A 47,248-nucleotide genomic window follows, 5' to 3' on the forward strand; every position below is an offset into this window, starting at 1 on the left:
AGACAAGCAATGGCTGTCGCCATCACTCTACGCTTATAATCTGAGCTCAAAATCAGTTTTCAGTAGATCGGGTACACCCCCTCACCGATAAGCACAGATTTTTTAGTTTACACCTGTACTATAAGAGCTTGGATAAGTGAAAAAATGTTCACATGTTTATGGTGGTGCGGATACGGGCTTTTGGATTGCAGGCGGTGCTTCGGTTGGAGGCCGGTGAGGGAGGGGCGGCGTGCCTGGTGGAGGAGGGCGCTGGGCAGCGGCAGATGTCGGTGGTGACGGCCTTGAATACTGGCGCAGAGCGGTCGGGGGTACGTTTGGGGATGGTCGCGACACAGGCGGTCGCCCGTTGTCCGGAGATACGGATACGGGCGCGTTCGGTAGAGGCAGAGGCCACCGCTCAGCGGGCACTGATGTGTGTGATGCAGGGCGTGAGTCCGCTGTGCGAGGCGACGGCTCCCGGTGTGTGGACATTGGACGTGTCGGGTGTGATGGATTTAGATGCTGAAGCCTTAGGTCGGGATGTTGCGGAGGCAGTGCGTGAGGTCGGTTTGGTGGCTCGGGTGGGTTTAGCGGAGGATGTAGCTTTGGCGGATCTTGCTGCGCGTTGCGCTGACGCAAGTCAGCCGGTGTATGTTGTGGATGAGCGGGATCGGTTCTTAGCGAAGGTGCCGCTAGCGCTGGCGGTTGATGATGAGGTGTTGCTGAGTGCGCTGCAGCGGTGGGGGTTGCGGTCCTTGGGTCAGTTTGCCGCTTTGCCAGTGGAGGCGGTAACGGATCGCCTGGGAGATGCGGGGCGGAAACTCTGGGAGCGTGTGCAAGGGCGGCAGAGCCGTTTGCTCCAGGTCCTCAAGGCTGCGCCAGTGTACGCAGAGCGGATCGAGTTGGAGTATGGGGTAGATACGGTGGAACCCTTGTTATTTATCCTGAAACGATTCTTGGACACACTGTGTGCTCAGCTGGCTTTAGCGCACCAGGTAGCAGCATCGATGCATGTCGTGCTGGAAACCGAAGGGGACACGGTATGGGAGCGCAGTTTTCGTCTTCCGGAGCCGAGTTGCCGTGCCGACTTGTTGCTCGGTGTCTTGGAGACTGGGCTGGAGGCCGCTGAAACGAAGTATGCCGTCAATCGGGTGGCGCTCCATTTGGAGCCGATTGATCCGCAGGCGCGCCAGCGCGCTTTGTTTGAAGCGACGGTGCAGAACCCCTGGCGTTTTGCCGAGACGGTGGACCGTCTGTCTGGACTCCTTGGAACTGATCGTGTGGGGAGTCCGCGTCTGATCGATTCGCATCAACCCGATGCTTGGTCGTTGGTGCCCCTGGCTGTGCAAGTACCGGCGTTGGAGCCAGACGCGTTTACTGATGTCGAACAGCGCCGTATGGGTCTGCCACTTCAGCGAATGCGGCCGGGAGTCGTCGCACAGGTGCGGACGCGTGGGGGCTATCCTGTAGCCGTGCGTTCAGGATGGGTGAGTGGCACGGTCATTGAATCACGCGGACCATGGCGTTTGTCTAGCGCCTGGTGGGAGCGACGCCTACAATGGGAGCATGAAGAGTGGGATGTGCACATTCAAGGCGCAGGGCTGTATCGTCTGGCGCGTCGCGTCGCGGGCTGGTCATTGGAGGGAGTATATGGGTAGGACTCCCGACTTTGGGCGCATCATTTGGACATTTGTAGAAAAATCTCTGTAAAGCCCTGATTCCCGGTTGTCTGTGAAGTCCTGATCTCCGGTTGTCAGTTTAATCGTTGTCGATCTGTGGTTCGGTCTAATCTGAGGGGTTCGTTTTGATCCGCGAATAAACGCGAATAGACGCTAATTTCTGGAACTGGGAAGCCGGGGGTTCTATCGGGAAGGCTGCACTGTTTCTCATACTTGTATTTGAGGGTAACTGAGGGAAATCCAGAATCGGATTGTTTGGGGCGATCGATGCCGAGCTGGAGCTCGGCGTTCCCAGGAGCTGGTTTTGGTGTGAAGTCCTGATCTGTGATCGCGATCGTTGTCGTTGTCGAAAATGTCCCCCCTCGATTACAGCAACGGCTGTCGCTATCACTCTACTTTCTGATAAGAGCGTCGATACTGAAGCGGCCGCTGCCGACGCAGGTATACATAAGGTTGGCCATGAAGAACAGGAGGGCCTTTTCGCCGCCTTTGAAGTTGCCGCCGAAGATGTCGTCTCCGTGTGCGATGAAAGCGGCGACACCGAGGGTGATGGTAAGGAAAAATGCTGAGGGGCGGCTGAGGAGCCCGATAGCGAGGAGGGCGCCACCCACGAGTTCTGACAGGCTAGCGCTCCATGCGAATAAGGTCGGAAAGGGGAAGCCCATTTCCCCAGTGCGGTTGATGAAGCCTTCACTGGGCGGGGTTTTTCCCCATCCATGTGCTAAAGCCATAGTAAGTCCAACGAAGACTCTGAATACGGTGAGTGAGAGGTCTGTGAGGAGAGGGAGGCCGGTTTGACCGCCGAAGAGAATAGATTTTACACGACTCATAGCCCGCCGAATCAGCCAAGGATGGTGCGGGAGTCAATCCATGGTCTTTAAAAAATGCGGAGAAGGGTGCCGCTGCCGGTGTCTCAGGGCAGTTCAGCCGGGGAGCAGCTTGTGCTTGGCAGGGGCTAGATTGTATGGATGCTCTTCGGCTTTTCACATGCCTTGGTTTCTCTACATCGCGCTCAAGCAGCTGTTTCCGACTGGGAAATGGGTGTCGTTTTTTGCGCTGATGTCGATCTTGGGGATCGCGCTCGGAGTTGGGGTCTTGATGGTGGTGCAGACGGTAATGAATGGTTTCGGCGAGGAGATCCGCAAGGGTATCCGTGAGTCTGGAGGAGACTTGCGGATCGAGGGTGCGCGCATTTTGTATGATTACTATGACTTGATGGATGCCGCGCGGGAGGTCGAAGGCGTCGCTGGTGTCGCCCCATATGCTCAGGGCATGGTGATGGTACAATATCGCAATCGCCCACTGTTTCCGACGATCCGCGGGTTTGATACATGGGAGGATCCCCATGTGGTGCCGATCGACGAATTTTTACTTTCGGGTGAGAAAGATGCTCTGACGGATGATACGATTTTCCTAAGCACAGGCGCTGCGGTTTCTTTGGGAGTCGTTGTGGGTGATACGGTGTCGGTGTATACGCCGTTGATGCTGGAGCGGATGCGTAATAATGAGATCCTCCTGCCCCGTGATCTAGAGGTAGCCGGTGTGTTTCAGACGGGTTGGAACCAGATCGATTCGAGCACAGTTGTAGTCTCATTGCGTTTAATGCAAGAGCTCTATGGCCTGGAAGAGGGGGTGCACGGTTTGGCGGTTAAAATCAATGAGGGGGCTTCCTTGAGCGGCGTTCAAGATGCGCTCAATGCGCTCACATCTAATGGTTTTCGTGCTTATACTTGGCTAGAGTCTAATCGGGATTTTCTCTTTATCCTGAGCTTAGAGAAGGGCGTGATGTTTTTCGTTATGCTCTTCATTTTGCTGGTGGCTTGTTTTTCTATCGTGGTGACTCTGATGATGTCCGTGATGCGCAAGACGCGTGAGATCGGTCTGATGGTAGCCATGGGGGCTCGGCCTCGTGATGTGGCCCTAGGATACATTTTTCAGAGTATGTTGATGGGTGTCGTGGGGACAGTAGTGGGTTTTCTGGGGGGCTGGTTTTTTCTGATTTATCGCAATGAAATCAAGAATTTCCTGGTCTTCGTTACCCAATCGGAAGCGGCTTTTGTAAACGCATATCAATTCGCTGACCTTCCGGCGCATTATGATACGGGCAGCTTGCTAGCGATTGCGGTATTTGCCCTATTCATGTCGACGTGCGCCGGGTTATTTCCGGCCCTGCGGGCGGCTCGGCTGAAACCTGCGGAGGCCTTGCGCTATGAGTAAGCAGGGGGAGCACGTGTTGTCGGCTGAGGGCGTGCAGAAGAGCTTTGTGAGCGGTGATGATCGCCTCGAAGTCTTGCGCGGGGTGGAGCTCTCTGTGTCAGCAGGGGAGCTGGTGAGTATTTGCGGGGAGTCTGGATCGGGAAAGACGACGCTTTTGAATATTTTGGCTGGGCTCGAAACGGTAGATGCGGGCGAGGTCTTTTGGCGGGGTCGAGCTATCGGTGCACGTCGGCTCGATGCCCGGACCTTGGCGCCTCTGCGCGCGACTGATCTGGGTTTTGTCTTCCAAGCCTATTATTTAGTGCCCGAGCTCAATGCGGTGGAGAATGTCCTGTTAGCTGGCCGGTTACTGGGGAAACGCGGAGAAGAGACTCAGGATCGCGCGCATGCACTGCTCGAGCGTCTGGGTGTAGGTCACCGTGCGCGGGGCCTTGCGCATCAGCTTTCTGGAGGAGAGCGGCAGCGGGTGGCAATCGCACGGGCACTTTTGAACCGGCCTGGCTTGGTTATCGCTGACGAACCGACGGGCAATCTCGATGAGAAAACCGGACGCGAGGTGATCCATCTGCTTCTTGAGGTCTGCCAGCAAGAAAACACTGCCTGCTTGCTCGTTACCCACAATCCCGTTTACGCAGATTTGACGGATAGGCAGCTCACTTTGAAGGAGGGCGCAATCCTCTAAAATGCGTCGTCATCTAGCGAAGCCCTTTCTAATACTTTGACTCATGGCCAAACGCGCAATCGCACTTCCCGCTCCTGAACGCCCCGTAGATCTTTTGATCGTAGCTGGGGAACACTCTGGAGATGAGCATGCTGCACGGATGGTGGAATCGATCTTGGCCGTGCGTCCTGAGCTACACGTTGCAGCGATTGGGGGACGTCACCTGAAGGCAGCGGGAGCAACAGAGCTGTTTGATCTGACCCTACATTCTGTCATCGGGATCGTCGAGGTGCTCAGAAATTATCCTTTTTTTAAGAGTCTCTTTAATGGGCTGTTGGACTGGATTGGGCAGCATCGGCCTAAGCACATTTTGTTTGTCGATTACCCAGGTTTTAATCTGCGTATCGCGCAGCAGCTTTATGCACGTGGGCTGAGTAGAAAGGGTGGAGGTAGCATCGGGGTCTTTTATTACATCAGCCCTCAGATTTGGGCCTGGAAGGCGAAACGCCGCTTCAAAATTGCTCGTTGGGTGGACGCTTTGGGCACCCTGTTTCCCTTTGAGGTCGATTGCTATAAAGACACGGCGTTGGACGTGTCTTTTGTGGGTCACCCCTTTGTGGATCCGCAGTTTAAGTCTCCGGTATGTTTCGATGCGAAGGGACCGATCCTGCTATTGCCTGGCAGCCGTTTGGGTCCGGTTCTCCGGATTTTTCCGGTTTTGCTCCGGGTTTTTCGCCTGTATGCCGAACGGGACACGGAGATTCGGGCAGCGGTGGTCTATCCGAGCAATGAGGTAAAAGACTTATTGGAAGCGATCTTGGCGGACTTCACTGAAATCCGTGGCCGCGTCGATCTCATCTCGAACGAGGATCAGGCGACAGGTCGAGCGGTCCTAACGAGTTCTGGGACCATATCGCTTATCTGCGCTTTGGCGGGTCTGCCAGGAGCGATTGTTTATAGGCTGAATCGCATTAGTTATTGGTTTGGCAAAACCGTGCTTAAAGTGCCTTACATCGGTATAGAAAACCTTTTGCTCGAACGGGCTTTTCATCCGGAGTTCATTCAGGATATCGACGAGGCTGCTTTGCTTGAGGAGCTCGTTGATGCGGTAGAGAATCCAGCGCGACGCAAAGATGCTGAACATGCTGTAGAGGCATTGAATCAGATTTTGAGCCCAGAAGTGGATCACACGGTGGATCGCTGGTTGTTGGAAAAAATGGATTCGCAGGGCTGACATACGGCCCGAATGTTTCAAGCCGGATTACGCAAAAGGTCGCGAACCCTTTAAGTGGTATAGATTGAGTGCTGTTGCCTAAAAATAAGTCGCCGCATGATAGTCGACCCGAGCTACCAGGTCGCCTTGTTTTTTAAAATATGCTAGGGCCACAGGGATTGCCATGGGAGAGCGGTCCTCTAGGTGTACGACGTGGGCATTTTCGCCTGCATAGAATTTTCCTACCATGTAGCCGCGCTGCTGTGCGAGTTCGGTCAATTGTTCCCGATTGGATCCTTCGGTGAGTTCCACGAGAATGCGATCCGCTGCGGAGACGAGCGTGTCACCGATGCTGGTGCCGGGGGCGGCATCGGGTGGTGAAAGCGCTTCGACGCGCACCCAAGGCCAGGGCCCATCGAGCATTTCTAGCATCCAGATCTTTCGGATCTCTTCGCGGCGCGGCGACGCGAGGCGATCAAAACTATAGAGGCGACTGTTTCTCAGGGCAACATGAGTATCCGCGGGTAGGGGTTCAATGCCCGTGGAGGTGATGGTGTCACGGAAGACTTTTTTCATCATGCTATCACCGCTGGGATCTGCTTCAACTCTACGTTTTTGGATAAAGCCGATGAGGATAATCCCCAACAACACGCCGACGCCAAAAACAATGAAACGCTCTTTTCCTTGAATCACCATACGTTTAACCTCCTAAGGGCCAGAAGAGGGCCTGCGTTATCGTCTTTCCGTCTTTCCGCAAGCGATGGGCTTTGACAAAACACCACACAATCGCGCCGCCAGGTCCCCAGACTTTACCAAGATATTGGAATCCAAAATATGCGCCGCGACCTAAGTGATGTAGCCAGGTGTCGGGCTCACCTAGGTGCATCAAAATGCGGAGCCCTCCAATGATTGTGGTCCCAGCAATCGTGCCGATGGTCGCTAGAATCAGCCAGGCGTAGATGAGGAACACAAACCACGCTACAATACGCAGTGATAACGAAGGCGTTGATCCTGGGTGAGTCGCGGCTGGCTCAGTACTATCTTGAAAGGGGTCACTCATTTTTCGGAATGCGAAACGGTAGAACTTGGCTCGGAGTCGAACTTTCTGCAACTATCCAAATGGAACTATGCTCGAGACACAGATTGAAGTACGCGTGCGTTACGCCGAGACCGACCAAATGCGGGTCGTATATCATGCTAATTACCTTCCTTGGTTTGAACAGGCACGCGTACATATGCTCGACGAACTGGGCTTTCCCTATGCACGGATGGAAGCTGAGGGGAGCATGCTTCCTGTTATTCATTGTGAGCTAGATTACCACCGGCCTGCCATGTTTGATGATCGTCTCACGGTGACAGCAACTGTGGAGAAGATACCGAAGCTGAAGCTTGAGATCTGTTATCGAGTGGAGCGTGATGACGTCCTGCTGACGACGGGAAGTACAACCCATGTTTTTATGAGTCCTGATGGAAAAATGATGCGGCCTCCCAAGCATATTTTAGAGATTTTTAAACAGGCCTTGGGACAAGAATGACAGTTTCTGACGCTTTGCGTGAAAAATGGGAACAAATTCGCTTCTCATGCGTTCTTACGAAAAACCAAAAACTTATGTCTTCGAAATCAACCCAAGCTGCAGCAGACGAGCTTTTGATAACCCGCTTTAAAGGTGGGGACGAGGCCGCCTTCGAGGAGATTGTTCTCCGCTACCGCGAGCGTATTTTTGCTCGTGTTTTTGGACTCTTGAAAAACCGCGAAGATGCGGAAGAGGTCACTCAAGATGCCTTCATGCGCGCGCACCGCGGTCTCGAAAAATTTCGTGGTGAGGCCTCGTTTTCGACTTGGCTCTTTCAAATCGCAACGAACCTGGCCCATAACCGCTATTGGTATTGGTGGCGTCGCAAACGTGACAAGTCGATCTATCTGGGTCAGCCACTCGCTGAAGACTCAACTGCTACAGTAGAAGATATTTTACCGAGCGAGCAGGAAAGCCCTGAAGACGAGGCTTCGCGCAATGAGTTGGTTGCGCAGATCTCTTTGCGCATGGATGATCTTAGTCCGAAGCACCGCGAGATTCTAACTTTGCGCAATGTGAAGGGTATGGCCTACGAAGAGATCGCCCAACACCTCAATCTCAGTGTGGGTACGGTGAAGAGCCGCATCGCTCGTGCTCGCGAAAGCTTGAAGCAGCTGCTCGGAGCTGAATTCGAAAAAACTGCTTAATCTGTCCATGCCGAGTGATCGAGATCGTATCCATCTTTTCCTAGATGATGAGTGCAGTGCAGAAGAAGCAAAGCGGCTGAGGATACGTATAGCTCGGGACTCTAATTTTCAGAAGGAGTTTGGATCAGCCTGTCGTCTCCATTTTGCGGCGCTTCAGGCGGACAATCCGAGTGCGGCTGATGCATTTCGGCGCCGTTTAAGTGCCTTTCTGGAAATTGGGGCGTCTACCCAGTCTGTGGGTGTAAGTTTGGGTATCCCGGGTTTGGCGGCCTTGGCGGCCAGCATGGTAATGGTCCTCAGCTTGGCCTTTTGGCAATTCGGCGTAGATCGCTCTATCCCTGAGACCGTTTTTGAACCCGCGCCACTCACTTCAATTCATGAAGTGAAGCAGGAAAATCCTTCGATCCCCTTGTCGGTCGCTCTACAGGTGACAAACCTTTCGGCGAGTGATGTGCGCTTTTCTGATCCAGCCGTCCTGCTTTCCCCTACGGCTGAAGCCGCTACCGCGCGTTTGATCGTCCAGGAGCAGACGGCATCGTTCTTTCAAGAAATTCAATTTTTGTCAGGGAGCCTTGGGGAAGTGCCGGAAATCGTCTCATGGGAAGCGCCGCTACGAGAGCTCCCGACGGGTGTCGCAGCAGGTGCTGCCTTCGCGCCCACACCAGTCAGCCTGACGGAGTAGTTTTTGTGGCCCCCCGGGCATGTCCTGTGCTTGGATTTGGAATGCTCAAAAAGACTACACTATTCCTGTCTATCGCTATTGCATCGGCTACCTTTTTACATGCCGATGCACCCATTCCGCCGATCATCAGCTCTGCCGATCGCTTTCACCCTGAAATCGGCGCATCAGGCATGGTGGTCTCGCGGGAAACGGTTGCAACTGAGGAGGGCTTGAAGGTGTTGCAAGCGGGTGGCAATGCGATTGATGCCGCAGTGGTGACCCATTTCGTCTTGGCTGTGACCACGCCTCAAGCTGGCAATATTGGAGGTGGGGGCTTCATGATCATCCATCATGATGAGGAGGATGAGACGGTGGCGCTTGATTACCGAGAGAAGGCGCCTCAAGCGGCACACCGAGATTTGTTTTTAGACGAGGAAGGCAACGCTGACTCTGAGAAATCACGTTACAGCCATGTTGCAGCAGGGATCCCTGGTAGCGTCGCGGGGATGGCCAAAGCTCTGGAAACCTATGGCACCCTGTCGTGGGCAGAAGCGTTGGCTCCCGCTATTCGCGTGGCGCGTGAGGGCTTTCCTGTCAGCCGTGACCTTGCTTTTAGCCTAGATTCGGGCAAAGCGCGGCTCCTTGCCAACGGTGAAGCGAAGGACGTATTCTTCAAATCCGATAACACGCCCTATGTTTTTGGGGAAATCCTCAAACTACCGTTACTGGCGGATACCCTAGAAAAAATCGCAGAAGGGGGTCCGGAAGTGTTTTACGAAGGCGAAATCGCCGCGGCCCTTGTGGCGGATATGGAAGCCAACGATGGGATTTGGACCATGGAAGACCTCGCTGCCTATGAGGCTATTTTTCGCGAGCCGGCCATGGGGAATTATCAGGGTTACACGATTGCTTCGATGCCGCCCCCGAGCTCAGGCGGCGTGCACATTGTCCAGATGCTCAATGTCTTGGAACCGTATGACTTGAAAGCACTGGGCCATAACTCGAGTGCATACATCCATCTTTTGTCCGGTGCGATGCAGCACGCTTATGCCGACCGCTCCAAACACCTCGGCGATAGCGATTTCTACCCGGTACCTCTCGAATGGCTCACATCCAAAGAATACGGGCATGAGATTCGCGATAAGCTGAATCGTTTCGCAGCTGTGCAGGCCCTTGAGGTCAGTCCTGGGGAAGCACCCCAAGAGGGCGATCAAACCACTCATTTCAGTATCGTTGACGGGGATGGCAATGCAGTCTCCTGCACCACGACGGTTAATTTCTCCTTTGGAAATAAATATCTAGTGCCCGGTCTGGGCTTTTTCCTAAACAATGAGATGGATGATTTCTCTGCAAAACCAGGCGTGCCAAACGCGTATGGTCTAGTGGGAGGTGAAGCTAACGCTATTGAGGCGGAAAAGCGCATGCTGTCCTCGATGTCTCCGACCCTTATCTTAGACGAAAATGGAGACATTTTCATGGTGGCTGGGAGTCCAGGTGGCAGTCGAATTATTACCGCTACGCTTCAAGCTATTCTGAATGTAATCGATCATGAGATGAACATTGCCGAGGCAGTCTCAGAGGCTCGTTTTCACAACCAGTGGTTGCCAGATGCCATTTACTTTGAGGAGGGGCTGAATCTCGACTCCATCCGTATCCTTGAGTCGATGGGTTATACGCTCAGACAGCGCACGCGCGTCGGGAATGTGAACGCGATCGTTAAAAAAGGAGAGTATCTCTACGGAGCCGCCGACCCACGCGCCTTGGCAGGTTCAGCCAAGGGCTTTTAGATAAGACAATCATGGCCTCTACGAAGCAAATGGCTCACGAAAAAGTGTGCCTTGCGATGTGGATGACAGGATGCCCTAAATATGAATCGCTTCTCCGGTAACAGCTGCAGCTGCTTCCATAAGGGCCTCGCTCAGGGTGGGGTGAGCGTGGATGGTGTGATGGATTTCGTCGGTGGTGGCCTCGAGATTCATAGCAAGGGCATACTCGGCGATGAGCTCGGTGGCATCTGAGCCGACGATGTGTGCGCCGATTACTTCGCCGTATTTCTTGTCGGTGATCACTTTTACAAAACCTTCTGGATGGTTCGACGCGACCGCTTTACCGGATGCCATGAAGGGGAATTTTCCAATCTTAACGTCCAGGCCCTCTTCTTTACACTGCTTTTCGGTTTTGCCTATAGAAGCAACTTGCGGCTGGCAATAGGTGCAACCGGGGAAAGCGTCATACTTGTGCGGCTTGCCTGCACCAAACATACCATTAACGGCTTGAATGGCTTCATAGGTTGCAATGTGGGCCAGCCAGGGTGGTCCAATGATATCGCCAGCAGCGTAGATACCTTTGGTGCTTGTTTCGTAGGTATCGTCGACTGTGAGATAGCCTTTGAATTCTTTCAATTTCACCTTATTCGAAAGGAGGCCCTTCGTATTAGCCACCACTCCAATCGAGACAAGAAGTGCCTCAGCTTCGACGGTTTCGGATTTATCACCTTTTACCAGGTCGAGTTTTACGCCGGACTTGGTTTTGGTGATATTCTCGGCTTTGGTGCCCGTGCGCACGTCGATGCCCGATTTCTTAAAGGTTTTAGACACGACATCGGCGCAGTCGGCGTCTTCGACAGGGAGGACTTGGTCGAGCATCTCGACGAGTGTTACCTGAGTGCCAAAGCTATTGAGGAAATAAGCAAATTCGCAACCGATAGCTCCGGCCCCCATAATCACAATCGATTTGGGCTGCTTCTTCATCACCAGAGCTTCTCGCGAAGTGAAAATAGCTTCGTTGTCGGCTTCTAGGCCAGGTAGGAGACGGGGTTTTGCACCGGTAGCAATGAGGATTTTTGAAGCATTGATGAACTGTCCCTTGGCCTCCCCATCGGTGATTTCAATCATGCCAGGCACCTCGATCTTCGCTTTCCCTCGGATATAATCGACCTTGTTCTTTTTGAATAGAAATTCGATTCCCTTGGCCATCGTGTCGGCCACGCCGCGCGAGCGTTGGATAATTTTGTCAAAATCATAGCCAATCTCTCCGGCACTCAGACCCAAGTCCTCAGCGTGCAGCATGGATTGATAGAGCTCTGCGCTCTTCAATAAGGCTTTCGACGGGATACATCCCCAGTTGAGACATGTGCCACCAGCGCGCTCCATCTCGATGCACGCTACTTTTTTGCCGAGCTGGCCTGCGCGGATTGCCGCTGCGTAGCCTGCCGGTCCACCACCGATTACAGCAAGGTCGTATGAATTTTGATTAGCCATGATAGTCAATTTTTTGGGTGCGCTGAAATAAGCATAAGAGATTCAGACTGGATTTACCCACCGGTCAATCTCTACCGCTGTGAAGTTCAATGCTTCACATCTTCAACCGCGTATTTTGCGAGCAAGGTATCACCTGCGCACAAAGTCTCTGCTGAGATCAGACGCATAGAAACATCCATCTGTTGATTGATGATGGGCCGGCCGGTAGCAAATAGCCGAGGCTCAATGGTGAGCCACCATTCATCGATAAGGTTTGCTGCCTGAAATTTTGTGTAAGCATCACTGCCACCGAGATGGGCGCAATTGGAATAGCCACGCTGGCCCAGGCTTTCCAGAAGCTGATTTGGGGACGCGTCTGTGAATTCCAGGATCCCAGGCTGCTCAAACTCAGCAAAAGCCTCCGGGTCGCGCGTCATTACGACACGTAGGCGTTTTTCAGTCAGATGCGATAAGATGAATTTTTGAGACGCCGCGAAGGTTTTGCGGCCCATAATACTGCAGTCAAATTCGGTGAGAGCTGTCTGGAAATAGGCTTTGTCTGCCTTAGATGTAAAGGCCGTGCCAGGGTCGTTATGACGTGTGATTTTACCGTCAAGCGAGGTGGCTGCGATCGCGACGACCCGCAGTCGTATGGGATCGGGAGCTGTCATGGCGGCTACTCTTCCTCTTCAAGCGGTTTGACTTTCTCATAGGGTTTTCCAGTGAGAAGCGATATAAATTTTTTCATCGCAGGTGTGAGGACACGTCCCTTGCGGTGCACGATGGCCAAGGGGCGCATAGCGGAGATGTTGCGGATGCGCACTTTTTTCAAGAGACCTTGCGATACTTCTTGGTTTACGGTTGCACTGGGGACGATTGCGACTCCCGCGTCGATTTCGACCGCTCGTTTCACTGTTTCTATATTATCGAACTCCATGGATGGCTCGAGCTGTATATCGGCCTCTTTGAAAATCTGATCGGTCGCGCGGCGGGTGGGGATGTCTTGTTCGAACCCGATGATTTTCTGACCATTCATCTGCTGGATGTTGATGGTCACATTCTGCGAGATAGGGTTGCTGGGTGCTGCGATCATTACGAGCTCATCTTCAGCAAAGGGTAATATCTCCAACTGACGCATTTTGTTGGGATAAGCGACCAAGCCTAAGTCGACACTGTTTTGAAGTACATCCTCGTAAACCAAGTTTGCTCGGCGGTATTCAACACGCACATTCACAGAGGGAAACTCCTGCATGAATTTCTTGATGTAGGGCGGGAGTTCATGCAGGCCGATACTGTAAATTGTGGAGAGTTGAATGGTTCCACTAATGACCTTTTTCATCTCCTGAAGCTCTGAGTTGAGCTGATCGTATTGGTGGAGAATGTCTTTCGCTGAATCGTAAATTTTGTTTCCCTCGCGGGTGAGTCGGAATTGTTTTTGACTTCGATCAACAATGAGCACGTTGAAGTGCTTTTCCATAGCTCGGAGCTGCTGGCTGACCGCGGACTGTGTGATGCCGTTGAGCTTTGCAGCGCGAGAGAAACTCTCGCTCTCGACCAGATCAGAGAAGATCTTTAGGTTCTCGATGTGCATGGCGGCTAATAATTATCGCTAATGGGTGTATCTCAAGGCAATTAAGCAAATTTAATGGCCGATTTATTTAAGTTTATCTACTTAGATACCTGACTCGACGCGCTGCTATACTTCCGCATGCTTTCCTTAATCGCTACACATGGAACTTCCCGTCATCTCAGTAAAAGAACTGAATCAACACATTAAGCTGTTGATAGAGAGTAGTTTCCCTGAGGTCTACGTGCGAGGTGAAGTGAGTAACGTCAGGAGCCAAGCCAGTGGGCACACTTATTTTTCACTGAAAGATGAGGACAGCCAGATTAAGGCTGCGCTTTTTCGTAATGCGGCTCCTGGCAATGTTCACCTGGTGCAGCACGGAAAGCAAATTGTCGTGCGTGGACGTCTGTCTGTCTATGAGCCTCGTGGTGAATACAGCATTGTGGTCAATGAGGTAGAAGAGGATGGGGTAGGGGCTCTTCAACGCCGTTTTGAGGCTTTGAAGAAGCAGTTGCACAGCGAAGGGTTATTCGATTCTGAGAGAAAGCGGGTAATACCGGCATTTCCCAAGCGCATCGCAGTAGTGACCTCACCCTCCGGTGCCGCTTTACGCGATTTTTTAGGTATCCTAAGGCGACGGAGTTGGCGTGGAGATGTGGTTGTTTTCCCATGTCGCGTGCAGGGGCAAGAGGCTGTCGAGGAGATTGCGCAGAAAGTTGAGCAGGCTTCGGAGCGGGAGGATATCGACTTAACTATCGTAACGAGAGGAGGGGGTAGTTTGGAGGATCTGTGGGCCTTCAACGAAGAACGCGTCGTCCGAGCTTTGGCCGTATCTGAGACACCATCTATCTCGGCGGTGGGACATGAAATTGACACCGTATTGACTGATTTCGCAGCAGATCGTCGGGCGGAGACACCCTCTGGAGCAGCCGAGCTTATAACCTCGGCTTTCAACGACTTGAATGAGCGCTTTGAATACCTGAGTGAACGTTTCTTAGAACGCACTGTCGATCGGCTGCGTGTGAGACGACAGGCTTTAGATCTCTTCGAACAGAAGCTTGAACGGCAATCGCCACGTAATCGGATTGAGCGAGAATGGATGCGTTTGGATGATCTCGAAAACCGTATCCAGTCCGGGAGTAGGATGCGAGTCAATGAGCTGGGCCGTCACTTAGATCAGTGGTTTATTCGTTTTAACCGTCATGACCCGAACCTGCGGATCAAACATCTTCAGGAACGCGTTGCTTCATTGGGCCAAAGATTGGAAACTTGCTCAGCACACCAGACCTTGAAGCGCGGCTTTGCGCTGGTCAGGGATCAGCAAGGTAACATTGTTCCATCTCGCAGAGACGTCCGACGGAAGAAGCGCTTGGAGCTTCAGTTTCACGATGGTGAGCTCCCTGTTCAGCCGCTCAACGACGACGACCAACTCTACATGGATCTGTGAAACGGGGCCCTGTTGTTTGGATACCGGCTGTAGGTCGGAAAGTCGCCTTAGCACGGATCTGGAAGCAGTCTCTGGAATGCCTCGGTGGTTCGCTCTTGGGCAGTGATGTAGACGACCATTGTTCAGCCAGAGGAGATACCCATTGTTTCATCAAGTCACCGCGTGCTGATGCTGTTGAGTTTGAATCATGGGTTGCGACAACTGTGGAGAAATATCAGGTAGATTGGATCGTCCCGGTTCGTGAGTCTGAATTTACATTCTGGTCAGGATGGTCGGGATCCATACCCCGTCTTTTGTCGAAACCAGAGATTTTAAATAGTTGGTCCAGTAAATCAGAGGCGGCGCGATGGCTGCATGCATCTACTCTCCCGACACCAGAGATCTTGGGAGCCGACGAGTTGGAATCAAACGTTGGCAAGGTGATCATCAAACCCAATCGCGGCTCAGGCTCTCAGGGTATTGAAATCGTCGACGTTATGGAGGTGATCAAACGCCAAGAAATACCGAGAGATTTTATTATTCAACGTTTTGTTAAAGGCGCAGAGTATACCATAAATTTATACTTCGATCCAGGGGGTGTCTGCCAAGCGATTATACCCCACATCCGTCTAGCGGTAGAGCAAGGAGAGGTTACTTTTGGAAGGACGGTTGATGATGCGGATCTGATAGCGCTGGGGGAGCGTTTTGCGATTGCTACAGCAGGCCGGTGCCGCGGCCCTATAAACTTTCAAGTCATTCGCGACGATACTTCGGGAATCGCGCTCATAACAGATATTAACCCTCGTTTTGGCGGTGGTTATCCGCTGACCCATGCCGCGGGAGGGCGCTTTGTGGATTGGATTCTGAAACAGTATATTACTGCAGTTGAACAGATAGATTTCAGGTGGAAAGCCGGGGTGGCCTTAGACCGGAGAGGAGCATTACTGAATAAACCGTTCATCACCGGCTCGTAGAGCCACGGAGATGGGCGTTTCAGATATCGCGCATCGGAATACAGAAAAGCGCTCTCGCGGTCAGGCGAGTAGCTAAAGCCACCCTGAGGCTACAACGCTTCGCTGTCGAAAAGCATCCCACCGACGCGTGTGGTGGGTCCAGTCATCCTGACGGAAAAATCATCGCCAATCTCGATCTTCAGTCTTCCGCCGGGCATGTGCACAGTGAGTTCCCCATCCACAAGTCCGAGTTTACGAGCCACACAGGCTGCAGCGCTGCTGGAGCTACCCGAAGCCAGGGTGTAACCGGCGCCGCGCTCCCAGATTTCGATCTGGATGTTATGCCGATCGAGGACTTTGAGGAATTGTACGTTGGTGCGGTTGGGGAAATTTGGGTGGACTTCTACGAGTGGGCCCAAGCGATCTGCGAGTTCCTTGGAAATGTCATCCATAGGAAAGACAGCGTGTGGATTTCCGATGGTCGCCGCGCAATAGGTGTAGGTTTCTCCGTTGAGTTCAATGGGCTCATTGATGACCTCTCGTCTGTGGCCCACGACAGGAATCACGGAACTGTCGAAGGATACAGACCCCATCTCCACATCGATGCTCTGGCCTTGTTCCAAAACCTGGCAGGTGACCACACCGCCGAGGGTCCAAATTGTAAAAGGAGCGTCAGTTACCAGGCCTTTATCGAACAAGTAGCGGCAAAAGATACGCAAACCATTGCCACTTTTTTCCGCTTCGCTGCCGTCCGGGTTATAGATGCGTAGACCAAAGTCGGCTTCTTCCGTGGAAAGTGGGCCGTAGAGTATGCCATCAGAGCCCAGACCAAAATTCCGGTGGCAGATACGCTCGATCTGCTCCTCGCTGTAGATCTCGGGCGCATCAGCGATATCGAGAACCAGATAATCATTGCCCAGGGCGTGGTATTTGGTGAATGGCACTTCCATGTGACTACTTTGATAAGGCTCTGTTGGATTTCTCAAATCTGAAATGTCAGGTTTGGTTTGAGAAATGAAGTTACCCCTCTAGGGAAAGGGTATGACAGGAGCAAAGGAAGCCCTCGTGGGGGTATGGGTTGATAAAGGTGGCACCATTCATCGAGGTTGGCGGTCGATCGACGGCCATGTCTACCGCGAAACGCAAGAGGCCGGTCGGTTTTGGCTGTGGGCGACTGAAGGCTTTGATGCGGACTCGGGAGAGATTGAGGCCCTGAAGGGCGCCGGCCGTTGGAATCGATTGTGGAGTTTTGGCGATTTCGAAACCTATGTGGAAACGGTAAGGGAACGTGACTTTCGGTCGGTGACCGAAGTGCTCAAGCCTTTCGAGCATCAAGTGTTGATTGCGGAGAAGCAGCGTTTGTTTGTTGGACTGGGAATCGATGGTGTGACGCGTTGCCAGGTCGATATCGAGACCAGTTGTGGACGGCCGGGTGGATTTAGTGATCCGACTCAAAAGGAAGACCGAGTTTTAGCCATCGGTATGCGTATGCGGGACAAAGAAGTTACACTCGAGCTTGAGGAGGAAACGGATCAGGCTGAACGTGCACTCCTGAAGTTATTTGGCGAGACGTTACGGAAATGGAACCCAGATATTGTGGAAGGGCACAATATCTTCCGCTTCGACCTCAATTTTATCAAAACCCGCTGCCGGCGATTTCGAGTGAAAACTGAATGGGGGCGCTTTGGCGCGGAGGCCAGTTTCAGGAATAGCCGCATGCGCATAGCCGAGCGCTGGATTGATTTTCCACGTTGCGACATCCCCGGACGCACGGTCATAGACACCTATCTTTTGGTCCAGGTCTATGATATAACAGCGCGCAGCTTGCCCGGTTATGGACTAAAAGATGTCGCTATCGGACTGGGGGTAACAACACCAGACGATAACCGCACTTACATTGAAGGCGATGCCATCGCCCAGGTGTTCCGTGAGGATCGTGAGCAATTTCGAGCCTATTTACTCGACGATCTGCGTGAGACTGCTGGGGTCGCAGATATACTCTTGCCGACTTATCTAGCGCAGACTCAGGGATTTCCGATCTTGCTCCAGGAAGCGACGCTGCGTGGGACGGGGGGGAAAGTGGATCTGCTTTTCTTAGATCGATATTTTCATGCAAAGCAAGCACTCCCCGATCCTTTGGAGAGCCATAGCTTCGAAGGGGCATTCTCTCATAGCTTCGAAACCGGAGTGTTTCGGCACGTGCTGCATTACGATGTGGCATCGTTATACCCCAGTTTATTGTTATTGATCGACCGTGGCCCAGCTGCCGATGACCTGAATGCATTTATTCCTATGCTGCGTGAGCTGCGTAGTGAACGCCTGGAGTACAAGCGTTTAGCAAAAACGGCGGATACGGACGCTGAACGTCGCGAATATGATGCACGACAAAGCAGTTATAAAATCCTCATTAATTCCTTCTATGGTTACCTAGGCTTTCCTGGGGCAAAATTTGGAGACAGTGATCTAGCGGGAGAGGTGACACGCCGTGGACGTGAGTTGTTGCAGACGCTTGTCGATACATTCCGGGCCGAAGGTTGCACGGTGTTGGAAGCAGACACCGATGGTATCTATGTTAGTAGCGAGACTTATTTCGATAAGCCGGAAGATCTCCTCGCACGTGTGTCTGCGCCGCTGCCCGAGGGTATCGATTTAGAATTCGATGGTAGTTATTCCTCAATGTTTTGTTATAAAGCGAAAAATTATGCTTTAGCTCAAGACGGTAAAATCACAATCAAAGGATCTGCTCTGCGGTCACGGGGTATCGAACCCATTCTCAAAGATCTTACGGATAGCCTCCTGCGTTACGTCCTGGGCCTGTCCACAGAATCCCCGGTTGAACGCGCTGAGGCGTTAGAAAAAGAGATAGACCAACTGGCTCTGCCAGTGGAGCGGGTGGTAAAGACTGAATTTTTGAGTCAAAATCCCGAGACTTACCGTAAAGTGATCGAAGGCGGCGGTAAACCGCGTCGTGCCTCACTCGAAGTTGCGCTGAGACTCAATCCTCAACCTCGCATGGGGGATCCCGTTACCTATTTCCTTGGTCTCAAAGAGAAAGGGCAAACAGCCGATTGGCAGCGCGCTCAGCCCGTCGATGCATACGATCCGATCACTTGCCCCTATGACGCGAAGGCCTACAAGAAAAAGATCAAAGACTGGCTGAAACGTTATGCCGAATTCTTGTAGTAAAGCACTCTGTCGAGACGGGGCTCTCGAATGCGAGGAATTAGAACAAATTGGGAACCAGAAGCCCAAAAAGGAGTGGAGTACTTGCGACATTAGAATGAATTTCTGTTTTCCTGATTGGTTTGTAACTTCCCGCAGCCTTAATTTACGGGCAATTATCGATTTGATACGTAATTCTGCAGAAAATGAGTCCATCCAATGCCTAGGACATGTTACATAGTTGCCGGTCCCAATGGGGCTGGTAAAACGACCTTCGCTGAAGCTTTCCTCACTCAGGAGCTGAATTGTCCTCATTTTATTAACGCTGATCTAATCGCAAAAGGTTTGTCGCCTCTGCGGCCAGAGTTAGCCCGTGTTGAGGCAGGGAAGACCGTTTTTCGTAGAATGAACGAGTTTTCAAAAGCAGGTTTGTCATTCTGCTTTGAGTCAACACTCAGTGGGAGAGGTTATGTGCGTAGGCTGGAAGCCTTTAAGGCCATGGACTACCGCATTGTAATCTATTTCCTAAGGCTAAGCTCAGTTGGACTCGCAATACAACGTGTCAGAAATCGGGTAATAGAAGGAGGGCATGATGTTCCTGAGGTGGATATTTGACGTCGTTTTCTTCGTGGATGGTTGAATTTCGAGAATTATTACAAGGCGCTCGCTGATGATTGGATGGTTATCGACAATAGTGGCGAAGGATCGATAATACTACAGACTTCGGATGAATAAGGCACAAGAAGCTGTGATCAGGGGATTAAACAGAGCGGGCGAAACGGCGCGTGCGCGCGCGCGGCGCTTCGGATTGAAGCTTCCAATTTGGCGGGACGGTAAATTGGTATACCTGGAGCCTGGCTTGCCGAAATCGGATAAAACCGGATAGGATCTATCATTTCGTTAGGATTTGTCAGAGCGGCAAATTCAGATGTTAGAACAGATCGGGAGCCAGAAGCCCAAAAGGAGTGGGGCATTGGGAAAGCTTCAGTGTGCTTGTGGACGTTTTCATTGCCACTATCCAGCCACGCATTGTACATGGTTTCTGGAGAATACTAATGACGGATAGGCGGATGCCTCCGGGGTTGCCATGGTAACAACTTCTATTTCTAAAGTAGGCTTACATCTTGGTAACTTCTCAATTGGCTAGATCTATTTCGACGATGAACCATCCTTTAAATCTCATTGTATTCCTCTCTTTTCTTTGCCCGACGTATTTTGGATTCGCCATCGAAACGGTGAGTCACGCGCTAGCCGATAAAACCTTCGAATATCGACGTAGCGAGGATTTAACTGAAGTAGAGAAGACACTTATCGGGAAATGGCACGGCAAGTCTGGCGAGGACGAATATGAGGTTGATCGCAAGGCAGATGGTACCTACGAGATTGTCTATAAAGGGATGGATGCTGGCGAAAAATATGTCGATTATGTGCGCGGCATTTGGTGGATCAAAGATGGAAAGTATTTCTACCATGATCTTGAAAGCAGCTATCCTGATATGTGGTTCAGTAACTTTCCGGCAGTTGAAAACATCATAGAATTGACTGGAGATTCCTTCAAGACGGTCGCTTTTGGCGAGGTAGATCCGGCGAAGTTTACCGAAACGTCTGTTGAGCGATTTACTTTTGAACTCTGGCAGTCGGTTGACGAGAAGGACTGAGTGTAGATCATGAACACATGAAACAGTTCGACGCCGTTGTCTTTGATATGGATGGTCTGCTCTTGGATACGGAGCGAGTCGCCCTGGTGGCGAGCGAAGTAGCGTGTGAGAAAATCGGGGTAAGCTTTTCCCGAGAGGTCTATGAGGCTTGCGTAGGGACAAAGATAGAGAAGACCCGGGAAATTCTGGCTGAGGCGCTGGAGGGACAATGTGGGGTGGATGAATATTTTGCGGTGTGGAATGAGGAGTTTCGATTACTTGCTGATAATGGTATTCCTCTGCGGCCCGGTGTCCTTGTCGCTCTGAATTATTTCAGGGATCTTGGATGGCCGATGGGCGTTGCGACCTCCTCAAGTACCGAGACTGCGGAGCGTCACCTGAATGCCTATGAGTTGATTGGCTATTTCGAAGTTGTCGTGGGCGGGGACCAAGTGACCTATAGCAAGCCAGATCCTGAGATATTTTTGCTGGCTGCTGAGCGGCTGGGTAAATCTCCTGAGCGTTGTCTTGCTTTTGAGGATTCCAATAACGGTGCGCGCTCGGCTCATGCTGCAGGAATGACCGTCGTGCAGATTCCTGATCAAGTTCCTACTGCGGACGATGTGCACAAGGCTGGGGTGATCATCTTGGAGAGTTTAGAATCTGTGCCTGGGTATCGTTTTTGATAAGCATCAGGAAGTGCGAGAATTCTTACGCGGCTCTCAGCTTCGGTAGTCGAAGGCCTCGGCGATACTCACCACGGATGTTCGCGTCCGTCCCACGTCCAAAAGCGGCCAGAGTGATCTATTGTCATCGAAGTGATCAGGTCGAATAGCCCTGAGGCGCTATCTTCTACTGACAGATCAGCTGTTGGGCCGCCCATATCAGTTTGGACCCAGCCTGGGTGAACGGGGCAGACGATGATACCGTCGGATCGGAGTTCTTGAGCTATGACTTGCATGACCTTATTTACTGCTGCCTTGGAGCTGCGATAGGCGTGCCATCCGGCTCCCGAAAGCTCCAGGGCCCCTATTTGGCTAGAGATTGTGATCACTCGTGGACGCTGGGATCGCCGTAAACTAGGCAATAAGCCCTGGGTGATTTCCATAGGCGCGATGGTATTAATACGCATGACTTCTAGCCATCCGTCCGCGTCCGATGAGGTGAGGCGATCGGGATCATTACCTTTAACTCCGGCATTGTTGATGAGGATGTCGATCGTCTCATCCGATACCTCGGAACAGAAATTTGCGATGGAGGTAGAGTCGCTTGCATCGAGAGGTAGGACGCGGATGGGCTGGGCAGAAGATAATGCGAGAATAGAAGCTGCTTTGCTCATGTCACGGCAAGTGGCGATCACACGATACCCGGCCGTCGCGAAAATTTTAACGAGTTGGAGTCCAATGCCTCGATTGGCACCGGTGATGACGATGGTTTCCATATTCGGACACCTATATACTATTCACGGCATTTTCCAAGGGGTCGCCATTTTTCCAAGCTTCAAGATTTGCTAGGGTTACAGAAGCGATCCTTTCCAGAGCTTCTTCGGTAAAGAAAGCCTGGTGTGAGGTGATTAGGACATTAGGAAAGGTGAGTAGGCGACTAAAGACTTCGTCGTCGATAATCTGGTCAGATCTGTCCTCAAAAAAGAGGTTTTCTTCCTCCTCATAGACGTCTAAGCCCACGGCACCAATCTTGCGCGCTTTCAGTCCTCGAATCAGAGCTTTAGTGTCTATCGAGGCACCACGGCTGGTGTTGATGATGATCACTCCCGTTTTCATTTGCTCGATTAATGAGTCGTCAATGATGTGATGCGTCGATGGGAGTAGGGGGCAGTGTAGAGAAATGATGTCGGCTTGTAAGATCAGATCGGGAATGCCGACCCAATTTACATCCAGACTTTGACATTCTGCGCTGGGATATGGGTCATGCATCAATACGCGCATTCCAAAGCCGAGAGCAATGCGTGCCATTGCTGTACCAATAGCCCCAGAGCCGATGAGCCCGATCGTCTTGCCGTGAAGATCAAAACCGAGGAGGCCATCGATGGAGAAATTGCCCTCACGCACTCGACTATGAGCACGGTGGATTTTGCGGTTTACGGCGAGGAGTAGCGCGGCTGTATGCTCTGCAACGGCGTGGGGTGAATAGCGTGGCACGCGAAAGACTGAGATATTTGCCGCTTCCGCGGCTTTGAGGTCCACATTGTTAAAACCAGCACAACGCAGCGCGATGCAGCCGACTTTTTCGGATTTCAGACAGGCGATTGTTTCGGCACAAACAGTATCATTTACAAAGATGCAGACAGCATCGAAACCCTGGGCCAGCTTCGCAGTTTGAGCTTTAAGAGCTTCCTCAAAAAACATGATTTCATGCTTCGCTTCGTTGATTTGGCTGAGAAAAATACGGTTGTAGCGTTTTGAGCTGAATACGGCTATTTTCATGGATTTTTATTGTGGATAAACCAGCACATCAAAGAGGTGTTCCTCGCATTCAGTCCGATTTTTCTGGGGTGCCCGTGTCTTTCCGAAAAACGCAAAACGCGCAAACAGCTTTGCGGGTACCACGAAGGTTAAAATGAGGAAGGTCATAAGCAAGCGGCATTGACCTTCAGTTCCGAGCCTTAGCAAGAGTCTCTGAAAATCAATAGGATCACTAATTGAGTCATATTTTCGGCATGGAAGTGTTTTGAATACTGCTTCATGCTTCGCTTTCCCTTGAGGAAATCCTATGAGGCTCGGATCGATAGACATAATTATCCACACATTCATCTCCTGATAAGGAGGTAGTATCCGCTCATGGAATCGATCGACTACGTCTTAAAGAGTGCACACATCTTCTATTGCCCGCCGGATTTTTCCTATGCGTTTAAAGATCAATTACAATCGTGGTCTGGATACATCCTGGGGATCACACTCGATGGTAAGGGAGTTTTCCGACGCCCTGGTCATGAAAAGATACTTACTCGAGGTGAGACCTACTTGATCCATCTTCATGAACATGACTACTCGATTCAAAACCTGACGACGGATACATGGGCGCTCGCGTGGATATACTTCCAGCCCGTTTCTCCCCATCCCCCCCTGAAGGAACATCAGTGTATTCCAGACATCCTGTTCGTCGAACAGCTCCTCTATCGCCTGACACAGTCTTTCAAAGAGAAAGAGAAATCCGTTACGCAGTCTTGGTTCAGTGCTCTCCTGGATTTACTTTCTACGCCCTCAAAGGCTAAAATTTCCTTATTTGAAAATGACCAATATCATGCCCGGCGCATGAACCAACTGATCCGTAAGGTCAGAGCGAAACCACAGAATCGCTGGTCTATCAAGGAAATGGCTCATATCGTTGGCATGAGTCCAACCCATTTTACGCGTGTTTTCACGCGTCAGATTGGCCAATCGCCCGGAAGATTTCTCATTGAAACCCGATTGGAAATGGCGAGGTCATTTCTCGAAATAAGCACGATGCCTGTTGCCGAAATAGCGGCGAAACTAGGCTACCACGATGCATTTGCCTTCAGTCATCAGTTTAAAAAGTATCAAGGAGTGAGCCCGAAAGCATGGCGGGATAAGTCTTCTGGATAAGTCGAGGAAAAATCGACTGTAGATTAGGCGACAAAACCTACCTGTTCTTAAAGATACGATCTGCGTTTTCGGGTTCACTTGTGACCATCGCTTCGCGCGATGTGCTTCATGGTCGTTTTCCAATTGTCGCTCAAAAGCTCAAAGTATAATCGATGAGAGCCATATTCCTACGTTTTCGTGTCCCGTTTTCTTGAATCACATAGTATCCATTGAGGTCGGATATTACATGAACAATGAGCCCTCGAATCATGGTGCACTTCGGAATGAAGAACTATGATGGTAAGTTCGATCACTCCCCCAACTGACTTAAATCGAGGTCTTTAAAATCCATGGGAAATCGAAGAACTGAAAACCCGGAGAGACAATGACGATACCAGAAATCAAAAACGGAGCTCGCGTGACTCAGGCAGACGTCAAGTTAGCATGTGACGCTGGAGCCCTAATTGTCCGTGGCGTGGTACAACCAGAAGAGCTGGATGTGTTGCAAAATGAAACCATGGACGTGATCAATTACATGAGCCGCGAACAACCGCAGGGAGAGGGCGAATGGTTTTATAATTCAGAAGGAATACCGTACCGCATCCATTGGATGGGTGAAAAGATGAAGTCCTACGTGCCGTTTTTGGGTAATCCTAGGCTATTACAGGCCATCGAAGCCCTGTGTGGAGAGCGCTTTCTTCCGGTTTCGACCCACACCATGGTATTTAAGTTAGAGAATAGCGGGGCAGAAGTGCCTTGGCATAGAGATTGGCAGTATATTCCTGAGGGAGCTGAGGGTTTTTGGGACTGGTCTAACTTTCCAATCGCGGCGATGTCGATGGCGCTAGATCCCTACACTGAGGAGACGTCCATGTATATTGTCCCAGGGAGCCATAAGTGGGAATATGAGGAAGCTATGGTCATGCGGAAGAAGCTGCAGAATCCCTTTAATACAGAGGGCGCAGTCCCTGCCATTCTGAAGCCTGGGGATATGTTGATCCACAACCATCTCGTGCTGCATGGTTCTTGGAAAACCTCCGGTGCCATGAGACGCGGGTTGCAATGTTCATACTGGTCTGAGGCCTTGATCGACTTTGCTCAAAAATGCGATCCTGACTACGATTTGGAGATTGATCACAAGAAACGCATGTTAGCAGCGTGTGTATGGAGACGCTTATTTTGTGATTATGCGCGTGGTGAAGTGCCGTATCTCCCCAAGGGAATGAGTCTGGAACAGCATCCATTAAGCACGGACGAAAGAGTCGGATCCCCTGCTTGGAAGTTTAAGCAATTCAGTCATCAGGAAGTAGCAGCAGGGGTCAGCTAATGATCTTAGAGCCCTGGCATTTTTCATGGACGGTTTCTGACCTGGAGAAGTCTGTCGTGTTCTACACGGAGCTATTAGGCTTCGAATTAGTTCACGAGCAAGTGCAGCAAAACGCATACACTGAAAAATTAGTGGGTTATGCGGGTGCTCACTTGAAGGTCGCGATGTTGAAGCTGCCAGGCCATCACCCTGGGATGAGTGGTCATATGCTTGAACTGTTGGAATATGTATCTCCGAAAGGCGAAACGTATACCGAAGGAACCAATCATGTCTTGGCGGCTCACTTAGCTTTGTGCACGGATAATATTCATGCACAGCACGACAGGTTATCTCAGGCCGGGGTAAAATTCGTATCTGAGCCAGTGGCACTGACTGCTGGCAGGAATGCGGGAGGGTATGCGTGTTATTTCCGCGACCCAGATGGTTTTACCTTAGAATTACTTCAGCCGCCTGCGAGTGTATTAAGCTCTGCGCGCGTTGGAGAAACAGCATAAGTGAATGGCGGTAAGACTGTGAGCACCCGAATAATGGATGAGCACCGTGTCCGTTTCTATGAACGGATGTATTTAATCCGAAGATATGAAGAGGAGGCGATAGAGCTGTACAAAGAGGGACTCATCGGCGGGTCCATCCACCCGGCTGTGGGTCAAGAGGCTGTGGCAGTAGGAGTGTGCGAGGCCTTGGCTATTGAGGATCAAATTACCTTTACGTATCGAGGCCGGAGTTGGTTTCTGGCTAAGGGTGGTGACGGAGCCAAGATGTTGAGTGAAGTGTTGGGAAAGGGGCACGGCATCTGTCAGGGTAAGGGAGGTCCGATGCATCTATGTGATCCGGCGCTGGGTATTTTGGGCGCCAATGGAATTGTCGGTGCCGGAGCACCTATTGCTGCGGGAGCTGGTTTGGCGGCGCAATTGGATGCTGCCAAGCTGGGTGCTACAGATCTGCCCAGGATCGCAGTGACTGTCTTTGGAGATGGAGCGACGAATCAGGGGGCGGTCCATGAGGCTTTGAATTTGGCTGCTGTTTGGAAGCTTCCAGTGATGTTTATCTGCGAAAACAATCTTTATGGTGAAATGACTCCTTTAGAGGACTCAGTTGCGGTGGACCGGTTAACGGAGCGTGCTCGGGGGCATGGGGTGAGAGGAATTCGGATCGACGGAAATGAGGTCGAGGAGGTGTATAGAGTCGTTTCAAAAGAGCGAAAGCGGATGTTGAAAGGGGGCGGTCCTGTCTTCATCGAAGCTATGACTTATCGGTTGCTGGGACACATGATAGGCGACCAAGAAGTCTATCGCCGCAAAGAGGAGGTCGAGGAATGGACAGCACGTGACCCGGTGAAGACTTATCGCGATGGATTGTCCTCAAAGGGGGCAGATACCGAGCTTAAACTAAAGGCAGCTGAGGACAGGGTGGAAGAAGAGTTAAAGCGTTCTGTCGATTGGGCACGCTCTGGAGTGGAGTTACCTTTAGAACAAATTACTGAAGATGTCTTTTCATCATAGGATGTTAGACTGAGGAGATAAGTTTATGAGGCGTGTGCTATATAATAAGGCCCTAAACGAGGCTCTAGCAGAAGAGATGGAGCGTGATGAGCGTGTCATTTTGATGGGAGAGGACATAGGGCTTTACGGAGGTGTTTTCAAGGTGACGAGCGGGTTGTGGGAGCGTTTCGGGGGAGAGCGTGTAATAGACACGCCTATTTCGGAAACTGGCTTTTTAGGAGCAGCTTTGGGCGCTGCGATGAATGGCTATCGTCCTGTGGTGGAAATCATGTGGATCGATTTTACGCTTGTGGCGGCAGATCAGATTATAAATCAAATCGCCAAGGCTAGATATATGAGTGGAGGGCAAGTAAAGGTGCCCCTCGTGATAAGAACCCAAATGGGTGGATTTCGAGGCAATGGTGCTCAGCATTCTCAGTGTCTCGAAGCCTTGTTCGCCCATATTCCAGGACTCAAGGTGGTGATTCCCTCGACTCCCAGCGATGCGAAGAGGCTATTAAAAGCATCGATTCGGGATGATGATCCGGTTTTGTTTATTGAGCATAAGATGCTTTATCCGATGAGTGGCGACATCTCTGACGAGGACGATATTGAAGAGATCGGAAAGGGGAAGGTTGTGCGAGAGGGGACCGATGCGACAATCGTCAGTTGGTCGCGTTGTCTACACTTTGCTTTGGATGCTGCTGAGCAGTTGTCACGAGAGGGTAAGGAGGTCGAGGTGGTCGATGTGAGGAGCTTAGTTCCGCTCGATGAACCGTTGATTTTTGAGTCGGTGCGCAAGACCAATCGTTTGGTCGTCGCCCATGAGCCTCATCGTCGTTATGGTCCCGGAGCAGAGTTGGTGGCCCAGATTCAAGAGCATTGTTTCGATTATTTAGATGCCCCGATCGTGCGTGTGGGTGCATGGGACTGTCCGATTCCCTACAGCCGGGAGCTAGAGAAGCAGGTATTACCCGGCGAAGAGTCTATATTACAGGCCGTGCGTGAGGTGTTAGATACACGAGCTCAGTGACTCGGTTATGCTGTTTCATTGTCAGATACACATTAATTTGTCGGACAACATTTCCGCCGAGGCGACTGACAATCTATATTCTAAGGAATTTCAGCAGGGAACGCGTTTGATGGAGTCGGGTAAGTTGGTGTCTATCTGGAGGATTTCTGGAAAAAGAGCCAATATTTCGTTATATGATGTAAGAGATCGCGTTGAGCTCGATGAGTGTCTGAGGTCGCTGCCACTGTATACTTTTATGGAGATTGTCATTACCGAGCTGGAGACTCATCCGCTTACTCATCGGTCTGGTTTACCATGAAGGCTCCGTCTGTAGCCTCCTCATGGATCTCTTCGCGGCGCACGGGCTCCACAGGCTTTCGATTGTATTCGGCTTGGGCTTCAGCAACGGCAAAGAATTCTTCCATAGCTTGGACACGGCGTGCTTCCCGGTTCGATGGGGCTTCCACCTGTCCGTTTAGGAAATCGCGGACCGTTGCACTGACCGACGTGCCTGCCTCAGCTGCTCTCACTCTGGCATGATGGTAAGTAGCCTCATCCACCTTAACCGTGATATTTTTCATCTGTGCAGCTTAGTAACTGTGCCAGTATCCGAGTCAACCGGCTTTCACATCGGCATCCTGGGATGGGTTTATCTGCCCCCGAAATGCCGGGTCTCAGCTTGTCTTGGGTCCTTCCATCTACTCCAGATCTAGCATAGTCTAGACTCAGTGTTTCGTTCGCGTTTGGAGGGCTCTTTTGATCTTTTTGGCTCCTCATTGCGTCTCGGAAAAAAATGCCACCTTGAAGTTTTGATTTTGATAAGCTTAAATCAAGAAATTTTAAAACACTGATGTAGAGTGTGTTGTGTGCGTGCCAATTCTAATGGCACGCGAGCTGTTGAGTGGGTCGTATGCTTGAAGCACTGCATAACCGAGCCAACTACCAGATCGCCAAACAGATGATGGATGTGACCCACGAGCGGCACAAGGCCCTGGCGAGTAACATAGCAAATTTCGAAAACCCTGGATACAAGCGCATCGAAGTGGCGCGAGCCTTTCAAGCCGAGCTGCACAAGGCAGTCGCTGCAAAGGATATCGAGCGCATCAAGGAATTGCGCCCGACGCTGGAGGTAGATCCTCGGAACCTCCCAGAACGTGCAGATGGCAATAACGTTAGCCTTGAAAGTGAGTTACTGGAAATGAATCAGAATTCCCTCCGCCATGATTTCGCTCAACAGATGGTGAGCAGCTCAATCAAACGTCTCAACATGGCCATCAAGGGCCAAAACATGTGAGGTAGCCCATGAGTATGTCGCTGATTCCTGGCATTGATGCCACAAAGTCCGCCCTTGATGCCGAGCGTCTACGGTTAGACATCATCGCCCAAAATATCGCCAATGCGCAAACGACCCGCGATTTCGACGGTCAAGCGTATCAGCGGCGGGTTGTCGTCTTCGAACAGGCCATGAACAATGCCCAGAGTACGAATGGGGCCGATGCTGTTCAGAAGATCAAGGTGTCCGAAATTGGGGTAGACGAGACGCCCGGTCCCCAAATTTACGATCCCCAGCATCCCCACGCTAATGAAGAGGGGATGGTACAAATGCCCAACGTGCAGCTGTCGCGTGAGATGGTAGACCTCATCACTGCCACCCGCGCTTACGAGGCCAATCTAAAAGTAGTGTCTGCCTCCCGCCAGATGGCCAGCAAAGCCCTTGAAATCGGGCGCGGCTAGATCCCAAGACCTTTTCAAATCCCAACTTCTATTCCATTATGTCCATACTCAGTTCCATCGAAGGATTCAGCCAGAATTTTGTTCAGACCCAACCTCAAGCACTCCGGGAAAAGACGGCTCCTAACAAACCGTTAGATGTTGAGGAATTTGTCAAATCGTTCAGCCCGCAAGACATTCAAGAGCAGTTCGAAGGTAAAGCCCTAGATCCCATGGGCATTGTGAGTGGGGACCGAGCGCAACTCCCAACAGGGCGGACGCTCGATCCAGGAAGAGGGGTATCTGACTTTCTTAATGAAGTAAACTCCATGCGTAAACACGGTGCCGCGATGGCCCACGAGGTGATGGCAGGAGAGAGCGACAATTTACACCAAAGCATGATCGCGATGCAGGAAGCTGGAGTCGCCTTCAACCTGATGGTCGAAGTGCGTAACAAACTGATGGATTCATACCAAGAACTGATGCGCATGAGCATCTAAGCAGAATCCTGATCTCCAATTACGGGCTAAATCTCTGATATCGTGGGCAATTTCATTCAGCAGTTTTCTAAAATCTGGACCTCACTCGGGATCAATCAAAAGGTCTCGATCATCCTCTCTGTCGCAGGCGTGCTCATTGGTATGGCTGCCATCATGTTTTGGTCATCTCGTCCTCGGATGCAGTTGCTCTATGGTCGGCTCGATGCACGGGAAATGGCCGAAGTCGTTCGCGTCGTGGAAGAGTCGGGAGTCGAATATCAGCTGCAGCAAAGCGGTTCTGCTATTTTTGTTCCGGACTCCCAAGTCCATGGAATCCGTATGCGCTTGGCGGCAGAGGGCATTCCGAACGGGGGGACAGTCGGCTTTGAGATTTTTGATAAAGGGAACTTCGGTATCTCAGACTTTGTTCAGCGCACAAACTACCTGAGAGCTATTCAGGGTGAGTTGGGCCGTACCATCTCTCAGCTCCGCGGTGTGCGCAGTGCTCGTGTTATGGTGGTGATCCCGGAGAACCGCATGATCTTGAACGAGAACAACTCGGGCGCTTCAGCTTCTGTGTTTGTCGATACCGGGGGAGCCATGCTCGACGAAGGGGCAGTGTCCAGCATCCGCTTTCTTGTGGCCAACGCTGTCGAGGGCCTGGATGTCCAAGAAGTCGCTGTCGTCGACAGTATGGGGAACGCCCTGTCTCAGGACCTCGGAAACGAGGGCCTGGTTGGCGGGGCTTCCGGGCAGTTTAAGCACCAGCAAAAGCTGGAAAGCTACTATGCCAATAAAATCGAATCGATGCTCACACCGATTGTTGGACTGGGCAACGTGATCGCGCGTGTTTCAGTTGAGCTGGATACTTCGACACAAACGCTCTCTGAGGAACTCTTCGATCCCGAGGGTTCTGTCGTGCGCAATCAATCCGTCACCGAGGACACATCCACATCATCTAATGAGACAGGGGGCACCGCTGCCGGTCTGACCAGTAACCTCCCGGACGGGGAAAATATTTCCTCGCGCCCCCGTGAAACCTCACAAGACGAGCGTACTACACGCACCATAAATTATGAGATAAACCGTACTATACGCGAGACAGTCCAGATGCCTGGAGGGATCGCTAATATTCAGGCAGCCGTCCTAATCGCCTCGATTATGGATGGAGACGCGGCGGACGCTCAGCCCGTGGCTCGTGACCAGGCCCAGCTGGACAAGATTCGCCAGATGGTGATCAATTCACTCGGCATCATCCCTGCGCCTGGGGCCAATTTAGACGAACTTGTAACTATTGCAGAAAAGCCATTTGTCATGCCGGTCATTGCTCCGCCAGCTGAGCAGAGTCCACTTATGATGAACTGGAGCGAAATTGCGCGTAACGCGGTTGGCGTGGGTATCGCAGTGGTCATGTTCGCTATGTTTCTGCGGATGCTCAAACGCTACAAACCCGATTCGATCGACGTTGAAGTCATGGAGGAGCGCAATGCCGCCGCCGCTCAGAAACAACTCGAGGTCGCTGAAGGGGCAGCACACATCACTCCAGAATTTCTCAACGAGCTGATTCAAGAACGTCCAGAAAACATTAGCACGGCCCTTAAGAATTGGGTCGGTGCCAACCAGAAGCGATAGCCGCAGGAATTAAGCACGCACTCAAGGAGGAGACGCCATTATGAGCAACCAGATGACCCAACAAAATTTCGAGCCAATCGAATACGATCAGTGTAATAAAATACAAAAGATTGCGCTGTTTCTGATCGTCATTGGACCGGAGGCTGCGGCGGCACTAATCAATCATTTTGAAGACCATGAAGTAGAGGCCATTTGCCGCGAGATCACCAAGTATCAAATGATCGAGAAAGACCTGAAGGACAAGGTCCTCAATGAGTTCTCGGACGTCATTATGAGTAGTTTGGGATCCGTGCTCGGTGGCTCTGGCTTTGCCCACCGCACTCTCGAGTTGGCGAAGGGAGACTTTAAAGCTAATTCCCTGTTGAGCCGCCTGTCGCCGATTGGGAACTCCCTTGAGGTGATCAAAGAGATCGGCGACATGGAGCCGCGGCAGATTTATAATCTAATACGCGACGAGCAGTCTCAAACGATCGCGTTTATTATAAGCTATCTCAATATCAACAAGGCGGCCGAAGTGATCGAGATGTTGTCTCCGGAGATACGCGAAGAGGTGGTGGAGCGTTTAGGTGCCATGGAGATGACCTCGCTTGAGCACGTGGCCAAGGTGGTTCAAACGATTAAGCGTCACCTCGATATCAAGCAGAAGACAAGTCGTCACCAAAGTGGCGGCGTACGGACAGTGGCAGACCTCCTCAACTTGCTCGACAAAGATGTGTCAAAGTGCTTGCTCGCCACACTGGAAGAGCGCAATCCCGCATTGGGCATGCAGATCAAGCGGAAGATGTTCAGCTTCGACGATTTGGCGGGTCTGGAAGTCAGCGACTTACAGCGCATCACCCGCGAGATCGATATGCAGGATCTCGTAGTAGCTATGAAATCTGCCAACTCCACGTTGCAGGGATCTATCTATGGATCGGTATCCAAGCGTGCAGCCGAGACACTGAAGGAGGAGATCGAGATGCTGGGGCCGGTTCGACTCAAGGAGGTCGAGGCAGCGCAGGATCGGATTATCCAGATTGTCCGCCGTCTCGAAGAAGAGGGCGAAATTCAACTCGATGGAGGAGCAGACGGTGGCGTTCTCATGTAAGACTTTGAAGTTGAATCGCCCCATTCACGGGATCGATTTATCTTACTTCGGGCCGCCACCTGTGCACCCTGAGCAGCTTGAGGTTGCTCAGAAAGAGGGATTTGCCGCAGGAGAGGCGGCTGCTTCAGAACGTCACAATGCTCAAATACTCGAGTATCGGAATGAGCTTCAGACGCTCCATGATGACGTGCTCGGATCCATTGATCAACGTTTCCAGGAACTGTGTGCAGGCATCTCCGAAATGCTTCCAGATCTTGTTGTCGAGGTCGCCCGCAAGGCGTTGCCGACGGCCCGTTTCGAGGTCGATGAGGTGAAGCTGCTTATTGACCAGTTAGTGGCTGAAAATGGCGGTGAGGAACGGGTCCTTTCGGTGAAGGTTGGAGAGCGTGATTTCGATCTCTTAAACAAAATGATGGATCCAGAAGGAACCTCTTCAGAGCTCAGCCACGGCGGCATTCGGGTCGAGCGAGATCTGAACCTCGGTACAGGAGATTGTATACTTAATACAGAATATGGCCTTGTAGACGCCTCGGTCGGTACGCGTATCAAGCATATTCGCGCGGCATTAGAAGGCGAAAAGGTGAGTGATGATTGATCTTTTGGCAGAGCGTAAAAGCTGGATTCACAGCCGCCTCGATGGCCTAAATCCGGTTGAAAAAGTGGGCCGCGTGGTGCGTGTTTCTGGATTACTCATTGAAAGCGAAGGTCCTGATGTCGCGGTCGGCGACATTTGTGAGCTCAAGTCCGGTCGCAAATCTGAGTCTACCATGGCAGAGGTGGTGGGATTTCGTGACCAAACGGTTCTCTTGATGCCGTTGACAGATATGGGAAATATTCACCCAGGCTGTGCGACTGTGCTGGCACCTGGGCAGAATCGAATTCCTGTGGGAAATGCGTTGTTAGGTCGAGTGATCGATGGTCAAGGGCGGCCCCTAGATGAAAGAGGCCCGCTGCGTTGCGACTTTGAGGATCGAATTCTGAATGCAAGCGCCCCCAACCCTATGAGCCGCCAGGGAATCGATAAGATCTTCCAGACAGGTGTGCGCTCAATCGATGCATTTACGCCCTTGGGCGTCGGACAGCGTGTCGGAATTTTTGCCGGTAGTGGGGTCGGTAAATCGACGCTTCTCGGTATGATCGCTCGCGGAAGCGCTGCCGATGTCAATGTGATCGCCCTCGTCGGTGAACGGGGTCGCGAGCTCAGGGAATTTATAGAGCAAGATCTGGGGGAGGAAGGGATGAAGAAGAGCGTGGTGGTGGTATCGACTTCGGATCACTCTGCGCCCCTTCGATTGAGAGCTGCATTATTGGCCACAAGTGTTGCTGAGTCTTTCAGAGATCAGGGCGCCAACGTCATGTTGATGATGGATAGCGTGACGCGCTTTGCTATGGCGCAGCGCGAGGTCGGCTTGACTGTGGGCGAACCGCCTACGAGCCGAGGTTACACCCCGTCAGTATTCGCTTTGCTACCCAGGCTTTTAGAACGTGCGGGTAACAGTGATCGCGGCTCCATTACCGGTATTTATACGGTTCTTGTTGAGGGGGATGATATGAATGAACCCGTTGCCGATGCCGTACGTGGTATCTTGGATGGACATATCGTACTTCGGCGTAAGTTGGCAGCAGCAAACCATTTCCCACCGGTCGATGTTCTCGACAGTGTCAGTCGGTTAACGCGACGCATATGCAGTGAAGAAGAGCAGGCGCTGATGGCGGAAGCCCGCGACCTCTTGGCGCTCTACAGAGAGAATGAAGACCTGATCCAGGTAGGCGCCTACACCCAGGGGACTCAGCCCAGATTGGATCGAGCCATCCAGAGACATGACCCTTTGATGCAATTTCTAAAACAACACTTCGACTACCTGGAAGCAAGGGATGATACCATAGCACAATTAAAAGGAGCATTAGCATGAGACGTTTTAACTTTAAACTGCAGGGTTTTCTTTCGCTCAAATCCAACGCCGAGGAGAAAGCACTCGATGCCTACGCGCGGAGTATGCAGGAGCGCCAGCTCGTCGAGCAGCGTTTAGATGATCTGAAGAACTTCTTTGTCATGACTCAGAAACAGCAGGTTGAGCGGCGTGAACATGGGATGGACGCATGGCAGTTTCAGCACGACTTCGTGGCGCTCGCGTCTATCCGTGACGAGATTCAAGAGACCGAGAACGCACTCAAGGAGGCGCTGGATAAAGAAGCTGCTTTCCGTACAGAGTTCCTCAATGCCAAGGCGGAGCGCGAGATGGTGGATCGCTTGCGACAAAAGAAAGAAGACGAGTTTTACGAGGAGATGCGCCGTCGAGAGGAGCTGGAGTTAGAAGAGATAGCGATGACCCGCCACGCGCGGACAGCAGGCTCGCAAGCTTAGGGAACGATGGACATTTTTAGATCATACTGGGTGCTCGCGCTCCTTGCCCTTATCGTGAATGTGGGAACGTTTACCGTGGCCTTCATGAATGGCAAAAGTGCGGTCATGTCTGCCTGGCCGAAACCCGAGCCGGTGCGTGACCCGACACAAAAGTCGCCTCATGTCCCTTTTTGGGATTTTAGCACGACACAGATCGAATCGCTGATCGACGACCTTCAGGCTGAGAAAACACGGTTAGAAGAGCGTGAGATGGCTATCAGCAAGATCGAGACACGGGTTGATGCCGAGCGCCGCGAGGTGGCTCGGCTAAAGCAAGAGATCGAGACCTACCAAGATGAGCTGATAGATCGTATCACTCGGGTGGAGGAGAGCGAGGCGCGTAACCTCAAGACCCTGGCCGATACCTACACGGGTATGCCTCCAGAGATGGTCGTCTCTGTCTTTGAGGAAATGGACGACTATTTCGTCGCAAAACTCCTTTCGCTCATGAACACCGAGACGGTCTCTGGCATCTTCGAGCAGATGGTGGCCCGGGGAAACAACGACCCGGCCAAGGTCCGTCGCGTAGCTTCACTTTCAGAACGTCTCCGACTTTTGGAGAAACAGAAGAAATAATCAGACCCATCTGGGCGACGGGCAAGGAGGCAGGCCGCTCAGCACAATTCAACTTTCCAGGGACGGAAATCTCATGAAACCATTCCATGCAAGGATCTCCCATAGCCGCTCCGGTTGCGCCCAAAATGTCATCCAGCCCTGCATCGTCATCACCGGTAGTCCGGTCGCAGAAGTATGATGCAACGGCTCCTGATACCGAGTCGAGTGCGTCGTTTGAAGATGCGCTTAATTCATTCAAAGACCCCTCAATTGCGTCCGCCACAGACAAATCGCAGACTCGAGTAAGCCGAGGTGGCGGAAGCGGTGCGAAAGAATCTGATTCAATTGATACAGATCCAACTACTGCTAAACAGCGAGCCGCAAAGATCACCGATCAGTCTTCGGATGATAGCGTCAGTTCGAGCGATTTGAAGGGCTGGGTTCAGCAGATTGAGCAGAGCCAACAAGCTAATTCCGAAGAGCTGGAAGCTGTGGTCGCTATGCTCAGTAAGCTTATCGAAACGCAGCCGCAGCTACGTCCCTTTATTCAGCAAGTTGTGGACGGGCTCGATTTGAATGTAATTCAGGCCCAGTCTGTCGCGGGTGTTGAGAAACAGAATGGACTGGCTGAGCTGATTCAGACGCTTCGAGAGTATGTCGAGCCTGCAAAAACACAGCCTCTACTTACGAAATCAGAAAGCGTTGGATCTCAATCCTTGTTTGATAAGCTGCAACACCTGGGTAACCGCGCGGTATCTGTAATAAAGCAGGCCTTGGCTCAAGCCGGCGGAACCACTCAGGTGGGAAGACAGCAAATACAGAATCCAAGCGAAGCTAAGACACAAATTTCTTCAACAGCGAATCCTGCCCTCAAGCAGACGGTGGTGGTTGAGGAATTAGGAACGATTCAGCAAGGCCTGAAAATCGCAACGAACGAAGCTAACAAAGCTATTGAGGGAAAACCAATTAGGGCTCAAGCCAGTCAGCAGACACAGGCTTCTGACCCAAAATCAGAAAATCTGATTCAAGCTCAGGAGAAGCTAAAGGCAGTTCAAGCCCACCAGGCAAAAATGGCCGAAATCCCCACTGTAGAACAGGCGGAAAAAACTGCCAAGAGTGTTTTTGATGCCAATCTTGAGAATTTAAAAAACATTGATGGTCAACAGGTAAAGAAGGGTCAAGGGGTTGAGGGAACACCGAGTGCTAACCAACAATCAATGCGTGATGGTACAGGCAGTAAATTTGGAGAAATCCCCCCTCTTCGTGTCAATGGCAAGGGTGCTTCGGTGATCGAGCAAACGAAGCCGACCCCAAATCGTCTCACAGCTCAGCTGGCGTCAAATTCGTTTCAGTCGATGACGACGCGCCTTACCGATCTTGGGAAAGATACGGAGCATCTTTTCGCCAAAGCTGATGGAAACTCATTGGCCAAGGCAGATGTGGGCAACCTGCTCAATACGCGACAGGTTGCTGAAACCGTCGGGAACAACCGGATAGAGGCTGTAAAGGCTGTTCAAACCGCACTTCAGACCATCCAGGAGACCTCATCCAGTCGGATGCGTTTCAGCATCCAGGTTCCCGGAGGTGAGCGCGTAGATATTCAGATGATTCAGCGAGACGGAGGCCTTCAAGTGCGTCTTGCTACAGCATCCGCTGAGCTCCGCGATACGCTAGCTCGAAACTGGGATAGTCTTCAAAACGCGGCAAATAACCGAGGCGTCCGGTTGATGGCTCCCGTAGTTGAGAGCTTACAACAGCCCGCACAACAACAAGCATTTCAAGACCGAAACAGCGGTCAGTCATCTCAATCTCAAAATCAACAAAACGCTGGAGATTCAAATCAACAACAGCGTCAACCTGACCATCCAGAGGACCGTCGACGTGGACAGTTCGGCAGACCACAGCCGCAAAACGAGCAAGAGCACACCTCATTTGATGATCAATTCAGCCAACTCACCGGCTCACAACAAGGATAAGCCCATGTCAAATATCAGCGCAGTTCAAAACACGCCCAACGTCCTTCAACAAACTGAAGAACGGACTAATCCAATCCCTCAGCAGGAACTCGGTTCCTCAGATTTCCTCTTGTTGATGACTGAACAGTTAATGAATCAGGATCCTCTCAAGCCCATGGAGGATACCGAGTTTATCGCCCAGATGGCGAGCTTCTCCTCGCTCGAGCAGATGCAAACGCTGAACGACACCTTCGCCCTGTTCGCGGGGACAGAGCGCATGGCCTCGGCCCAGGGTTACCTTGGGCAAGAGGCGACAGTCTTCAATGGCCAGCAGGAGATCAGTGGCATTGTCCAATCTGTTGCTGAGGTGGATGAGCAAATCGTTCTGACCATCGATGGGGTAGAATATCCATCCTCAGCGATCACCCGTGTTTCCCTGCCTAGTTCCGGTAACCAGCAACAAGATTCTTAAAACCCTAACCTCCCTTAATTTAACAAAGGAGATAATACTATGATCGGATCCCTCGTCAGTGGCGTCAGCGCCCTTAAATCCTATACTCGTGGCCTTGAGGTTGTGAGTAACAACATCGCCAACGTAAACTCCGTTGCTTTCAAAGGTTCTCGAACGACCTACCAAGATACATTCAGCAAGCTGATTCGCGATTCAACACCGTCATCGGGTGCTGCATCGAATACACCGGCGGTACAAATCGGAACCGGTGTCCAGGTTAATTCCATTTCGACTAATTTTACTCAAGGTCCCGTCAACCAAACTGGAATCAATACGGATCTAGCAGTCGTTGGGAATGGCTACTTCAAAGTACAGGACCCTGTCTCGGGGACTAATTACGCTACACGGGCAGGTAACTTTAAGTTTGACGACAACAATAACCTTGTGAGCCAGGAAGGGTATCGAGTCCAAGGACTCAACGGTGGCTCAGTTCGTTTGGTAGCTTCCGGTACTTCAGCCGATAACTTGATCTTCTCCTTGTCGACTACCCCAGCGGATACTGTGACTCCTGCTACTTCAGGAAACGTCAGTGCTACCGTGCCAGATTTCACGGTGGGTACGGGTGCTTTCAGTATTGACCGTACGGCAGTTCCCGGTGGCATCGCCGATGCAGATGTTGCGGCCGCGGCTCCAACGCTAGCATCGGTGGCTTTTAGTCCTTCCGGAGAGGTGAACGCGCTCTTGACGAATGGACTGAGCTTCCAAATTGCAACGATCCAGATGACCGACTTTGTCGACCAGCAGGCACTCAAGAAAGAGGGGAGTGGCTTGTATACTGGCTTTGAAGCGGCAGGTCAGAAAAATTCTGGAAATCTCTTCACCCCAGGGACCAACGGAACCGGAACGATTCGATCTGGTGCATTGGAGGCCGGTAACGTCGATCTGACTGAAGAGTTTTCAAACATCATTACTACCCAGCGGAGCTTCCAAGCTGGAGCCCGGTTGGTGACCACATCGGACGACATCCTCCAGGAAGTCGTAAACTTGAAACGATAATAGAGATCTACGGGCCTGAGCCCATTTACCCTAAACTTTTGTTATTATGGCCGACGAAGCTGTTGAAGATCTACCCGAAGCGGGTGGAGCCAAGGGTCCCAGCCCACTCATCCCAGTGCTGGCAATAGTCATCATATTGCCAGTGATCAATTTCATGATGACCCAGTTCATGCTTATCCCGGGAATGAAATCAGCGCTTGCTGAGACGATTCAAGAGAGTGGCGTGATGGCCGAGGGTGAAAAAGGCCGGGGCGAAAGCAGTGCTCCCTCTGCTGCAGAGAGCTCGGAGGAAGGTATTGCTGAACCTGCATCCTACGAGTTCGATGGTATTATCGCGAATCTCGCTGGTTCGATGAGAAGTCGCTACGTAAAGGTCAGTTTTATGGTCGAGGGCTCGGATCCCGAGTTTACAGCGACCATGGAGAAAAACCGGACTAAACTGATCGACGCAGCAATCGGAGTTTTAGCGGCGCTGACGATTCAGGACCTCGAAGATGCGGGAATCAAGAATGTCATCCGCAACGACTTGATAGGTTCCTTCGAAGCGGCACTCAGAAAACGCATCGTCGAGTCCCTCTATTTCTCCGAGTTCGTAGTTCAATAATTACTCCATAGATTTGTTATGATGCCACCTGATCCAGAAGATATGGGCGATGTTGGAGCTGATTTTCTCAGTCAGTCTGATATCGATCAGCTCATGGCTGATGCGGGTGGCGATGATTCTCCAGCATGTGACATTTACTCGCCCCAAGGAGTCAAATATGAGGACGCGTCCAACATCCACATCGAGACCTATGACTTTCGTAATCCGGTCTTCCTCACGGAGATCGAGTTGCGGCAGGTGCGGATAAGGCATGAGCAGTTTATTTACTACCTAGCAGCTCGGCTCTCCATGTTTCTACGCATGGATTTCAGCCTAAAGATGTCTAAGCTGCATACTACACCCTATATAAAATTTACCGAAGCGATCCCGAACCCGACCCATATTGTCCTCTTCAAAGTAGAGCAATTGGCAGGGGTCTGTGTCCTCGATATGAGTCCACGCTTGGCGATGACAATTATTGATCGTCTCTTGGGAGGTAAGGGACACAGTGTGCGCGAGGAACGTTACCTAACTGACATCGAAATCTCCTTAATGGACGATGTCATCTCTGTCATCCTGGAGGAGTGGTGCAGGCAGTGGGAAGACCTACGCGAGCTCAATGCTTCCATCGTGGGTCGCGAAAACAATGGCCGTTTTCTTCAAACATCACCGCACGACGCCATCATGCTCATCTTGACCATGGAGGCCGCGATTGGCGACTGCTCCGACTATATGCAGGTGGCGGTGCCATACTATACGGTGGAGCCCATCATCAAGCAGATGCAGGAGGAGTCCAAAACCTACAGCCGTACCGACGTCAAAGAGAAGTCCATGGCATGGCGCTCGACCTACAGCGACATCAAGGTGCCCGTCGTGGCAGAATGGGACTGTTTCGATGTATCGGTGGCAGATATACTCAGCTTGAGACCAGGCGACCTCATTGAGCTGCCGCGTGATATCATTCAAAAGACGAAAATCCGCGTCGAAGATACGACCTGCTTTACGGGCGAGGTCGGTATTAACGAAGGACAAGTGGCGGTCAAGATAACGGATCGAAACCTCAACCTTACCTAGCAATTCATGGAAAACCTTACAGAGTCAAAAAACCTCGACGTCGTACTCGACGTGCAGGTCCAAGCTACCGTTCAATTGGGATCTTGCGAACTCCCAATGCGCGAGATCTTTGAGCTCAACCCCGGCTCTGTTCTACAGCTCAAACAACAGGCTAAAGATCCCGTCGGACTGTTTGTGAATGGCAAACTCATCGGCTACGGCGAAGTCGTCGTCGTCGAGGACAACTTCGGTATCAAACTTACGAAAATGGTAGGCGAGCTAAAATAATGATGCCTTCTTGTCAGTCCACTTCTTCGATAGGCTCTATCCGGCGATGGCTTACGGCCTTTTTTTGGAGTCACCTATTGATAATGAGTTTTGTTTCTCAGAGCCTGCAGGCTCAAGAGGAAGCGGACTCAGAACAAAACGCTGAGGAGCAAGTATTCGTTCCTAAAACTATCGGTGCTTCCGATGATGAACAAATTTTCGGTGAGGACCCCATCGACTCAAAAAGCCTGCTCACACGCGCGGGTTTTTGGATTATATTGATGGCCTTATTAGTCATCGGATTTACATGGCTAAACCGCAAAGGCTTCTTTCGCAATCGCTCCCTCGGTGGCCACACCAAAAGACTGGTCATTGAAGAAACCACCTCATTGGGCAATCGCCAATACCTTGTGGTAGCACGCCATAAAAACCAATCGATGCTACTCGGAGTGGGGCATGGTTTCATCCATCACTTGAAGGATCTCGAGCTCGACTCGAAAGAGGATACCGAACCCTTCAAATTGGAGGACGATGATTAAGGGTTTTTCAACCACGGCGTTCATCCGCACCACACGTTTGTTCCAGGTTGTAGCCGCGGCGCTCTGCCGCCGCGCCGATGCGTTTGACAACTCAAAACCCACAGTCACTCCAAAAAGACCAGACGGCTCCAATTTCTTAGCAAAGATCTTACTCTCCGCTTTGTTAGGATTCGCCTTATTCGCAGTTCCAGAGCTATCAGCTCAGTCCGGTGGACCGCTGAGCGTTAATGTCGAGTTTGGCAGCGATAACAACGACTTTGGAATGGCGATTCAGATCGTCATCTTGATGACTATCCTGACTATCGCACCCTCGATTGTCATCATGATGACTTGCTTCACGCGCATCGTCATTGTGCTTGGGTTTGTACGGACCGCGATGGGGGTGCAAACCACTCCGTCCAACCAGATCATCATCGGTTTGGCCCTGTTTTTGACCTTCTTTATCATGGGGCCGACTTTGTCGACTGCCTACGAGATGGGACTCCAGCCTTACACGGAAGGCGAGATTACCAGTAAGGAGGCGATGCAGATTACCAGCGATCAATTTCGCAGCTTCATGATGCTGCACACCCGTCCCGACGATATCGAATTTATGCTCGGCCTCAGTGGCTTGGGCCCCACTGCCGTGAGCGAGATTCCTATGCGTGTCATCATACCGTCCTTCATGTTAAGCGAACTGCGCACTGCCTTTCAGATGGGATTTCTTCTCTTCATTCCCTTCCTCGTCATCGACTTCATGGTCGCTTCCACCCTGATGGCGATGGGGATGATGATGATGCCGCCGATCATCGTATCGCTCCCCTTCAAACTGCTCCTGTTCGTCCTCGTCGACGGTTGGGCGCTGATTGTTCAATCCATCGTTCAAAGTTTCCAGATATGAGTATCGAAATGGCCATCGACGTCTTTCAGACGATGATCAAGTTCGCCCTGCAAATGGTAAGCCCGATCTTGTTCACTGCGATTGGAGTCGGGGTAGCAGTGAGTGTGGCTCAGACGATTACTAGTATTCAGGAGCAGACACTGACTTTTGTGCCCAAGTTGTTTGCGGTCAGTGCAGTTATGATTGTTGGAGGCGGGTGGTTCCTCACCGGATTGATTAACTACGCTCAGGGCGTTTTCGAGCTGATTGGCACCATGGGGCGATGAGCTTTTCTGTTCCAGATCTGGCATTGGGATTCCTTATTCTATGCCGATTGTCTCCGGTTGTTTTTCTATTTCCTGCCTTTGGGTCGCGTTTTATCCCCACTCAATTCCGCGCGTTGATTGTAATGTTTCTCACATTTACCTTCGTATCGAACATGCGCTTAGAGCCGGTGTTCTTTTCTTCGCCGATGGAACTGGTGGTGGCCGGGTTTACAGAGGTAGTCATCGGTGGACTCATCGGCATGGCATCGCGGATGGCCTTTTGGGCTATTGAATTTGCCGGTTTTGTCATCTCCCAGGAAATGGGCCTCATGATGGCCGCAGGCATGGACCCGCTCAGCGGCATGCAGTCTTCGGTGGTTGCGTCGGCCTTATATTATTTGGGCGTCTTGATTCTCTTTGTTACCCAAGCACACCACGATCTGATCTGGGGTTTTGGCGAGACCCTCGTATATTTGCCCGCCGGAGTGGGGTGGTTGGAGATTGATTCTCCCATGGCCCTCGTAGCCGAGACAGCTCGGGTCTTTCATATCGGCTTTTTGATGGCTGCTCCCTTTGTGGCCGTAAATATCCTGATCAACCTGGTATTTTCAGTTTTAGGCCGTGCGGCGCCTAAGATGAACGTATTTCTGGTCAGTTTTGCTGTGCGCATCCTGGCTGGACTGTCACTGCTCGTCACAACAAGCGTCTTACTCGCTCATTACATCGACCGCGAAATAGGACGCATGACGTCCGTCATCACCCAATTCCTTGGAGGCTAATTATGGCTGAAGAAGATAAGGATATGAAAACCGAGGAGCCGACTTCGAAGAAGAAGACGGAGCAGTTCCAAAAAGGTAATTTCGCGAAAGCACAGGAGATCGGGATGGTGGGATCACTCTCGTCAGCCTTTGTGATGATTTTGTTCATGGCTCAAGAGTCTGCCATGATCCTGGCCGAGTATGCGCGCTACATGTTTAACAACCTGTCTGACATCCAATTTACCAAGGAGATCGCCATGGAGCACATTGCCCAAGCGAGTCAGGTCTTGTTGCAGGCGGTGGGACCATTTGCAGCGGTTATGGCGGTCACTGCCGTCGTCGCAAATGGACTGCAAAGTGGGTTTAAACTGACACTTAAGCGCATGGAGCCGTCACTCACTCGCTTCAATCCTGTAGCCGGTTTCAAGAAATTTTTTGGCAAAGAAGTGTTTATGAACTTCGTATTTGATGTGGCGAAGTTCTTCGGGATTGGAGCCATCCTCTATGGCGTGCTGGATCGTATTCTCGCCGACCCCATCTTTCACACACCGGTCCCCGTAACACACATCGGCGGCTTCATTGTGAAGACCATTCTCGAGCTCTTTGCTCTCCTGATCGCCTTCATGATCATCATAGCGCTGTTACACTTCCTCTTTCAAAAGTGGAGGACACACAAAGACATGATGATGACCAAGCAGGAAGTGAAAGATGAGAACAAAAGCTCCCAAGGGGACCAAGAGATCAAGGGACGTCAGAAACAGTTTGCCCGAGAGATCCTCCAGAAGTCCATGATGCGCAAAGTTGAGACTGCCGACGTGGTCGTTACCAACCCTACACACTACGCGATTGCCTTAAGGTATGAACAAGGCAAGGACGCAGCTCCCATGATTGTCGCCATGGGTAAAGGCCACATTGCTAAACGCATTAAAGCGATCGCTGCTGAGCATGGTGTGCCGATGGTCGAAAATCGTCCCGTTGCTCGGATGCTATACAGCATCGGGCGTTTAGATCAACCGATACCTGCGGAGCTCTATACCGTCATCGCTGAGATACTCAGCTACGTCTATAAACGTCACCGCTATTACTACCACCGCCTCAAACAGCGCCGCCTGGAGGAGCGCCTGGCGTCATAACGACACGTTTTTTGATTTATGGCTGATACAGTAAAGAAACCGCTGAACTTGGGCAAGATGCTCAAGAGCCCAGACCTCGGGTTTACCATCGCGATTTTTGGTATCGTTATTCTGCTGATCTTACCGATACCGCCTGTCTTCATGGACATGCTGCTGGCCCTCAGCATATCCCTGTCACTGCTGATTCTCCTCATCATCGTCTATGTAGAAAAACCGGCATCCTTTTCAGTTTTCCCAACTATTTTGCTCTCAGTCACCCTGTTTCGATTGGGGCTCAATGTTGCAACTACGCGACTCATCCTAATCGACGGTTATGCAGGGTCCGTTATCGACTCATTCGGAAATTTTGTGGTTCAGGGTAACTACATCGTTGGTGCAGTGATCTTTCTCATCCTGATCATCATTAATTTCATCGTTATCACGAAAGGTGCCGGCCGTATCGCTGAAGTTGCCGCGCGTTTCACACTCGATGCCATGCCCGGTAAGCAGATGTCGATTGATGCCGAACTGAATGCGGGCCTTATCTCTGAAGACCTAGCCCGATCTCGCCGTGCCGAACTTCAGAAAGAGTCCGAGTTCTATGGAGCCATGGACGGAGCGAGTAAATTTGTCCGTGGTGACGCCGTGGCAGGCATCCTCATCACCCTCGTCAACGTCATTGGGGGCATAACGATCGGAATGCTTCAGAAAGGCATGGGACTGGGTGATGCACTGCAACGCTACACCTTGTTATCCATCGGGGACGGCCTGGTTTCCCAGGTGCCGTCGCTCATTGTTTCAGTAGCAGCGGGTATCCTGGTCACGCGGACATCCGAGGGGGCCAGCCTCGGCACATACCTCACCAAGCAGGTGGCAATTTATCCCCGAGCCATCCTTGGTGCAGGATGCCTTTTATTCTTTTTCGCAGTCATCCCAGGAATGCCCTTTTTTCCCTTCCTATTCATGTCCTGCGTTTGCTTTTTTACTTTTAACTACATCAAGAAAAACGGCTTGGAAGAGAAGATAAAGGCAGAGCAGAGGCTCCTCGAAAAAGCCGATGCGTTGCCCGGGCCCACAGAAGGGGAGGGCGGCGAACAGGCAACCGATGGTGAAGCCGCCCCTAAACCCGGAGCGCCGGAGGAGATGGAGAAGGCGATCCAAACCGACATCTTTGCTATCGAGCTAGGCTATGGTCTCCTCAATATGGCAGACCGCAAACAGGGTGGGGATCTTCTCGACCGCATCACTGGGACACGGACCAATTTCGCTCGGGAATACGGCCTCATCGTTGGAGCCATCGCTGTCCGTGATAACGTAGAAATCGAAGCGAATTGCTATCGGTTTGTCCTGCGAGGCAAAGAAGTCGCCCGCGGCGAAGTCTTGCCCAACCGCCAAATGGCTATGAACGTTTCCGGAAGTCAGGTGGAGTTGAACGGCATCCCCTGTGTCGAGCCGGTGTTTGGTTTAGACGCCGTGTGGATCACTGAAGAAGAGCAAAATCATGCCGAGATCAACGGCTACACCGTAGTCGATGCAGCATCGGTTTTAATTACCCACCTGTCGGACACACTCAAAGAGCTGGCCCACCTCATCGTCGAACGCGAAGACGTCCAAAAACTGGTCGACATGGTGAAGGATAAAAACCCGACACTCGTCAACGAACTCCTCCCCGATAATGCCAGCATCGGCCTCATCCACCGGGTCACTCAAAACCTCCTCAAAGAGAAAATCCCCATAAAGAACTTCGCTATCATCCTCGAAGTCCTCGCAGACTACACCCCCTTTACCAAAAACCCTGACGACCTCTCCGAGCAGGCCCGTCGCAAACTCTCCATGTATTTCGTACAGAATTACGAAAACGAAGAGGGAAAAGTGAATGCCGTCACCCTCGACCCCCATCTGGAGCAATACCTCGCTAGCCGCGTGCGCCGCACCCAATTCGAAGTCGGCTTAATGATGGATCCTCAAACGACCCAACACATCATCGACGAACTCAATCCGCGGCTGCAGTCCCTTACCGAATCCGGAAGCCTTCCCGTGCTCGTCACCTCCGTCGAAATCCGCCTCGCACTCTTCCGCTTCCTCGAGCCCAACTTTCCCAGACTCAACGTCCTCTCCTACCAAGAACTCCCCGCAAGCACCCGCATCGAAAACTTCGGAGTCATCACCGCCCCCCCCAATATGCCGGCCATCCTCCCCCAACAAGAGCCCGCAGGCTAGAAGCGCGGATGGGGTAGGGTGATCACTAGAGCGATCGCCTTCGGGCGGTCGAAGGCCACGGCATTCCTCCCAGGACCGTCGAGCCCCAGCTCGGCACAACATATTATAAAAATTAACGTTCATTCGCGGACCGAAAATCAAACCGATCCAAGTCGCAGACCGACAGCGATCACGATCACGACAACGATGTGTCGTCCTGAAATAGGTTGTCATTTCATACACGAAATCGAAACCAATGAAGGCAGCTAAGAAAGAAAAAATCGT

The 47,248-nt window shown here is 51.6% G+C and carries 50 protein-coding genes and 1 pseudogene; 41 read left to right on the top strand and 10 right to left on the bottom strand.

Annotated features, from left to right (window positions below; translation table 11 throughout):
- The first annotated feature begins 158 nt into the window (after positions 1-158).
- The gene (locus HRU10_06310) at positions 159-1,637 is read left to right on the top strand and encodes a DNA polymerase Y family protein (GenBank protein NRA26848.1); all 1,479 of its coding nucleotides are present in this window, start codon (positions 159-161) and stop codon (positions 1,635-1,637) included.
- Between the two features lie 413 nt (positions 1,638-2,050).
- On the opposite strand, the gene HRU10_06315 is transcribed toward HRU10_06310, so the two are convergent.
- Entirely contained in the window at positions 2,051-2,488 is a 438-nt protein-coding gene (locus tag HRU10_06315) for a DoxX family protein (GenBank protein NRA26849.1), read from the bottom strand.
- A 157-nt stretch (positions 2,489-2,645) separates the two neighbouring features.
- On the opposite strand from HRU10_06315, the gene HRU10_06320 reads away from it, so the two are divergent.
- Genes HRU10_06320 through HRU10_06330 form a run of 3 tightly spaced genes read left to right on the top strand, consistent with a single transcriptional unit; the run spans position 2,646 to position 5,770 of the window.
- Positions 2,646-3,875, top strand: a complete 1,230-nt coding sequence (locus HRU10_06320) for an ABC transporter permease (protein ID NRA26850.1) — start codon at positions 2,646-2,648, stop codon at positions 3,873-3,875.
- Positions 3,868-4,557 (top strand): ABC transporter ATP-binding protein, encoded by a 690-nt coding sequence (locus HRU10_06325; protein NRA26851.1) that lies wholly within the window; start codon positions 3,868-3,870, stop codon positions 4,555-4,557. The genes HRU10_06320 and HRU10_06325 overlap by 8 nt, the downstream gene beginning before the upstream one ends.
- 43 nt (positions 4,558-4,600) lie before the next feature.
- Positions 4,601-5,770, top strand: coding sequence for a lipid-A-disaccharide synthase (locus tag HRU10_06330; GenBank protein NRA26852.1), 1,170 nt, complete (start codon positions 4,601-4,603; stop codon positions 5,768-5,770).
- Positions 5,771-5,848: 78 nt separating this feature from the next.
- Here HRU10_06330 and HRU10_06335 read toward each other — a convergent pair whose 3' ends face one another.
- On the bottom strand, positions 5,849-6,445 hold the full coding sequence (locus tag HRU10_06335; protein NRA26853.1) for a hypothetical protein: 597 nt from the start codon (positions 6,443-6,445) through the stop codon (positions 5,849-5,851).
- Positions 6,446-6,449: 4 nt separating this feature from the next.
- Positions 6,450-6,809, bottom strand: coding sequence for a hypothetical protein (locus HRU10_06340; GenBank protein NRA26854.1), 360 nt, complete (start codon positions 6,807-6,809; stop codon positions 6,450-6,452).
- A 67-nt stretch (positions 6,810-6,876) separates the two neighbouring features.
- Here HRU10_06340 and HRU10_06345 point away from each other — a divergent pair, with 67 nt between their 5' ends.
- The 4 genes from HRU10_06345 to ggt all read left to right on the top strand — a co-directional run bounded on the left by HRU10_06345 (position 6,877) and on the right by ggt (position 10,418).
- Entirely contained in the window at positions 6,877-7,284 is a 408-nt protein-coding gene (locus tag HRU10_06345) for an acyl-CoA thioesterase (protein NRA26855.1), read from the top strand.
- 74 nt (positions 7,285-7,358) lie between these two features.
- Complete coding sequence (locus tag HRU10_06350; GenBank protein NRA26856.1) at positions 7,359-7,970, top strand: sigma-70 family RNA polymerase sigma factor; 612 nt, start codon at positions 7,359-7,361, stop codon at positions 7,968-7,970.
- A 7-nt stretch (positions 7,971-7,977) separates the two neighbouring features.
- Positions 7,978-8,652 (top strand): hypothetical protein, encoded by a 675-nt coding sequence (locus HRU10_06355; GenBank protein ID NRA26857.1) that lies wholly within the window; start codon positions 7,978-7,980, stop codon positions 8,650-8,652.
- A 41-nt stretch (positions 8,653-8,693) separates the two neighbouring features.
- On the top strand, positions 8,694-10,418 hold the full coding sequence (ggt, locus tag HRU10_06360; GenBank protein ID NRA26858.1) for a gamma-glutamyltransferase: 1,725 nt from the start codon (positions 8,694-8,696) through the stop codon (positions 10,416-10,418).
- 75 nt (positions 10,419-10,493) lie between these two features.
- Here ggt and lpdA read toward each other — a convergent pair whose 3' ends face one another.
- The 3 genes from lpdA to HRU10_06375 all read right to left on the bottom strand — a co-directional run bounded on the left by lpdA (position 10,494) and on the right by HRU10_06375 (position 13,461).
- Entirely contained in the window at positions 10,494-11,891 is a 1,398-nt protein-coding gene (lpdA, locus tag HRU10_06365) for a dihydrolipoyl dehydrogenase (GenBank protein NRA26859.1), read from the bottom strand.
- 86 nt (positions 11,892-11,977) lie between these two features.
- A complete protein-coding gene (locus HRU10_06370; protein ID NRA26860.1) occupies positions 11,978-12,541 on the bottom strand; it encodes a dihydrofolate reductase family protein in 564 nt (187 codons plus the stop codon).
- Between the two features lie 5 nt (positions 12,542-12,546).
- Positions 12,547-13,461 carry a LysR family transcriptional regulator gene (locus HRU10_06375; GenBank protein NRA26861.1) on the bottom strand — a complete coding sequence of 305 codons (915 nt, stop codon included), beginning with the start codon at positions 13,459-13,461 and terminating at the stop codon, positions 12,547-12,549.
- A 139-nt stretch (positions 13,462-13,600) separates the two neighbouring features.
- Here HRU10_06375 and xseA point away from each other — a divergent pair, with 139 nt between their 5' ends.
- Both xseA and HRU10_06385 read left to right on the top strand, forming a co-directional pair.
- On the top strand, positions 13,601-14,884 hold the full coding sequence (gene xseA, locus HRU10_06380) for an exodeoxyribonuclease VII large subunit (protein ID NRA26862.1): 1,284 nt from the start codon (positions 13,601-13,603) through the stop codon (positions 14,882-14,884).
- A complete protein-coding gene (locus tag HRU10_06385; protein ID NRA26863.1) occupies positions 14,881-15,837 on the top strand; it encodes an ATP-grasp domain-containing protein in 957 nt (318 codons plus the stop codon). The genes xseA and HRU10_06385 overlap by 4 nt, the downstream gene beginning before the upstream one ends.
- An 89-nt stretch (positions 15,838-15,926) precedes the next feature.
- Here the strand turns inward: HRU10_06385 and HRU10_06390 are convergent, their stop codons facing one another.
- Positions 15,927-16,760 carry a diaminopimelate epimerase gene (locus HRU10_06390; protein ID NRA26864.1) on the bottom strand — a complete coding sequence of 278 codons (834 nt, stop codon included), beginning with the start codon at positions 16,758-16,760 and terminating at the stop codon, positions 15,927-15,929.
- A 97-nt stretch (positions 16,761-16,857) separates the two neighbouring features.
- Here HRU10_06390 and HRU10_06395 point away from each other — a divergent pair, with 97 nt between their 5' ends.
- The 4 genes and pseudogenes from HRU10_06395 to HRU10_06410 all read left to right on the top strand — a co-directional run bounded on the left by HRU10_06395 (position 16,858) and on the right by HRU10_06410 (position 21,301).
- A complete protein-coding gene (locus tag HRU10_06395; protein NRA26865.1) occupies positions 16,858-18,999 on the top strand; it encodes a DNA polymerase in 2,142 nt (713 codons plus the stop codon).
- 198 nt (positions 19,000-19,197) lie between these two features.
- Positions 19,198-19,713 (top strand): annotated as a pseudogene (locus HRU10_06400) (zeta toxin family protein).
- Positions 19,714-20,138: 425 nt separating this feature from the next.
- Positions 20,139-20,636, top strand: a complete 498-nt coding sequence (locus tag HRU10_06405) for a hypothetical protein (protein ID NRA26866.1) — start codon at positions 20,139-20,141, stop codon at positions 20,634-20,636.
- Between the two features lie 17 nt (positions 20,637-20,653).
- On the top strand, positions 20,654-21,301 hold the full coding sequence (locus HRU10_06410) for an HAD family phosphatase (GenBank protein ID NRA26867.1): 648 nt from the start codon (positions 20,654-20,656) through the stop codon (positions 21,299-21,301).
- Between the two features lie 68 nt (positions 21,302-21,369).
- Here HRU10_06410 and HRU10_06415 read toward each other — a convergent pair whose 3' ends face one another.
- Together HRU10_06415 and HRU10_06420 are read right to left on the bottom strand one after the other, a co-directional pair.
- The gene (locus HRU10_06415) at positions 21,370-22,056 is read right to left on the bottom strand and encodes an SDR family oxidoreductase (protein ID NRA26868.1); all 687 of its coding nucleotides are present in this window, start codon (positions 22,054-22,056) and stop codon (positions 21,370-21,372) included.
- Between the two features lie 10 nt (positions 22,057-22,066).
- Complete coding sequence (locus HRU10_06420) at positions 22,067-23,059, bottom strand: 2-hydroxyacid dehydrogenase (GenBank protein ID NRA26869.1); 993 nt, start codon at positions 23,057-23,059, stop codon at positions 22,067-22,069.
- Between the two features lie 354 nt (positions 23,060-23,413).
- Here HRU10_06420 and HRU10_06425 point away from each other — a divergent pair, with 354 nt between their 5' ends.
- From HRU10_06425 to HRU10_06450, 6 genes are all read left to right on the top strand, one after another.
- On the top strand, positions 23,414-24,199 hold the full coding sequence (locus HRU10_06425; GenBank protein ID NRA26870.1) for a helix-turn-helix transcriptional regulator: 786 nt from the start codon (positions 23,414-23,416) through the stop codon (positions 24,197-24,199).
- Between the two features lie 364 nt (positions 24,200-24,563).
- Entirely contained in the window at positions 24,564-25,505 is a 942-nt protein-coding gene (locus tag HRU10_06430) for a phytanoyl-CoA dioxygenase family protein (protein ID NRA26871.1), read from the top strand.
- Positions 25,505-25,999 carry a VOC family protein gene (locus HRU10_06435; GenBank protein NRA26872.1) on the top strand — a complete coding sequence of 165 codons (495 nt, stop codon included), beginning with the start codon at positions 25,505-25,507 and terminating at the stop codon, positions 25,997-25,999. The genes HRU10_06430 and HRU10_06435 overlap by 1 nt, the downstream gene beginning before the upstream one ends.
- A gap of 33 nt (positions 26,000-26,032) precedes the next feature.
- Entirely contained in the window at positions 26,033-27,007 is a 975-nt protein-coding gene (locus tag HRU10_06440; GenBank protein NRA26873.1) for a thiamine pyrophosphate-dependent dehydrogenase E1 component subunit alpha, read from the top strand.
- Positions 27,008-27,032: 25 nt separating this feature from the next.
- The gene (locus HRU10_06445; GenBank protein NRA26874.1) at positions 27,033-28,019 is read left to right on the top strand and encodes an alpha-ketoacid dehydrogenase subunit beta; all 987 of its coding nucleotides are present in this window, start codon (positions 27,033-27,035) and stop codon (positions 28,017-28,019) included.
- A 7-nt stretch (positions 28,020-28,026) separates the two neighbouring features.
- A complete protein-coding gene (locus HRU10_06450; GenBank protein NRA26875.1) occupies positions 28,027-28,317 on the top strand; it encodes a muconolactone Delta-isomerase family protein in 291 nt (96 codons plus the stop codon).
- Here HRU10_06450 and HRU10_06455 read toward each other — a convergent pair.
- Positions 28,292-28,579 (bottom strand): hypothetical protein, encoded by a 288-nt coding sequence (locus HRU10_06455; GenBank protein ID NRA26876.1) that lies wholly within the window; start codon positions 28,577-28,579, stop codon positions 28,292-28,294. The two genes, HRU10_06450 and HRU10_06455, sit on opposite strands and share 26 nt — an antisense overlap.
- Positions 28,580-28,908: 329 nt before the next feature.
- Between HRU10_06455 and flgB the strand changes: the two genes are divergently transcribed.
- The 21 genes from flgB to flhA all read left to right on the top strand — a co-directional run bounded on the left by flgB (position 28,909) and on the right by flhA (position 46,984).
- Entirely contained in the window at positions 28,909-29,292 is a 384-nt protein-coding gene (flgB, locus tag HRU10_06460) for a flagellar basal body rod protein FlgB (protein ID NRA26877.1), read from the top strand.
- A 14-nt stretch (positions 29,293-29,306) separates the two neighbouring features.
- Entirely contained in the window at positions 29,307-29,732 is a 426-nt protein-coding gene (flgC, locus tag HRU10_06465; GenBank protein ID NRA26878.1) for a flagellar basal body rod protein FlgC, read from the top strand.
- Between the two features lie 209 nt (positions 29,733-29,941).
- The gene (fliE, locus tag HRU10_06470; protein ID NRA26879.1) at positions 29,942-30,208 is read left to right on the top strand and encodes a flagellar hook-basal body complex protein FliE; all 267 of its coding nucleotides are present in this window, start codon (positions 29,942-29,944) and stop codon (positions 30,206-30,208) included.
- Between the two features lie 42 nt (positions 30,209-30,250).
- Positions 30,251-31,819 (top strand): flagellar M-ring protein FliF, encoded by a 1,569-nt coding sequence (gene fliF / locus HRU10_06475; GenBank protein NRA26880.1) that lies wholly within the window; start codon positions 30,251-30,253, stop codon positions 31,817-31,819.
- Positions 31,820-31,871: 52 nt separating this feature from the next.
- Positions 31,872-32,906, top strand: coding sequence for a flagellar motor switch protein FliG (gene fliG, locus HRU10_06480; protein ID NRA26881.1), 1,035 nt, complete (start codon positions 31,872-31,874; stop codon positions 32,904-32,906).
- A complete protein-coding gene (locus tag HRU10_06485) occupies positions 32,875-33,501 on the top strand; it encodes a hypothetical protein (GenBank protein NRA26882.1) in 627 nt (208 codons plus the stop codon). Before fliG ends, HRU10_06485 begins: the two co-directional genes overlap by 32 nt.
- A complete protein-coding gene (locus HRU10_06490) occupies positions 33,494-34,819 on the top strand; it encodes a FliI/YscN family ATPase (protein NRA26883.1) in 1,326 nt (441 codons plus the stop codon). The genes HRU10_06485 and HRU10_06490 overlap by 8 nt, the downstream gene beginning before the upstream one ends.
- Positions 34,816-35,271, top strand: coding sequence for a flagellar FliJ family protein (locus HRU10_06495; GenBank protein ID NRA26884.1), 456 nt, complete (start codon positions 34,816-34,818; stop codon positions 35,269-35,271). The genes HRU10_06490 and HRU10_06495 overlap by 4 nt, the downstream gene beginning before the upstream one ends.
- A 6-nt stretch (positions 35,272-35,277) precedes the next feature.
- Complete coding sequence (locus HRU10_06500; protein ID NRA26885.1) at positions 35,278-35,886, top strand: hypothetical protein; 609 nt, start codon at positions 35,278-35,280, stop codon at positions 35,884-35,886.
- Between the two features lie 125 nt (positions 35,887-36,011).
- A complete protein-coding gene (locus HRU10_06505; protein NRA26886.1) occupies positions 36,012-37,841 on the top strand; it encodes a flagellar hook-length control protein FliK in 1,830 nt (609 codons plus the stop codon).
- Positions 37,842-37,845: 4 nt separating this feature from the next.
- Entirely contained in the window at positions 37,846-38,292 is a 447-nt protein-coding gene (locus tag HRU10_06510) for a hypothetical protein (protein ID NRA26887.1), read from the top strand.
- A gap of 39 nt (positions 38,293-38,331) precedes the next feature.
- Positions 38,332-39,327 carry a flagellar hook-basal body complex protein gene (locus HRU10_06515; protein ID NRA26888.1) on the top strand — a complete coding sequence of 332 codons (996 nt, stop codon included), beginning with the start codon at positions 38,332-38,334 and terminating at the stop codon, positions 39,325-39,327.
- 46 nt (positions 39,328-39,373) lie between these two features.
- On the top strand, positions 39,374-39,931 hold the full coding sequence (locus HRU10_06520; GenBank protein ID NRA26889.1) for a flagellar basal body-associated FliL family protein: 558 nt from the start codon (positions 39,374-39,376) through the stop codon (positions 39,929-39,931).
- Positions 39,932-39,973: 42 nt separating this feature from the next.
- A complete protein-coding gene (locus tag HRU10_06525) occupies positions 39,974-40,984 on the top strand; it encodes a FliM/FliN family flagellar motor switch protein (protein ID NRA26890.1) in 1,011 nt (336 codons plus the stop codon).
- Between the two features lie 6 nt (positions 40,985-40,990).
- Positions 40,991-41,251, top strand: a complete 261-nt coding sequence (fliN, locus tag HRU10_06530; protein ID NRA26891.1) for a flagellar motor switch protein FliN — start codon at positions 40,991-40,993, stop codon at positions 41,249-41,251.
- Between the two features lie 83 nt (positions 41,252-41,334).
- Positions 41,335-41,769 carry a flagellar biosynthetic protein FliO gene (locus HRU10_06535; protein ID NRA26892.1) on the top strand — a complete coding sequence of 145 codons (435 nt, stop codon included), beginning with the start codon at positions 41,335-41,337 and terminating at the stop codon, positions 41,767-41,769.
- Positions 41,762-42,649, top strand: coding sequence for a flagellar type III secretion system pore protein FliP (gene fliP / locus HRU10_06540; protein ID NRA26893.1), 888 nt, complete (start codon positions 41,762-41,764; stop codon positions 42,647-42,649). The genes HRU10_06535 and fliP overlap by 8 nt, the downstream gene beginning before the upstream one ends.
- An 8-nt stretch (positions 42,650-42,657) precedes the next feature.
- Entirely contained in the window at positions 42,658-42,915 is a 258-nt protein-coding gene (locus HRU10_06545) for a flagellar biosynthetic protein FliQ (GenBank protein ID NRA26894.1), read from the top strand.
- The gene (locus tag HRU10_06550; protein NRA26895.1) at positions 42,912-43,673 is read left to right on the top strand and encodes a flagellar biosynthetic protein FliR; all 762 of its coding nucleotides are present in this window, start codon (positions 42,912-42,914) and stop codon (positions 43,671-43,673) included. Before HRU10_06545 ends, HRU10_06550 begins: the two co-directional genes overlap by 4 nt.
- 2 nt (positions 43,674-43,675) lie before the next feature.
- Positions 43,676-44,785, top strand: a complete 1,110-nt coding sequence (locus tag HRU10_06555) for an EscU/YscU/HrcU family type III secretion system export apparatus switch protein (protein NRA26896.1) — start codon at positions 43,676-43,678, stop codon at positions 44,783-44,785.
- A gap of 18 nt (positions 44,786-44,803) precedes the next feature.
- A complete protein-coding gene (gene flhA, locus HRU10_06560; GenBank protein NRA26897.1) occupies positions 44,804-46,984 on the top strand; it encodes a flagellar biosynthesis protein FlhA in 2,181 nt (726 codons plus the stop codon).
- Positions 46,985-47,248 lie beyond the last annotated feature (264 nt).

This window comes from Opitutales bacterium (assembly GCA_013215165.1).
Lineage (GTDB): Bacteria > Verrucomicrobiota > Verrucomicrobiia > Opitutales > JABSRG01 > JABSRG01.

What these genes read in the sequence shown, in the direction of transcription:
- HRU10_06515 (NRA26888.1), top strand. Translation starts at nt 38,332, where the DNA reads ATGATCGGATCCCTCGTCAGTGGCGTCAGCGCCCTTAAATCCTATACT.
- flgB (NRA26877.1), top strand. Translation starts at nt 28,909, where the DNA reads ATGCTTGAAGCACTGCATAACCGAGCCAACTACCAGATCGCCAAACAG.
- HRU10_06430 (NRA26871.1), top strand. Translation starts at nt 24,564, where the DNA reads ATGACGATACCAGAAATCAAAAACGGAGCTCGCGTGACTCAGGCAGAC.
- HRU10_06505 (NRA26886.1), top strand. Translation starts at nt 36,012, where the DNA reads ATGTCATCCAGCCCTGCATCGTCATCACCGGTAGTCCGGTCGCAGAAG.
- fliE (NRA26879.1), top strand. Translation starts at nt 29,942, where the DNA reads ATGGGCATTGTGAGTGGGGACCGAGCGCAACTCCCAACAGGGCGGACG.
- HRU10_06545 (NRA26894.1), top strand. Translation starts at nt 42,658, where the DNA reads ATGGCCATCGACGTCTTTCAGACGATGATCAAGTTCGCCCTGCAAATG.
- HRU10_06405 (NRA26866.1), top strand. Translation starts at nt 20,139, where the DNA reads ATGAACCATCCTTTAAATCTCATTGTATTCCTCTCTTTTCTTTGCCCG.
- HRU10_06445 (NRA26874.1), top strand. Translation starts at nt 27,033, where the DNA reads ATGAGGCGTGTGCTATATAATAAGGCCCTAAACGAGGCTCTAGCAGAA.
- ggt (NRA26858.1), top strand. Translation starts at nt 8,694, where the DNA reads ATGCTCAAAAAGACTACACTATTCCTGTCTATCGCTATTGCATCGGCT.
- HRU10_06425 (NRA26870.1), top strand. Translation starts at nt 23,414, where the DNA reads ATGGAATCGATCGACTACGTCTTAAAGAGTGCACACATCTTCTATTGC.
- flhA (NRA26897.1), top strand. Translation starts at nt 44,804, where the DNA reads ATGGCTGATACAGTAAAGAAACCGCTGAACTTGGGCAAGATGCTCAAG.
- fliG (NRA26881.1), top strand. Translation starts at nt 31,872, where the DNA reads ATGACCCAACAAAATTTCGAGCCAATCGAATACGATCAGTGTAATAAA.
- flgC (NRA26878.1), top strand. Translation starts at nt 29,307, where the DNA reads ATGTCGCTGATTCCTGGCATTGATGCCACAAAGTCCGCCCTTGATGCC.
- HRU10_06495 (NRA26884.1), top strand. Translation starts at nt 34,816, where the DNA reads ATGAGACGTTTTAACTTTAAACTGCAGGGTTTTCTTTCGCTCAAATCC.
- HRU10_06340 (NRA26854.1), bottom strand. Translation starts at nt 6,809, where the DNA reads ATGAGTGACCCCTTTCAAGATAGTACTGAGCCAGCCGCGACTCACCCA.
- fliN (NRA26891.1), top strand. Translation starts at nt 40,991, where the DNA reads ATGGAAAACCTTACAGAGTCAAAAAACCTCGACGTCGTACTCGACGTG.
- HRU10_06325 (NRA26851.1), top strand. Translation starts at nt 3,868, where the DNA reads ATGAGTAAGCAGGGGGAGCACGTGTTGTCGGCTGAGGGCGTGCAGAAG.
- HRU10_06525 (NRA26890.1), top strand. Translation starts at nt 39,974, where the DNA reads ATGGGCGATGTTGGAGCTGATTTTCTCAGTCAGTCTGATATCGATCAG.
- HRU10_06510 (NRA26887.1), top strand. Translation starts at nt 37,846, where the DNA reads ATGTCAAATATCAGCGCAGTTCAAAACACGCCCAACGTCCTTCAACAA.
- lpdA (NRA26859.1), bottom strand. Translation starts at nt 11,891, where the DNA reads ATGGCTAATCAAAATTCATACGACCTTGCTGTAATCGGTGGTGGACCG.
- HRU10_06320 (NRA26850.1), top strand. Translation starts at nt 2,646, where the DNA reads ATGCCTTGGTTTCTCTACATCGCGCTCAAGCAGCTGTTTCCGACTGGG.
- HRU10_06345 (NRA26855.1), top strand. Translation starts at nt 6,877, where the DNA reads ATGCTCGAGACACAGATTGAAGTACGCGTGCGTTACGCCGAGACCGAC.
- HRU10_06440 (NRA26873.1), top strand. Translation starts at nt 26,033, where the DNA reads ATGGATGAGCACCGTGTCCGTTTCTATGAACGGATGTATTTAATCCGA.
- HRU10_06395 (NRA26865.1), top strand. Translation starts at nt 16,858, where the DNA reads ATGACAGGAGCAAAGGAAGCCCTCGTGGGGGTATGGGTTGATAAAGGT.
- HRU10_06550 (NRA26895.1), top strand. Translation starts at nt 42,912, where the DNA reads ATGAGCTTTTCTGTTCCAGATCTGGCATTGGGATTCCTTATTCTATGC.
- HRU10_06355 (NRA26857.1), top strand. Translation starts at nt 7,978, where the DNA reads ATGCCGAGTGATCGAGATCGTATCCATCTTTTCCTAGATGATGAGTGC.
- fliP (NRA26893.1), top strand. Translation starts at nt 41,762, where the DNA reads ATGATTAAGGGTTTTTCAACCACGGCGTTCATCCGCACCACACGTTTG.
- HRU10_06520 (NRA26889.1), top strand. Translation starts at nt 39,374, where the DNA reads ATGGCCGACGAAGCTGTTGAAGATCTACCCGAAGCGGGTGGAGCCAAG.
- HRU10_06455 (NRA26876.1), bottom strand. Translation starts at nt 28,579, where the DNA reads ATGAAAAATATCACGGTTAAGGTGGATGAGGCTACTTACCATCATGCC.
- xseA (NRA26862.1), top strand. Translation starts at nt 13,601, where the DNA reads ATGGAACTTCCCGTCATCTCAGTAAAAGAACTGAATCAACACATTAAG.
- HRU10_06485 (NRA26882.1), top strand. Translation starts at nt 32,875, where the DNA reads ATGGAGGAGCAGACGGTGGCGTTCTCATGTAAGACTTTGAAGTTGAAT.
- HRU10_06500 (NRA26885.1), top strand. Translation starts at nt 35,278, where the DNA reads ATGGACATTTTTAGATCATACTGGGTGCTCGCGCTCCTTGCCCTTATC.
- HRU10_06375 (NRA26861.1), bottom strand. Translation starts at nt 13,461, where the DNA reads ATGCACATCGAGAACCTAAAGATCTTCTCTGATCTGGTCGAGAGCGAG.
- HRU10_06330 (NRA26852.1), top strand. Translation starts at nt 4,601, where the DNA reads ATGGCCAAACGCGCAATCGCACTTCCCGCTCCTGAACGCCCCGTAGAT.
- HRU10_06555 (NRA26896.1), top strand. Translation starts at nt 43,676, where the DNA reads ATGGCTGAAGAAGATAAGGATATGAAAACCGAGGAGCCGACTTCGAAG.
- HRU10_06435 (NRA26872.1), top strand. Translation starts at nt 25,505, where the DNA reads ATGATCTTAGAGCCCTGGCATTTTTCATGGACGGTTTCTGACCTGGAG.
- HRU10_06310 (NRA26848.1), top strand. Translation starts at nt 159, where the DNA reads ATGGTGGTGCGGATACGGGCTTTTGGATTGCAGGCGGTGCTTCGGTTG.
- HRU10_06450 (NRA26875.1), top strand. Translation starts at nt 28,027, where the DNA reads ATGCTGTTTCATTGTCAGATACACATTAATTTGTCGGACAACATTTCC.
- HRU10_06315 (NRA26849.1), bottom strand. Translation starts at nt 2,488, where the DNA reads ATGAGTCGTGTAAAATCTATTCTCTTCGGCGGTCAAACCGGCCTCCCT.
- HRU10_06350 (NRA26856.1), top strand. Translation starts at nt 7,359, where the DNA reads ATGTCTTCGAAATCAACCCAAGCTGCAGCAGACGAGCTTTTGATAACC.
- HRU10_06420 (NRA26869.1), bottom strand. Translation starts at nt 23,059, where the DNA reads ATGAAAATAGCCGTATTCAGCTCAAAACGCTACAACCGTATTTTTCTC.
- HRU10_06335 (NRA26853.1), bottom strand. Translation starts at nt 6,445, where the DNA reads ATGGTGATTCAAGGAAAAGAGCGTTTCATTGTTTTTGGCGTCGGCGTG.
- HRU10_06370 (NRA26860.1), bottom strand. Translation starts at nt 12,541, where the DNA reads ATGACAGCTCCCGATCCCATACGACTGCGGGTCGTCGCGATCGCAGCC.
- HRU10_06490 (NRA26883.1), top strand. Translation starts at nt 33,494, where the DNA reads ATGATTGATCTTTTGGCAGAGCGTAAAAGCTGGATTCACAGCCGCCTC.
- HRU10_06535 (NRA26892.1), top strand. Translation starts at nt 41,335, where the DNA reads ATGAGTTTTGTTTCTCAGAGCCTGCAGGCTCAAGAGGAAGCGGACTCA.
- HRU10_06415 (NRA26868.1), bottom strand. Translation starts at nt 22,056, where the DNA reads ATGGAAACCATCGTCATCACCGGTGCCAATCGAGGCATTGGACTCCAA.
- HRU10_06410 (NRA26867.1), top strand. Translation starts at nt 20,654, where the DNA reads ATGAAACAGTTCGACGCCGTTGTCTTTGATATGGATGGTCTGCTCTTG.